Annotated in this window: 46 protein-coding genes and 4 pseudogenes (1 of these 50 running past the window's edge); 15 read left to right on the forward strand and 35 right to left on the reverse strand. The window is 58.9% G+C overall.

The window, feature by feature from the left end:
* Window positions 1–662, reverse strand: a 662-nt coding sequence (gene fdhD / locus UP10_RS33175) for a formate dehydrogenase accessory sulfurtransferase FdhD (RefSeq protein ID WP_044591414.1), incomplete at its 3' end; no start/stop codon positions are given.
* 2 nt (window positions 663–664) lie between these two features.
* Window positions 665–1,405: pseudogene (locus tag UP10_RS33180) on the reverse strand (molybdopterin oxidoreductase family protein); the annotation flags it as partial.
* 827 nt (window positions 1,406–2,232) lie between these two features.
* Between UP10_RS33180 and UP10_RS33185 the strand changes: the two are divergent.
* A complete protein-coding gene (locus UP10_RS33185; RefSeq protein ID WP_044591416.1) occupies window positions 2,233–2,466 on the forward strand; it encodes a hypothetical protein in 234 nt (77 codons plus the stop codon).
* Between the two features lie 786 nt (window positions 2,467–3,252).
* Here the strand turns inward: UP10_RS33185 and UP10_RS46050 are convergent.
* The 3 genes and pseudogenes from UP10_RS46050 to UP10_RS33195 all read right to left on the reverse strand — a co-directional run.
* Window positions 3,253–3,548, reverse strand: a pseudogene (locus tag UP10_RS46050) (TRCF domain-containing protein); the annotation flags it as partial.
* A 15-nt stretch (window positions 3,549–3,563) separates the two neighbouring features.
* Window positions 3,564–5,336, reverse strand: coding sequence for an adenylate/guanylate cyclase domain-containing protein (locus UP10_RS33190; protein WP_245322049.1), 1,773 nt, complete (start codon window positions 5,334–5,336; stop codon window positions 3,564–3,566).
* A gap of 265 nt (window positions 5,337–5,601) precedes the next feature.
* Window positions 5,602–6,663, reverse strand: coding sequence for a class I SAM-dependent methyltransferase (locus UP10_RS33195; protein WP_044591417.1), 1,062 nt, complete (start codon window positions 6,661–6,663; stop codon window positions 5,602–5,604).
* 735 nt (window positions 6,664–7,398) lie between these two features.
* Here UP10_RS33195 and UP10_RS44765 point away from each other — a divergent pair.
* Together UP10_RS44765 and UP10_RS33200 are read left to right on the forward strand one after the other, a co-directional pair.
* Window positions 7,399–7,614 (forward strand): hypothetical protein, encoded by a 216-nt coding sequence (locus tag UP10_RS44765; protein WP_156180472.1) that lies wholly within the window; start codon window positions 7,399–7,401, stop codon window positions 7,612–7,614.
* Window positions 7,615–7,702: 88 nt separating this feature from the next.
* Entirely contained in the window at window positions 7,703–8,953 is a 1,251-nt protein-coding gene (locus UP10_RS33200; protein ID WP_044591486.1) for a vanadium-dependent haloperoxidase, read from the forward strand.
* 190 nt (window positions 8,954–9,143) lie between these two features.
* On the opposite strand, the gene UP10_RS33205 is transcribed toward UP10_RS33200, so the two are convergent.
* Both UP10_RS33205 and UP10_RS46775 read right to left on the reverse strand, forming a co-directional pair.
* Window positions 9,144–9,329 (reverse strand): hypothetical protein, encoded by a 186-nt coding sequence (locus UP10_RS33205; protein WP_044591418.1) that lies wholly within the window; start codon window positions 9,327–9,329, stop codon window positions 9,144–9,146.
* A complete protein-coding gene (locus UP10_RS46775; RefSeq protein ID WP_156180474.1) occupies window positions 9,295–9,537 on the reverse strand; it encodes a prolyl oligopeptidase family serine peptidase in 243 nt (80 codons plus the stop codon). The genes UP10_RS33205 and UP10_RS46775 overlap by 35 nt, the downstream gene beginning before the upstream one ends.
* Before the next feature lie 523 nt (window positions 9,538–10,060).
* Between UP10_RS46775 and UP10_RS33215 the strand changes: the two genes are divergently transcribed.
* Window positions 10,061–10,666, forward strand: coding sequence for a hypothetical protein (locus UP10_RS33215; RefSeq protein ID WP_044591420.1), 606 nt, complete (start codon window positions 10,061–10,063; stop codon window positions 10,664–10,666).
* Window positions 10,667–10,913: 247 nt separating this feature from the next.
* Here UP10_RS33215 and UP10_RS33220 read toward each other — a convergent pair whose 3' ends face one another.
* Window positions 10,914–12,467, reverse strand: a complete 1,554-nt coding sequence (locus tag UP10_RS33220; protein WP_044591421.1) for a winged helix-turn-helix domain-containing tetratricopeptide repeat protein — start codon at window positions 12,465–12,467, stop codon at window positions 10,914–10,916.
* Between the two features lie 129 nt (window positions 12,468–12,596).
* Between UP10_RS33220 and UP10_RS33225 the strand changes: the two genes are divergently transcribed.
* Complete coding sequence (locus tag UP10_RS33225) at window positions 12,597–13,058, forward strand: cupin domain-containing protein (RefSeq protein WP_044591422.1); 462 nt, start codon at window positions 12,597–12,599, stop codon at window positions 13,056–13,058.
* A gap of 209 nt (window positions 13,059–13,267) precedes the next feature.
* Here the strand turns inward: UP10_RS33225 and UP10_RS33230 are convergent, their stop codons facing one another.
* On the reverse strand, window positions 13,268–14,437 hold the full coding sequence (locus UP10_RS33230) for an FAD-dependent oxidoreductase (protein WP_050043907.1): 1,170 nt from the start codon (window positions 14,435–14,437) through the stop codon (window positions 13,268–13,270).
* A 42-nt stretch (window positions 14,438–14,479) separates the two neighbouring features.
* A complete protein-coding gene (locus tag UP10_RS33235) occupies window positions 14,480–15,676 on the reverse strand; it encodes an ABC transporter substrate-binding protein (protein WP_044591423.1) in 1,197 nt (398 codons plus the stop codon).
* Between the two features lie 141 nt (window positions 15,677–15,817).
* On the opposite strand from UP10_RS33235, the gene UP10_RS33240 reads away from it, so the two are divergent.
* Window positions 15,818–17,410 (forward strand): winged helix-turn-helix domain-containing protein, encoded by a 1,593-nt coding sequence (locus UP10_RS33240; RefSeq protein WP_156180476.1) that lies wholly within the window; start codon window positions 15,818–15,820, stop codon window positions 17,408–17,410.
* Between the two features lie 136 nt (window positions 17,411–17,546).
* Here the strand turns inward: UP10_RS33240 and UP10_RS33245 are convergent, their stop codons facing one another.
* The 6 genes from UP10_RS33245 to UP10_RS33275 form a co-directional block, all read right to left on the reverse strand.
* Window positions 17,547–19,178 (reverse strand): MmgE/PrpD family protein, encoded by a 1,632-nt coding sequence (locus UP10_RS33245; RefSeq protein WP_044591424.1) that lies wholly within the window; start codon window positions 19,176–19,178, stop codon window positions 17,547–17,549.
* 189 nt (window positions 19,179–19,367) lie between these two features.
* The gene (locus UP10_RS33250) at window positions 19,368–21,926 is read right to left on the reverse strand and encodes an adenylate/guanylate cyclase domain-containing protein (protein WP_245322064.1); all 2,559 of its coding nucleotides are present in this window, start codon (window positions 21,924–21,926) and stop codon (window positions 19,368–19,370) included.
* Window positions 21,868–22,506: an alpha/beta fold hydrolase gene (locus UP10_RS46055; protein ID WP_063775415.1), complete on the reverse strand. Its 639-nt coding sequence runs from the start codon at window positions 22,504–22,506 to the stop codon at window positions 21,868–21,870. The genes UP10_RS33250 and UP10_RS46055 overlap by 59 nt, the downstream gene beginning before the upstream one ends.
* Before the next feature lie 1,975 nt (window positions 22,507–24,481).
* Window positions 24,482–24,820 (reverse strand): DUF4238 domain-containing protein, encoded by a 339-nt coding sequence (locus UP10_RS46780; protein ID WP_502692318.1) that lies wholly within the window; start codon window positions 24,818–24,820, stop codon window positions 24,482–24,484.
* Window positions 24,793–26,070, reverse strand: a complete 1,278-nt coding sequence (locus UP10_RS33270) for a type II toxin-antitoxin system HipA family toxin (RefSeq protein WP_044591426.1) — start codon at window positions 26,068–26,070, stop codon at window positions 24,793–24,795. The genes UP10_RS46780 and UP10_RS33270 overlap by 28 nt, the downstream gene beginning before the upstream one ends.
* Window positions 26,067–26,345 (reverse strand): helix-turn-helix domain-containing protein, encoded by a 279-nt coding sequence (locus UP10_RS33275; protein WP_044591427.1) that lies wholly within the window; start codon window positions 26,343–26,345, stop codon window positions 26,067–26,069. Before UP10_RS33275 ends, UP10_RS33270 begins: the two co-directional genes overlap by 4 nt.
* A gap of 159 nt (window positions 26,346–26,504) precedes the next feature.
* On the opposite strand from UP10_RS33275, the gene UP10_RS33280 reads away from it, so the two are divergent.
* The gene (locus tag UP10_RS33280; RefSeq protein ID WP_044591428.1) at window positions 26,505–26,966 is read left to right on the forward strand and encodes a cupin domain-containing protein; all 462 of its coding nucleotides are present in this window, start codon (window positions 26,505–26,507) and stop codon (window positions 26,964–26,966) included.
* Window positions 26,967–27,346: 380 nt separating this feature from the next.
* On the opposite strand, the gene UP10_RS33285 is transcribed toward UP10_RS33280, so the two are convergent.
* From UP10_RS33285 to UP10_RS33310, 6 genes are all read right to left on the reverse strand, one after another.
* On the reverse strand, window positions 27,347–28,348 hold the full coding sequence (locus tag UP10_RS33285; protein WP_044591429.1) for an NADP-dependent oxidoreductase: 1,002 nt from the start codon (window positions 28,346–28,348) through the stop codon (window positions 27,347–27,349).
* 62 nt (window positions 28,349–28,410) lie between these two features.
* Window positions 28,411–30,636 (reverse strand): xanthine dehydrogenase family protein molybdopterin-binding subunit, encoded by a 2,226-nt coding sequence (locus UP10_RS33290; protein WP_044591430.1) that lies wholly within the window; start codon window positions 30,634–30,636, stop codon window positions 28,411–28,413.
* Window positions 30,633–31,097, reverse strand: a complete 465-nt coding sequence (locus UP10_RS33295; protein WP_044591431.1) for a (2Fe-2S)-binding protein — start codon at window positions 31,095–31,097, stop codon at window positions 30,633–30,635. Before UP10_RS33295 ends, UP10_RS33290 begins: the two co-directional genes overlap by 4 nt.
* Before the next feature lie 52 nt (window positions 31,098–31,149).
* A complete protein-coding gene (locus UP10_RS33300) occupies window positions 31,150–32,064 on the reverse strand; it encodes a VOC family protein (protein ID WP_044591491.1) in 915 nt (304 codons plus the stop codon).
* Between the two features lie 142 nt (window positions 32,065–32,206).
* Window positions 32,207–33,070, reverse strand: a complete 864-nt coding sequence (locus UP10_RS33305) for a fumarylacetoacetate hydrolase family protein (RefSeq protein ID WP_044591432.1) — start codon at window positions 33,068–33,070, stop codon at window positions 32,207–32,209.
* A gap of 109 nt (window positions 33,071–33,179) precedes the next feature.
* Window positions 33,180–33,917, reverse strand: coding sequence for a GntR family transcriptional regulator (locus tag UP10_RS33310; RefSeq protein WP_082077378.1), 738 nt, complete (start codon window positions 33,915–33,917; stop codon window positions 33,180–33,182).
* A gap of 77 nt (window positions 33,918–33,994) precedes the next feature.
* Between UP10_RS33310 and UP10_RS33315 the strand changes: the two genes are divergently transcribed.
* The 3 genes from UP10_RS33315 to UP10_RS33325 all read left to right on the forward strand — a co-directional run bounded on the left by UP10_RS33315 (window position 33,995) and on the right by UP10_RS33325 (window position 38,046).
* The gene (locus UP10_RS33315; RefSeq protein WP_044591433.1) at window positions 33,995–34,975 is read left to right on the forward strand and encodes an amidohydrolase family protein; all 981 of its coding nucleotides are present in this window, start codon (window positions 33,995–33,997) and stop codon (window positions 34,973–34,975) included.
* A gap of 14 nt (window positions 34,976–34,989) precedes the next feature.
* Complete coding sequence (locus UP10_RS33320; RefSeq protein WP_245322054.1) at window positions 34,990–36,618, forward strand: FAD-dependent monooxygenase; 1,629 nt, start codon at window positions 34,990–34,992, stop codon at window positions 36,616–36,618.
* A gap of 249 nt (window positions 36,619–36,867) precedes the next feature.
* The gene (locus UP10_RS33325; RefSeq protein ID WP_044591494.1) at window positions 36,868–38,046 is read left to right on the forward strand and encodes an MFS transporter; all 1,179 of its coding nucleotides are present in this window, start codon (window positions 36,868–36,870) and stop codon (window positions 38,044–38,046) included.
* Between the two features lie 145 nt (window positions 38,047–38,191).
* Here the strand turns inward: UP10_RS33325 and UP10_RS33330 are convergent.
* From UP10_RS33330 to aspT, 5 genes and pseudogenes are all read right to left on the reverse strand, one after another.
* A pseudogene (locus tag UP10_RS33330) lies at window positions 38,192–38,374 on the reverse strand (hypothetical protein); the annotation flags it as partial.
* A 489-nt stretch (window positions 38,375–38,863) separates the two neighbouring features.
* The gene (locus UP10_RS33335; protein WP_349643999.1) at window positions 38,864–40,093 is read right to left on the reverse strand and encodes a SulP family inorganic anion transporter; all 1,230 of its coding nucleotides are present in this window, start codon (window positions 40,091–40,093) and stop codon (window positions 38,864–38,866) included.
* A gap of 222 nt (window positions 40,094–40,315) precedes the next feature.
* Window positions 40,316–41,932 carry a tannase/feruloyl esterase family alpha/beta hydrolase gene (locus UP10_RS33340; protein WP_197086959.1) on the reverse strand — a complete coding sequence of 539 codons (1,617 nt, stop codon included), beginning with the start codon at window positions 41,930–41,932 and terminating at the stop codon, window positions 40,316–40,318.
* A gap of 98 nt (window positions 41,933–42,030) precedes the next feature.
* Window positions 42,031–43,629, reverse strand: a complete 1,599-nt coding sequence (locus UP10_RS33345) for a bifunctional aspartate transaminase/aspartate 4-decarboxylase (RefSeq protein WP_044591436.1) — start codon at window positions 43,627–43,629, stop codon at window positions 42,031–42,033.
* A gap of 23 nt (window positions 43,630–43,652) precedes the next feature.
* Entirely contained in the window at window positions 43,653–45,359 is a 1,707-nt protein-coding gene (aspT, locus tag UP10_RS33350; protein ID WP_044591437.1) for an aspartate-alanine antiporter, read from the reverse strand.
* 1,065 nt (window positions 45,360–46,424) lie between these two features.
* Here aspT and UP10_RS33355 point away from each other — a divergent pair.
* Window positions 46,425–46,976 (forward strand): general stress protein, encoded by a 552-nt coding sequence (locus UP10_RS33355; protein ID WP_044591438.1) that lies wholly within the window; start codon window positions 46,425–46,427, stop codon window positions 46,974–46,976.
* A 55-nt stretch (window positions 46,977–47,031) separates the two neighbouring features.
* Window positions 47,032–47,433 carry a hypothetical protein gene (locus tag UP10_RS33360; RefSeq protein WP_044591439.1) on the forward strand — a complete coding sequence of 134 codons (402 nt, stop codon included), beginning with the start codon at window positions 47,032–47,034 and terminating at the stop codon, window positions 47,431–47,433.
* A gap of 8 nt (window positions 47,434–47,441) precedes the next feature.
* Here UP10_RS33360 and UP10_RS33365 read toward each other — a convergent pair whose 3' ends face one another.
* The 6 genes from UP10_RS33365 to UP10_RS33390 form a co-directional block, all read right to left on the reverse strand.
* Window positions 47,442–48,425 carry a zinc-dependent alcohol dehydrogenase family protein gene (locus UP10_RS33365; protein ID WP_044591440.1) on the reverse strand — a complete coding sequence of 328 codons (984 nt, stop codon included), beginning with the start codon at window positions 48,423–48,425 and terminating at the stop codon, window positions 47,442–47,444.
* Window positions 48,426–48,481: 56 nt separating this feature from the next.
* Window positions 48,482–49,579: an alcohol dehydrogenase AdhP gene (gene adhP / locus UP10_RS33370; RefSeq protein ID WP_044591441.1), complete on the reverse strand. Its 1,098-nt coding sequence runs from the start codon at window positions 49,577–49,579 to the stop codon at window positions 48,482–48,484.
* On the reverse strand, window positions 49,477–51,213 hold the full coding sequence (locus UP10_RS33375) for an oleate hydratase (protein ID WP_502692329.1): 1,737 nt from the start codon (window positions 51,211–51,213) through the stop codon (window positions 49,477–49,479). The genes adhP and UP10_RS33375 overlap by 103 nt, the downstream gene beginning before the upstream one ends.
* Window positions 51,214–51,318: 105 nt before the next feature.
* Window positions 51,319–52,701, reverse strand: coding sequence for an NAD-dependent succinate-semialdehyde dehydrogenase (locus UP10_RS33380; RefSeq protein ID WP_044591442.1), 1,383 nt, complete (start codon window positions 52,699–52,701; stop codon window positions 51,319–51,321).
* Between the two features lie 53 nt (window positions 52,702–52,754).
* Window positions 52,755–53,792, reverse strand: coding sequence for a zinc-dependent alcohol dehydrogenase family protein (locus UP10_RS33385; RefSeq protein WP_044591496.1), 1,038 nt, complete (start codon window positions 53,790–53,792; stop codon window positions 52,755–52,757).
* Between the two features lie 196 nt (window positions 53,793–53,988).
* Window positions 53,989–54,480, reverse strand: a complete 492-nt coding sequence (locus UP10_RS33390) for a hypothetical protein (protein WP_044591443.1) — start codon at window positions 54,478–54,480, stop codon at window positions 53,989–53,991.
* 266 nt (window positions 54,481–54,746) lie between these two features.
* On the opposite strand from UP10_RS33390, the gene UP10_RS42285 reads away from it, so the two are divergent.
* From UP10_RS42285 to UP10_RS33410, 3 genes and pseudogenes are all read left to right on the forward strand, one after another.
* Complete coding sequence (locus UP10_RS42285) at window positions 54,747–55,190, forward strand: BA14K family protein (RefSeq protein WP_082077395.1); 444 nt, start codon at window positions 54,747–54,749, stop codon at window positions 55,188–55,190.
* 119 nt (window positions 55,191–55,309) lie between these two features.
* The gene (locus UP10_RS43470; RefSeq protein WP_082077380.1) at window positions 55,310–55,510 is read left to right on the forward strand and encodes a hypothetical protein; all 201 of its coding nucleotides are present in this window, start codon (window positions 55,310–55,312) and stop codon (window positions 55,508–55,510) included.
* A 114-nt stretch (window positions 55,511–55,624) separates the two neighbouring features.
* Window positions 55,625–56,527 (forward strand): annotated as a pseudogene (locus UP10_RS33410) (cation diffusion facilitator family transporter); the annotation flags it as partial.
* A gap of 105 nt (window positions 56,528–56,632) precedes the next feature.
* Here the strand turns inward: UP10_RS33410 and UP10_RS43475 are convergent.
* Complete coding sequence (locus UP10_RS43475) at window positions 56,633–57,334, reverse strand: VIT1/CCC1 transporter family protein (RefSeq protein ID WP_082077381.1); 702 nt, start codon at window positions 57,332–57,334, stop codon at window positions 56,633–56,635.
* A gap of 91 nt (window positions 57,335–57,425) precedes the next feature.
* A protein-coding gene (locus tag UP10_RS33420) for an HAD-IC family P-type ATPase (RefSeq protein ID WP_245322058.1) crosses the window boundary here: on the reverse strand, window positions 57,426–57,671 show its 3' end. The gene runs 2,076 nt beyond the window's last position; 246 of the gene's 2,322 nt are visible here — the last part of the coding sequence; the start codon falls outside the window, past its right edge; it ends in the stop codon at window positions 57,426–57,428.

Here is a 57,671-nt window from a genome sequence, read left to right on the forward strand (position 1 = left end):
GCGCCGATCGCCGCGGTCTTCTGCACCATTTCGACCGACACGCGGCTGGTCAGCACCACCATGCCCTCGTTGGTCACGACCTTGTCGCGCGCCAGCGCGCCGGCGAGCTTGTCGAGCGCATTGTGACGTCCGACATCCTCGCGCAGCGCCACGATGCCGCGCCCAGGCGTCCAGAATGCCGCGGCATGCACCGCGCGGGTCTGGTGATTGATTTCCTGCAGCGGGGCGACGGCCGCCACCGCGGTCATGATCTCGCGCGGCGAGAACGACCGGCCCGCGGGCACGATCGCGGCCGGCCGGATAGCTTCGGTGATGGAGTCGATGCCGCAGAGACCGCAGCCGGTCGGGCCGGCGATATTGCGCCGGCGCTGGGCGATCAGCGTGGCCTTCTCCGGTGTGAGCCACATCCTGAGCTCGATGCCGTCATCGAGCTCAACGATGTCGAGCGTCTCGATCTCGTCGGCCGATTGCACGATGCCCTCACTCAGGCTGAAGCCTGTGGCAAAATCGGCGAGGTCCTCGGGCGTACCCATCATGACGGCATAGGTGCCGCCATTGTAGGTCAGCGCCAGCGCGGTCTCCTCCGGGATCAGGCGCGCACCCTCGCTGAACGCGCCGTTGCGCCAGACCTTCCGGTTTGCCTTGTGGACGGGATCGCGCATCGCTACTCCGCGGCCTCCACCACCGGCGCGATGCGCCGGGAGTGGCGGGCCTGCTCGTCATAGGCCTTCTGCCAGTCGGATGGACCGTTCGACGGTGAGATCTGCACCGCGGTGACCTTGTACTCCGGACAATTGGTTGCCCAGTCGGAGAACTCGGTCGTGATGACGTTGGCCTGCGTGTCCGGGTGGTGGAAGGTGGTGTAGACCACACCCGGTGCAACGCGGTCGGTGAGCAGGGCGCGCAGCGTGGTTTCGCCGGCGCGGCTCTTCAGCCGCACCCAGTCGCCATCGCGCACGCCGCGCTGCTCGGCATCGTGCGGATGGATCTCCAGCCGGTCCTCGGCGTGCCAGACCACGTTCTCGGTGCGGCGGGTCTGCGCGCCGACATTGTACTGGCTGAGGATCCGGCCGGTGGTGAGCAGCAACGGGAAGCGCGGACCGGTGCGCTCGTCGGTCGCGATATATTCGGTGATGATGAACTTACCCTTGCCGCGGACGAAGCCGCCGATATGCATGATCGGCGTGCCTTCCGGCGCCTTCTCGTTGCAGGGCCACTGCACTGAACCGAGTTCGTCGAGCTTGGCGTAGGAAACGCCGGTAAACGTCGGCGTCAGCGCCGCGATCTCGTCCATGATCTCGGACGGATGGTTGTAGTGCATCTCAAAACTCATCGCCTTGGCGAGGCCGATCGTGACTTCCCAGTCGGCAAGGCCGTTCTTCGGCGTCATCACCTTGCGCACACGCTGCTCGGATTGACAGAGGCTACCATCACTCGCGCCAGCGCCATTGTCTCGGCGATGGCTGGGACCACGACCTCTACCAACTCAAGAACGGATGGATCGCCGAAGGTCTGAACCGTATTGCCCGCATGACGGTTTTCCTGCGCAGGATGTCTCCGACTTGCATCATAACATCCCACAGATGAGCCGCTCACAATTCCCCGTCCATGTCAGAACGCATTCTTGAACTGCGCGACATAGTCGGGGCTCCCGTAGACCCACATAGGCTCGTCGCATTAGCTTGGGCCGTGGTCGGTCATACATGCAGCGCTCCAAGGCGGAGCCGCGACCTCGCGCCCCACGGTTGCGAATGCCTGAAGCGAGATTCTGCTCTCGCGCGCTCGCGCCTGGCCTTCGTGCGTTCGCGCTTGGACCTTGGCCGGCCTAGCTAGTGAGGGTACGAGTAGCAGTGCTGCCAGAAAGCAGTTCATCTTCATCGTTCGGTTCCTCGTTTGCGAGAGGCTCGTCTCTCTTCGTCGTCAAAACTGAATGTTCGCAGCACTCGAAATCGGATCATCGAGTTACTCTCCTGCCGTAATCAGAGAATAACGACGATCCACGGGCCGGCCACTAAATTAGCTTTTAAGCCCACCTGGCGAACAGCCATGACGAAAGCCCCGGCCCTGCCATATCGGGCGCCTATCGCGAGGCCGCGCACTGGAGGCGCGGCGCCAACTCGTAGCAGCCTTCACGATCAGTCAATTTCGCTTGAAGCCAATGAGCACCGCAGAACACGCAGACTAAACCTCAATTTAGTTGGTTCCAGCGGATTGCGAATCTACGTTACGTTCATGCACTTCGAGAAACGAGTTTGGCGCAACATGAAAATCCACGTTCGCAGGGACTTGATGCCCGTGATCGTAACCGCGATCGTCGCCGTCGTCGGTGTGGCTGGCATCCTCAACAACCTGCGCCCGGCTAACGGTTCGCAGGGCAGCACCAACCACGGGATGATCACGGCCGCGGCAGTGTCGAGGGCTGGCGCAATCGAATTTCCTTCAGAGCCGCGCGCCAGATGGCGCTAACGACGGAGTCTCGGCATGAAAATAGTCTCTGTTCTTTGCATCGCCCTTGGTGTTGGCGTATCCCCCACCGCGGCATTTGCTCGCGGCGGCATGGGAGGGCACGGCGTGGGATCGTCACATATGTCGATGATGGGCATGTCCACGACAGGCATGTCGATGACGGGCGGCGCCTTCGGCACTAGCCCCGCCACGCCCGGCACCAACTCATCGGGCACAGCGCTTTCATCGGGGCAGAGGCCGTCCTATGAAAGGACCACTACTTGGCACCAATCCCGCCATCGACCGTGAAGATGCGCAGGTCGACAAAATGATAAACTCGATCTGCCGGGGCTGCTGATCCCTGCGGAAATGTCGGCACTGACCATTGACGCCGTCGATTCACGCATTTGGGCAAGGCGGCGAGGCCGCATTCGGTTCTCGTCAAAATCCTCCAGCGCTGAAGTTAGAGGGCTGGACTACGTCATAAGCCGTCTGCGAAGTCTCTGGTGGAGAAAGATAGACGCTAACGACGGGCCATCACAGCAATTTTCGCTGTAGCGGCCTTCCACCAAGCCGTCCTCGCGCTATCAACGAGTTGATCGGCCTCACACTCAATTCTGCTAATTCGCACCTAGGCAGGCAGCGGGTGCGGCCTGACTGATAAAGCTTTTTCTCATTTCCTTATCAGTTTGCAACTTTCCCCGATTGCGAACGATTGGATCGTTACCCGCCGTCTGCCTGATTGAATTCTGTAGCTGGTTCTGATCGGAAAGCACCCGCCGCCACTTGCAGTGTCCTTACTCGTCCAATCGCTAGGAACTCCTGGACCCGCTCGAACGGCTTCTCATTCCCCTTGTCCGCGTAGACCACTAGATCGCCGTCGCGTTCCACCATTTCCGATTTAGATTTGCGCAGCCGGCCCGGCAAAAATGTTGCCGCAACGGCCTCCGGTCTAACGTCAAGTCGGACAATGCCGCGTCTCTTACAATCGAGTCTGAGCCGCGCCGCGGCAAAGAAATCGCGCGCCGGCGGCGGCAGTCTGCCAAAACGCCGCGCGGTTCGTCCTCTAAATCCTCCAGGTCATCCTCGCTGCGGCACCTCGCGCGGACGGTGTGTTTTCACTCTGGAAGCCCCGCCAAGCGTAGCGGGTTGATCAATGCGTCTAGGTCGCTTTGTCGGCGATACGGAAGCAGCCTGGCCCAGCGGGCCAAGGTAAAACTAGGATGGCCCGCCAGCAATTCCCTTGAAATAATGTGTGCTTCATCTTTCTGGCCGAGATTCCAGAGCGCCGCTATGAGTGTTGATTGCGCGGTCAACCAGAGTGGCCGCTCCTTCAGGACGCGGGAGGCAATGTCGCGTGCCGTCGCGAAATCTCCGAGATGAAATCTCGCGCGCGCTTCGTCCACCATGGATTCATTGCGCTCAATGGGACTCAGACGCTGCGCGTGTTCCTCATAGATGACCGCTTTCCGAAAATTGCCGGCATAGCCGTGGTACATGCCTGCCATGTGATGGGCGTCAGAGCTGCTTGGAGTGAGGTTGATCGACATTTCTCCCGCTGTCACGGCCTCATCATGGCGACGTTGAAAAGTGCGAACATAGCCGATGACCAGGTATGCTTCGCCGAAACTAGGGTCGGCAGCGAGGGCTCGGTCCGCGCAGTCTAGTGCGGCTTGATACGCTTCAGTTTCGTCTTTCTTCCAACCGAATCGCGCCTGGTCGGTCAGAGTAAGACCCAACAAGTAGAGCGCCGGCATAAAGGCGGGATTGATCTCCAGCGCCCGTTCAAAAAGATTCTGGGCTTGTGAATGGGTGTGCCTTGCGAAATTAACGTATAGGGCGCGCCCTTTCAGAACATGCTCATAAGCCAGTGGACTGCCTGAGCGTTTTCGCCATATCCTTGCGCGTTCGCCGACTGTCAACTGAACTTCAAGCGCTTCAACAATCTCTTGCGTAATTCGGTCTTGGAGATCGAACACGTCGTCCAGATTCCCGTCGAAGCGATCCGCCCACAGATGACCGCCGTCTCGACTATCAATCAACTGCGCCGTCAACCTTATGCGATTGCCTACTTTTCGGACGCTTCCTTCCAGCAGATAACGAGCACCCAAAATCTGGCCGATTTCGCGAATGTCCCTGTTCTGCCCTTTGAACGCGAAGCTCGAATTGCGAGCTATCACCATCAACTCTTGAATCTTTGATAGGGTCGTGAGGACGTCTTCCGCGATCCCATCTACGAAATACTCCTGCTCGCGGTCGCCGCTCATATTCTGAAATGGCAGCACCGCGATAGAGGGCTTTCCCGATAACGGGCGGACATGATGCGGTTCGGTAGAGGTTGAATGCGCAACCGAAACTTCGGTGCCGATTTTCATCCGCCAAGCGCGTATCGGTTCAATTATATTTTTGAGGGTCTGCCGGCCCATATCTTCGAAGGCCGTGTCGACCTTTCCCCGGATTTGCCGGTAGGCGTCGTCAGACAGGCATATGCCGCCCGGATCAGCAATATTCTCCAGTCGGGCAGCGATGTTGACGCCGTCGCCGAATATGTCGTTGTCGTCGATGATGATGTCGCCAACGTGAATGCCGATGCGAAATTCGATCCGCTGCTCTTGCGATGAGGAGGCATTCTGCTCCGCCATCCTGCTCTGAACCTCCACAGAGCTGCGCACCGCATCAACGGCGCTGGCGAATTCGACCAACATGCCGTCGCCTGTAGTCTTGACGATGCGGCCTCGATGGGAAGCTATCGCGGGGTCAACTACGGTGCTTCTGGCCGCCTTAAGCCTTGCCAGCGTGCCTTCCTCGTCGATTCCCATTAACCGGCTGTAGCCGGCGACATCCGCCGCCAGCACCGCTGCCAGTCGCCTTTCCACTCGCTCGGGCGCCAAGGAACTGTCCTAACCTCGGAAGTTCAACCCGACCCATCAAAGCACGCCGGGCTGCCTTCGGGCTAGAGGCGACTTCCCGTTTGGGTCCGTGGCGCCGTTTGAGAGTCGGCCGATCGTTTCCAGTCGACCCCACAGAACGGACATTCCCTGAGCCTGTCGGCATGTCTCAAACGTGATGGGACCACATCATCCGATGTGAATGCAGGGCTCTGGGAGCCGCATTTCCTGCAGTATCCGCGCTGATGTGGTCCGTTGATCTGATCGGTCAAGAACGCACTTCAAAGATCATGTTGAACGGAGTCTCGGTCGCGCGGCGGAAGCGCCTGAAGCCAGCTTCAGTCGCGACCTGACGTAGTCTGCTTTCACCCGCCTGGGCACCGAGCCCCAAGCCCACTTCCTGAGAGAGTGATGCCGGCGTACAAATGAATGTCGAGGCGTGATAGAAGATGCATCCGACCGGGTTCAGATTGTCCTTCAGATTGTCATGAGCAAACGGCTCAACGATCATCCACGACCCGTCCTTGGCCAGCGTTTCCTTGACATGCTTGCCTGCACCCACGGGGTCGCCCATGTCATGCAGACAATCGAAGAACGCCACCAGATCATAGTCTTTCGCCGGAAAATCCTTGGCGCTGCCCTGCGCGAAGGTGATGCGGTCTCCAACCCCCGCTTCCTGCGCCAGGACCTTCGCACGTTCAATCGACGGTTTGTGGTAATCGAACCCGAAGAACTCTGAATTGGGGTAGGCCTGCGCCATCACAATCGTAGAGGCGCCGTGGCCGCATCCGACATCGGCCACCCTGGCGCCAGCTTTCAGTTTCGCTTCGACGCCTTCGAGCGTCGGAATCCAGTTCGAAACTAGATTGGCGTTATAACCCGGCCTGAAGAAGCGTTCGGTGCCCGAGAAAAGACACTTCGAATGCTCGTGCCAACCGACGCCTTTTCCAGTTCGAAACGCTTCCGCGACTTTGGGTTCGTCGAGATAGGTGGACTGCACGACATCGAATGCACCGGCAAAGAAAGCTGGCGACCCCTCTTCGGCGAACGCCATGGCTTGCTCGGCCGAGAGCGAGAACGCATTTTTTTCGGGGTGGTAGTCGATATATCCAGAGGCGGCCTGCCCGGACAGCCATTCGCGCACATAACGCTCGTGCAGATCGGTCTTCTTGGCAAGCTCGGAGGGAGTGACCACTACACCATCCGCCATCGCCTTGTAGAGCCCGAGGCGATCACCGAGCAGTATGCTTGCGCCGCCAAGCGAGATGCCGAGGTCGCCGACCAGCTTTCCGACAAGCGCGTTCAATTTTTCAGGATTTGGTTCACGCATTGCAGCCTCCTTTTGAGTGCGTTTCGTTGTTGTTGCACGCAAATCAGACCCGCTAGCATCCGTGCGGCGCCCACTAGGCTTTCGAGTTCGGGGCGTTATCCTGGATTACCCCGCCGAAATTGCGGATCGCGCGGCGGACCTTGGTTGCCGGTGTTGGTGGCTTCGGGCGGACTTGGGACACCGGTGCTCTGCTGGGCCATTGCCGAGGTTCAACCAAGGGCGATGGGAGACGCGCCCGCAAGCATGCTGCAACTAATTCCATCGCGGAACACTCCCGTTCGAAGCTGTGCTTTGCGGAAGGGGTCGTGCGCGCTCAGACGCAGAATACTCATTGAGTCGCTCAACTTTGATTTAGGTTCAAATGCGCGGTTGGGAAAAGAGCCGTGTTAGGTCCGGATCAATTGCGTCGGTCGGCCCCTAAGCTGCGATAGTCCGATCTACCCCAGAGAACGGACCATCAAACCATCGCGTTGATTGATGCAATGATAGATAAAGCGGGCAAATCGGACACCCGGCCCATATTTCCGGATGATTTTACCCCTGTTCGGTTGCTAACGTCTTAGCTTCCACAACCGCGACTGCCCAAGCTCCCTATGGCGACCAAACTGGGCGACTTCCGCTCTACCCCAACAAGCTGAAGTCACGACGGTCCGGTGGACCTTCAGCTACGAGCCCAAAAGCAGACCATGCAGAGCTTGTCTGAAGACCATTCGGTGGCATTACAAGGATCAGATTTTGCCCTTCTGGTGGATGGCGCGAGATATGATCTTTTTGTCTTTCGACGAGGACGGTGTTCCCTGCTGCAAGGCGCTTATTTCGCCGCCACTCGCATCAAACTCTGAGGCAGGTATGGCAGTCAGCCTTACTCATCTGCTGGATCAAGCTCCGCACTTTGTTGCAATCGAAGCGGCGCACATTGTAAAATGGTTCACAGCAGCCCATGCGCTGTAATCCTAGAATTGTCTGGCACTTCTTCGTTTCTGCACGGTCCTTGCACAGGCAAGGTCTCACTCTCTGTTGACAAGCGAGGAGCATGAAAATGAAGACGCTTTCGAAAATCAAATCTCCACTATTGGTCATTGTTGCTCTTGTAGCTTGCGTCGGCGCGGCGCGCGCTGATGTGATTATGGACTGGAACGCGAAAGCTGATGCGATTGCCGCCGACAAGAAGCTTCTACCTGCGCCGCAGGCTCGCACGATGTCGATGCTGCATGTTGCCATGTTCGAGGCAGTCAACGCGATTGAAAGACGATACGCTCCATACAAGCTGGATCTCGTTGCGGACCGTTCCACCTCCAGGGAAGCCGCGGCGGCGGCGGCGGCTTACAACATTCTTCTCATAATCTATCCCGACCAAAAAGATACCCTAGATACAGCACTGATGGCTTCGCTTTCCGGTATCCCGGATACGGAAGGAAGGGCGAACGGAATTGAACTTGGCAAGACGGCCGCTGCCGGGGTGATCGCCTTGCGGGCGGGCGACGGCAGTGACGCTCAAGAAACGTATCGGCCCTATACGACAGCGGGCGTCTACGTGCCAACCGTGGTGCCGATCGCCACGACGGCTGGAGCGACGACCCCCTGGGTCATGACGTCGGGCTCGCAATTCCGTCCAGCGCCGCCACCCGCGCTCGATTCAGAGACCTGGAGCAGAGACGTCAACGAAATTCGCGCGATCGGCGCTCGCAGCAGCACCATCCGAACGCCAGAGCAGACGGTGATAGGGCGGTTCTGGTTCGTGGTAGGACCCCCCAGCTTCAATGCAATCGTAAGGCAAGCGGCATTGGCAAAAACAATGGACGTGGTTGACTGCGCTCGTCTCTTCGCCCTTGCCGAGATCGCTGCGAACGATGCAATCGTTGCGGTCTTCGATGCGAAGTACCAATACAACTTCTGGCGACCAATGACGGCCATACGTAATGCGGACATTACGCAGAACCCAGCGACGCCACGCGAACCGTCTTGGTTGCCACTCGGTGAGACGCCCCTGCATCCCGAATATCCGTGCGCCCACTGCATCGTGTCCGCTTCGGTTTCTACGGTTCTCCGGCACATCGTCGGTGAAGAGTTCGGGGAGTTCTCGATGACCAGCCCTTCTGCGCCAGGCGTGACCCGCAAATGGACGCGGCTCCAGGACTATAGCGACGAGGTCGCAAATTCACGAATCTATGCCGGCTTCCACTACCGCTTCTCGACAGAAGTCGGAAAGGAAATGGGCAGGAAGATCGGCGATTTGACTGTCGCGACACAGCTCCGTGGCCTGGAAGCGCGGGCCGATCCGAAACAGTGAGCGTACCTCGTGCATTACGTCGGCTATGAGTCACACACGGAAGTCGGCGGGCCTTGACTACCAGCGTGCGATTGACTTCGGAGGTCACCCTAACCCTCACGCGACCATGAGCACGATCACCATGGACGAACGGCCCAGAGCTTTTTGATCAGCGCTACGTCTTTCGCATCCCAAATCATGGCAGGCTAGTCTAGTCTTCGTCCGGCTCGCGCACGACCGGGGGTTCATCGGCGTGGTCTTCATCCTCTTCATCCTCTTCATCCTCCTCGTCCTCTTCGTCTTCATCAGGATCTCGGGGCAGCATCGCGTTGCCCATGATCACAAAGGGACTCCGCTCGTACCTAGTGGAAAATTCCGCGGGAATGTGTTGCTTCATGTTGTTGCTCCTTATGTATTTCCACGGCTGCCTTGAAGTTCACTTCATCCGAAACCGCGAAAACATTGACGTCGTGGGTCGAAGCTAACTCCAGAGCGACGATGCCGCCGGCCGACGCCCCCACAACCGCAATTCGCTTCGGATCAACGAAGGGGAGTTTCGAAAGATAACTCAGTGCGTCTAGTGCATCCCCCTGCCGGGCAGGCATCTAGTTGATCACAGGTTTGCTTGATGCCACGGCTAGCAAAGCTATCGACCACCAGCGAGACATACCCCCAGCCGGTCAAGGGCTCGGACATCCGAGTGCGGTATTTTTCGCGTGGAGATACACAACGGCAGGAAAAGGCCCGCATCCCTCAGGTTTCGAAGGTAACCATCAATAGACGCGTCTGGCCCGTTCGCCGGCGCTCCGCGGCGCTCGCGCACTTTGGCGCTGCTGGATTTGTCCCATGATGAAAGGCACACTATTGAACTTAGCCAATTCGTCCGCTGAAGCGGTGGTCTGAACGTCAGAGGTTGCGAGAATAGCCAAAATGAGACATGCGGTAATTTGGTGGCCCACTTTTCGCTCTCCCGGGGCCAATTTCACCTGGAGATAATACGCCATTCGCAGTGGCGGGTCACTGCTCCAATCTCTCAGAGCGTTGACGCCGGGCTTTTTACCTTGATTGAGTGTTGCAGCCTGAAGTGCAACAAAGTTGCCGGGCAGATCTGCCAGGAGCACCCACGCGATGATTAAACTGATTTTGGCTCCAATACGAAGTGTGGTCAGATTTCCCCTATTGCAGTTCGCGATTGTCGTTGGCGTAATTCTGTGGCTGCAAGCTGCCGATGATAGATCGATCTTCGGCCAAATCTTTAACGGCCTCGACAAACTGGTCGATGCTACGGTGCAATTGTGCTCAGCAGTTTTTACCGTAAAATCCTTCACCAAGTCATGGCTGATATCGGGCTTCATGATCGCTTATGTCTACCTCACCGGTTCCTTTATTCTGTTCCTTGCACGCCTCCTGATCATCGCTGTGGTTGATTTTGTCGGCCGGCATAATTTGCTGTATCTGAGAAGTGCTATTGCGCGGGAGCGTGGCATCGGCGCGTATCGCGCCTGGATTCCACTTGAGAGAATTAGGCCGGCCGACATTTCTCAGCGAGAATGGGAAGAGGCATACGCGTGGCCCGCCGATGATAAGCCACCGTACCCTCCCCTTGGGCATCGGGTGGTGCGCGGGGTATTGTTTTACGGGGCTATGATTCTGGTTGTCGCTTTTCTCTTACAGTTCTTGACCCCTTTTCCAATTCTGACTTGGATTTTCGGATGGCCATCCGCAAAGCCCTAGTAACTTTCGCAGTCAGCAGAACTATCTTGTGCAACGGATTTATATGCCTCTGTTGAGCTACTATCCTGCCCTGTTTCGTTAGAAGCATTGCTTGGCCGACGTCCGCTTTGGTGCGCATTACGACTAAACCGGACATCGCGCTATTTCCGAAAAGTGCCACTTCCGGACTTACGCACCGCAGCAAACAGCATCGTTATTCATTAGACATCCGTCTAGTCTGGGCGGGCAGACAAAACAAATTGCAACGTTATTCCGGCAGCCCGGTGGCGCGGAGCGCCTCGCTCAGAGAGGCGGCAAGCGCCGGCGCGCAATCCACGCCTGAAAATTGCCGGCTGTATCGGAATGAGGGTTGCAATTCCAAAACCCGCGCCGCAGCGGCCTTGGCTTCTTCGCGCCGCCCGAGCTTCGCGAGCGGCGCAGCAAGCAGCATGTAGGAAATGCTGTGGCCCGGATTGAATTGGATGGCCTTGCGGGCGGCGTTGGCCGCCTCCTCGTAGCGGCCACAATGGAAATGCCCCAGGGTCAACGAGTGGAAAGCGGCAAAGGCCCAGGGATCGAACGGGCTTAGGCGCATCCCCCGCTCGCCCCATTCGATCGCGCGCTCGGCGTGTCCGGTCCACGCGAGAATGACGCTGCCAAGGATATAGGTAAGGGCCGATGAGGGACTGACGGCGAGCGCCGCCTCGAATGCGACGAATGCGGCGGCTTGATCGTGCCCGTCCATTCCGATGGAAAATCCCGCGAAAGTCAAGGCGAGCGCATCGTCCTGGCCATGCGCGATGGCAGCCTGAGCATGGCGCATCGAGGCTGCCTTGCTTTCTTCATGCAGTCCGGCGCGCAGAAACAGATTATGATGGCACATCGCTGCAAACGCGTGCGCCAGCGCATAGGTGGGGTCGAACGCGAGTGCGCGTTCCAAAAGCACCAGCGCCTTTGTCGCACGCTCCGGCATCCCGGAATAGACGTCGGGCTGCGCCCGCAAGACAAGATCATAGGCATCGAGGCTTTCCGGCCGCTTGCGCGTGACGCGATCGACTTCGGCCCGACGCAGGCTCGGTTCGATCGCGCCGACGACCGATAGCGCGATCTCGTCCTGAAGCGTGAAAATGTCACCGAGCGGACGGTCATATCGCTCGGCCCACAAATGGCCTCCGGTCTCGGCTTCTATCATCTGTGCGGAGACGCGAAGACGATTGCCGTCCTTACGCAGGCTTCCTTCGAGCAGGTAGCGTACCCCGAGCTCGCGACCCACGCGTTTCACGTCTACAGTCTTTTCTTTGTAGGTAAAGCTCGAATTGCGCGCGACCACGAACAGCCATTTGATGCGTGACAATCCAGCGATGATGTCTTCGACCATGCCGTCGGCGAAATACTCTTGCTCGGGGTCGCCGCTCAAATTTGAAAACGGAAGCACCGCGACGGATGGCTTGTCGGGCAACGCAAGCGCCGGTGACGTCTGCGGGTTTGCCTCGGCAGATGGATTGCCCGTCGCGACCAACGGCCCGACATAACGGTAGCCACGGCGCGGCAACGTTTCTATCCAGCTCGCACCTCCGGCCACTCCCTCAAAGACCCGGCGCAAGGCTGCGACCTGAACCGTCAGATTGCTGTCCTCGATCGCAAGTCCCGGCCACGCCGCCTCGATCAGTGCGTCCTTGGAAACAGGTTGTCCAGCCCGCTCCAGAAGCAGCCGAAGCAGCGCAACCGCGCGTTGGCTGAGCACGATCGGTTCGTCACCGCGAAAGAGTATTTCGGCCCCCGCGTCGAGGCGGAACGGGCCGAATCTGTGGATCGTCGCCATTGGCTGAATGGGTACCATTCGGAACATTTTGCAACATTTTCGGAAGGGATTCACGACCTTTCGGGGAGCGGCAGATCATGTTGCAGCGGTTGCTTCGCACGACGAATCGACAAACCCCGGAGGAGCATAATGAGCGCAAAAGCAGTTATTCGAATGCCGGGTGAAGGCAAGGAAGTCACCTTGGCCGGCCAGCCGATGGCGTTCCTCGTGACCGGAGAGGACACGAAGCACACGTCTATGTTCGATTGGACGCTGCCACCCGGCTTTTTCACCGGCCTCCACGTTCATCGGGTCCAGGAAGAAACCTTCTACGTGCTGGAGGGCGAGTGCGAGTGGCATGTCGGCGGCCAACTGGTCCGCGCCGGACCCGGAACGTACCTGTTCATTCCGCCGGGCGTGCCTCACAACATCGGCAACGCCAGCGACAAGCCGGCACGGATGCTCATGACCGTATCGCCGCCCGGTCACGAACATTATTTCGAAGAGCTTGCGAAAGTGGCCGCACGCGGTGGCCCTCCGGACGCCAAGGTCATCTCGGAATTGAGAAGCCGCTACGACACCGACCAGCTATCGGCGCTAACAATCAGCTAACGATTATCGATCGCTTGGCCTTAATGGAACTTCGATCGCCTCAAGGAAATATCGCCGCCACGGTTCAATCGTGGCGGCTTTTTCGAATGTCGCCTTCGGGTCAAACTGAGACCTCGCATCGGCGGGTTGGCACTTCCGGTCTTCATTCGGAAGCGGACATCGTCACGGCCGTTCGGCATGTCTCAGAAGGGCCAAAAGCGGACTTATGATCAGGACGCGCTGTTCAGCAATGCCGCCGCAGCTTTCTCGGCATCGTATGGAAATATCCATGCCGCCGCCGACATCCATTCTCCCAATTTCTCAGCGCGTTCAGAAGCACTTTCGCTGGCGGATCGATAGAACCTACCGGCCAACCGAGAGGCGACTTGAACGCGGCTGGTACGCTCCAATCTCAGATTCTGGTAGGTCTCCAGTCTGGACGGAATCTCGTCACGCCTCGCCCGCTCAAGTAAAACGGCAAGCGCAAAGCCGTCCTCAATGGCTTGCCCGGCACCTTGGCCAAAATGCGGGACCATCGGATGAGCGGCGTCACCAAGAAGGGTTACGCACCCTTTGGACCAATATGGTAACGGGGGCCGATCATAGATGCCCCAACGAAAGGTTTGATCCAGCGCTGCGATGATGTCTGGGACGGGAGCATCCCAGCCCTTGTACTCGCCTGCGAGCGCCTCGACGTCGCCCGGTCCGAACCAAGTCTCCTCCATGTCACGGGAGCTTGGTACAAACGCGACAACGTTGATCAAGCGCCCTTGGGAAACCGGGAAACAAATAAAGCTACGTCCATCTCCCATCCACATGTTCAAGCCGCGCAGTTCTGTGGCCCTACTGAGACGCGACGAGTGCACGAGGCCTCTATAGGCCACGATGCCTTCGCTGGTCGGGCTCGAGGTCAGGCCTATCTCGCGCTGTACAATGGAATGGATGCCATCTGCGCCTATGACGACATCCGCATTGCAAATAGCGCCATTGGCAAAAGTCAGTCGCGCTCCAATATTCTTTTCATTGACGGAAATACATCGGTGCCCAAACCTGACCGCCTCCCTCATCACATCGAGAAGCATATTGAGGAGGTCGAGGCGGTGAATTTGATAGCTCTGCATCGTGGAAGAGGCTGGTGGTCCCGAAACGAGCTCCCCGCGTGATGTCCGTAGCGTCAGTCCCTGGCTTGTTGTGGTGATCTTCTCGATCGTGCCGCGAAGTCCGGTGCGTTTTAGCAGGGTCGCTGCGTTTGGAGGAATGGATATTCCAGCGCCGGCTTCGCGCGGAGACTCCGCATCCTCGAAGACCGTCACCTGCATGCCCCGCGCGCGCAATGCGAGCGCCGCGGCAAGGCCACCAATTCCCGCACCAATGATCGCAACGTTCAAGCCGTCATTCATGGCAATTGTCCGACCGTCGACCCGAGTTGAGTAAGGCTGTTGTCAGTCGCCGATGACATCATCGAGCAGTACCCATCTGGTGCCGTCAAAGCGCGCCATCCGGGCTTTTCGCCATCCAATCCGTTGGTGGGGAGTGATGTTGATCGTCACGCCAGGCAGGAACATCGACAACTGAAATTCGCTTACGTTCGTCGCCTGCTTGATCAGATTTTCGCGAGAGAGATCGTCGCCGCACTTCCTCAAAACCTCAACGATGATCTGAGCGGTCGCGTACGGGAAGACGGCGTCATCGAGGGACTCGTTTGGCGCCCACTCCTTCATGAAGGCGCTATACGCCTTCATGCCCTCATCGGCATCCCACACCGGATCCTCCGGCGACTTCAGCCAGAACGACGTGACCGCCCCGGTCGATGCAGAAAGCCCCGCCGGAGTCAGCACAGCCGAAATGCCGCTCACACCGGACAGCAGGACATGCTGAACTTTCCACCCAAGCTCGTGCGCCTTGCGGATGGCCTGTGCTGCAAATCGCGCATTGGACGCGTGAAACAGCGTATCGGCGCCAGAGGCCTTGAGCGCCAGAATTTGTGAATCGATCGTTGGATCCGTGATGTCATAAGCAGCCTCGCTCACGATCATCGAAGCGCTTGATCCCAGTGCTGCCTTGAAGCCCTCCAGATTGCCCTTTCCGAGATCGTCATTTTGATAAATGACGGCGATTTTCGCATCAGGCTTGGTCCGCAGCAGATATTCAGCGTAGATCCGGGTCTCGACGGGCTGCGGCATCATGAACGTGGTCGTCCATGGAAGATTGTCCGGGTCGTTGAGTTTCGGGGTGCTGGCCAGAATGAGAATCTGCGGAACCTGCTTGCTGTTGAGATATTTCGCCACGGCAAGGTTGGTCGGCGTCCCAATCGAGCCGACGATTGCGAGCACACCTTCGCCTTCAACAAGCCTCCGCGTCTGCTCCACCGCCTTCGGCGGCGCAAACGCGTCGTCGAGCGATACGAGCGTCACCCGGCGACCGTTGATACCGCCGGCCGCGTTGATCATCCTGAAATAGGCCGTCTCAATTCGCCCGAAACGGCTCAGCGAAGAGATCGGCCCGCTATACGGGACCGTCTGTCCAATCTTGATCTCCGTGTCAGTGGCGCCGGGGCCATATCTCTTGTCCGCCCCTGCAACCGGCGCAAGACCGACGACCGAGAGACTTAGCGCAGCAAGGATCACGGTACGGATCATGGAAGCAGCCTCCTGTGTCTCGCTTGACGTATCACCTCACGGGACTATTTTGCTATCCCGGCCACAGGATGATGCTGTACAATCCGCGCTGCGTCCCGAAACCTTCCCGAAATTTTCCGAAAGCGTCGCTACGAGGCGTCATTGGTCAAGCAGCATTCGATCATTGTCGGCAACCGGACGGTGGATCTAACCCGCGAATTGTTGCTCGACGAAGGCGGCAACGTCGTCCCGTTGCGCCCACGCGCCTGGCTGGTGCTTCAACTGCTTGCGACACGGGCCGGACGGCTGGTTGGCAAGGACGAGATCCTGGACCATGTCTGGTCGGACTGTGAGGTCACAGAAGACTCTCTCGTCCAGGCTATTGGCGACATCAGGCGGGCCTTGGGAACGGTCTGCCGGACGGCTCTGAGAACCTTGCCGCGCCGCGGCTACATGCTGGCCGTGAATGGAGAGCCGACCGATGCTACGTTGCGGTCCGACATTGCTCCCTCGACACCCCCGCACATCGGCGCGTTGTCGGGTTCATCCGCGATGCCGCATTTGTCGATCGTCGTTCTACCGTTCGCAAATCTGAGCGGCGATCCCGAACAGGACTATTTCGTCGATGGTGTGACCGAAAGCCTCACCACGGACCTGTCGCGCATTGCCGGCTCGTTCGTCATTGCGCGCAACACCGCGTTCACCTTCAAGGGCAAAGCCGCGGACGTCAGGCAGATCGGCCGCGAGCTGAACGTACGGTACGTGCTGGAAGGATCGATACAGCGCGGCGGCGACCGGTTTCGCTTGAACGTTCAGCTGATCGACACCGAGACCGCGACCCATGTCTGGGCGGAGCGCTTCGACAAGCCGGCAGCGGACTTGTTCGACTTGCAGGATGAGATCGTGTCTCGGCTTGCCAACACCTTGAATGCCGAACTGGTGAAAGCCGAAGCACGACGCGCCGAACGGTCATTGCGTCCCGGCTTCATGGATTTGTACTTTCAGGGTAGAGCCTTCTTGAACAAAGGAGTGACACCGACATTCATGGCACAAGCGAGAGATTTCTTCGCGCGTGCGATTGCTCTTGACCCCGATAATGTCGAAGCAGCCGTCGCCGCAGCCCAGATCGATGTGTCGGTGGGCTCAGCTTTCCTGACGGACAATTCCTCGGCTCACTTTGAAATCGCGGAGACCGCCTTGAACAAGGTATTGTTTCAGGCGCCCAACCATCCGAGAGCCCACATGCTGCTAGGTGCAATTCAACTTCAGACCGACCGCGCTTCCATAGGTATCGCTGAATGCCGGCGGGCGTTGCTGCTGGATTGGAATTTGGCCGATGCACATGGGTTCATCGGACTCGGGAAATATCAGATCGGGCGTGGCGAGGAAGTCGAGGGACATGTTCATGAGGCTCTGCGGCTATCCCCACGGGATACGCGCGCCTTCCTTTGGTACATGTTTGTCGGGATGGGCAAGTTGACAACCAATGCAGAGCGCGAGGCAATCGATTGGTTTCGCCGCAGCCTCGAGGCCAATCGAAATCACGCTCTTTCTCATTTTCAGTTCGCGGCCGCGCTTGCGCTGGTGGGGGACCTGCAAGAGGCGCGCTCCATTGCCGAGGCCGGATTGGCTCTTGACCATGGCTTCACTATTCGTCGCTATCGCATCAACGCCAAAGGCAACAATCCGACCTACCTCGCCAAACGCGAGCTGTTCTACGAGGGGATGCGCTTAGCCGGAGTGCCCGAGTTATAGTTCGGGTCAAAAAGCGCCTTTTTTGGCCGGCGGCCTAGGACTTCCGGTATATCCCTATAAACAGACATTCTCCGGGTTCGTCGGCATTGTCTCAAACGGGCCAACACCGACATCGGCATCGCCGCTATCCAAAGGTTCACACCGGATTTTGCTTTCCACTTCCACGGAGGGCCTGGGTCAATTCCCGGACATCCTTTAACTCTTCGAGACGGTCGACGAGCGACATGACGCGCTCCGCGCCGGCCTTGCCAACCACGGGGACCGCGAGGCTTATGAACTTGCGTTCGAGTGACGACCGCGAAAGCGGACGCTCCGCGCCTCCTTCGGGAACTTCCACGGTCTCGCGCAAGGTCTGACCATCTGCGAATACTATCTCGACGCTTGCGCCACGCCCCTTGGGAAGTTTGGCAATAAGTGCCTCCCCGGGCTTCACCGACGTCTTTTCTACCAGGGCCATTACGTCCTGAGCCCGCCAGCGGTCTTTCTCGAATTGGGCCACCGTCACATCGCCGTCGAGAAGCGCCATGGTAAGGCAGACCGGAAGACTGTGATCGGCGGTACCTTTTGTCTGCGGCTTGAATTTCGCGGGGTCCGCGACGCGCTCGATTATGCTGGGATAAGTCTCCACCGTGATCGCCTGGACGATCTGTGCACGATCCCTGACCTTCCCAGAAAGCGATGTGCCTGCCTCTGCCACGGCCTGCAACTCGATCTGAATGGGAAAACGTTTGAAGGCCACCCGGGGCAGCCGGTACGGCGCAAGCTCGAGGTCAACGGCAAACCCTTCCTTGACGGGTTTCATTTTCGAAGCCAGCCATTCCAGCGTCCCAGACGGGCCGGTAAAACCCTGCGCGGCGAGTCGTGTTGCGAAAACGCCGTCAGCGGCAGTGGCGGCAAGTCCCATGGCTTTCATCATGCTGATCGCGCCACTATTGACGACAAAGCTTGTGAAGCCACGGGCGCCCGAAATTCCGACCGCGTTGGCGATGGCTTCCTTCGGAAGTCCCCAGACCTTGCCCGCAATCAGAGGGATACCGTAAGCGGCCGCACACAAGGGATGGAAACCACGCTCGATGAAGGAGATCGCATCATTGACGCGCATGCTGGCCTCATAGCCGGCGACCATCGCCTCAATGAGATCACGGCCGCTTCGTCCATTCTCCTCGCAAAGCGCAATGGCCGTCGGAAGCACCTCGCTCGGGTGAAGTGGCTCGGTGCCGATATAGGTATCGTTCAGGTCGAGGGAGCGGACGAGGACGCCGTTGACGAACAGTGCGCCTTCTGCGGTAGCGGGTCGTGGATAGCCGATCACGGTGGCTGTATTGCCATTTCCAAAGGTCTTGCGAGTTGTCGTCTCTGCTATATCTGCGGGCTCGCTTCCTACCGAGCCGAATGCGCATCCGAGCGTGTCAAGAAGTACCCGCTTGGCCGCTGTGATAACTTCCGCAGGCAAGTCTTCATACTTGATAGAAAGTGCAAATTCGGCGAACTTCTGCTCAAGGGTAACTTTCTGCCGATCTCCCTCGCCAGCGGCAAGGGCTGAACCGATGAAACGATAACCGTCGGACCGAACGTTTCCCAGAAGGAGACTCGCGGAAGCGCCAACTGCAGTTCGCGCCAGAAAGTCGCGACGTTTCATCAATGCCTCCATTATGAACTTTGCTGTAACGATAGCGATCAGGATGCACGCGTAAGAACCAAGAATCGATACGGAAGCAGCGCCGTCAGTGAATAGGAGCGGCGGAAACGCAAAACCAAAAGCGTTCATCCATGCCCTTGGCAACCTCCAGTATGAGCAATAGCTATGGCTTTAGGAAGCTCACCATGTCCGGTAAGGGTCAATCGCGTCGGTTTGCGCCTCAGCCGGTGACTTCCGGTCTATCCCCGACTCAGGACATGTCGTTGCAACGCACTAACTGACGTGATGGGCCTACAGCGGACTGTCATAGGCCATCAATTAGTCGGGGATGCCGGCGTCCCGAAGCGCGCTCTGGATGCCTTCCCGGACAAGGAGTGATCTAATCGGAAACAGATAGTGTGCGTGGGATGCTCGGAAGTCCGGTTGAAATTCGAGTAGACGCTGAGCTGCCTGCCTCGCTTCAAGCGGCTTCTCATCTCGAATTGCGTTGGCGGTGAAAGCTGCCAGCGAATGAACATCAGGTGCCCTCTGCAGCGCCTGATCGGCGACACGAAGTCCATTCGCATAGTCATTCTGCGAAAAATATGCCCAACTTGTCATGTACCAGACTCGAACCAACAAGGGATCGCGAGGGCTCAGTCGCATCACATGATTGAAGCTCCTGATTGCCTCCTCCGGCTGATCGCACATCAGCGTCACTGCCCCCCGACTGTACCATGCCGGGGCGAGGTTCGGGTTAAGCTTTACCGCGCGGTCGACCAGTGAAAGACCGAGATCGTATTTATGCCCAAGATAGACGAGAACATGCCCTGCGGCGGCTTGAACGAATGCATCAGCTTCGTCCAGCTTTCTTGCCGCCTCCGCACTTTCGAGGGCTTCCTGTAATCGATCCACGGACAGTTTTACCCCGGTGAACGCCTGAAAGGCTAAGCCACTGAAGGCCAACATCGCATGCGCGGCGGCATAGCTCGGATCAATCTCCAACGCTTGTTTAAAGATGGCGTAGGCCTGCATAAAATCCGGACCCGTCCTTCGATAGTAGAAAGCCATACCTTTCAAAAATAGGTCATAGCTATGAAGTGCCGCTGGCTGGTGGCCGGCCCGCTCGATTTCGGCGACTTCAAGTGCGGGAGCAATCGACGAAACGACCTTCTCGGTGATTTCATCCTGCAACTCGAAAACATCTGCCACTGCACCATCAAACTTGTCAGCCCAAAGGTGAGCGCCGTTGGTGGCGTCGATCAACTGCCCCGTGATGCGCACTCTTCCGCTTCCCTTTCTGACGCTGCCCTCGAGAACGTATCGAACACCGAGTTCGCGACCTACTTGCTTTATGTCGACTGCCTTTCCCTTATAGGTGAACGAAGAATTTCGGGCGATGACGAACAGCGATTTGAAGTGAGAAAGACCCGTAATGATATCTTCAACTATCCCATCCGCGAAATACTCCTGGTCGGGATCGCCAGACATGTTCTGAAATGGCAAGACGGCGATCGAAGGCCTCTCGAGAATGGGAGGAGCCGCCTTAGGTTGGGCAATCTGACTTGCAGCAACTGCGCTCGCTGGCGCTTTGAGCGAATGCGTAGCGTAGATGCGAACCGGTCGGTCGATGTTCTTAAGTGATTTCTCTCCGAGGTCTTCAAAAGAAAACTCTGTCTTGCCTCTTACCTGCTCGAAGGCACTTGCCGAAAGGCTGACGCCGCCAGGTTTGCATTCGCCTTCGATGCGCGCAGCGATGTTGACGCCATCGCCAAATATGTCGTCACCCTCGATGATGATGTCACCAATATTGATGCCGATACGGAAAGCAATATGAGGACCGGAACTGGCGGCGTTTCGCTCTGCCATCCTTTCCTGGACCGAAACCGCACATGTGACAGCGTCAACGGCGCTGGCGAACTCAACCAGCATTCCGTCGCCCGTGGTTTTGACGATGCGCCCATAGTGCGCTTTGATCGCCGGATCAACGATATCGCGCCGGTGGGACTTCAGGGCTTCAAGGGTGCCGACCTCGTCCAACCCCATAAGTCGGCTGTAGCCGGCCACGTCCGCCGCCAGCACAGCTACCAGTCGTCGCTCGACCCGACTGCCGCTCACCTGCTTTCCCAACCCGAGAGCCCTTTGACGATATGCGATCATAGTAGGTCTGGCGACCTCGGTCGATGCCTCTGTTCGGTCAATCGCGTCGTTTTTGCAGTCGGCCAGATACTTCTGGTCTACCCTCAACTTCGGACATGTCGCTGCACTGCGCCAACTGACGCGATTGGGCCAGAAGCAAACATACGAGGTATTTGAGCTATTGGCCGAGAACAAATCCCACGATCCTGGCAATCCCTTCAGGTCGAACGAACCGCGGTCCGTAAACCTTAGTCCGGCACCTGCAACCAAGTCGGTAACAACGCGCGACACAAATACCTCGTTTGCACCCGACCGCCCCATAATCCGGGCGGCGACGTGAACCGCTATTCCACCTATGTCAGTGCCACGCATCTCGACCTCGCCCGTGTGCAGCCCTGCACGCAAGGTCAGGCCGATCTGCCGCGCGACTTCACCGAGCGCCAAAGCACAACGAACCCCGCGTCCGGGGCCATCGAACACTGCCAAAATTCCGTCGCCGGTGCTTTTCACCAACTTTCCTCGATGCTTCTCGACGACTTGAGCTGCCAAGCGATCATGAGCGTCAAGAAGGTCGCGCCAACGGCGATCTCCAAGCTCGATCGCGGTTGTCGTTGAGTTGACTATGTCGGTAAACAGCACGGTCGCCAGTACACGATCAACGTCAATCGAAGCGTCAGGGCGGTGCCCCGTGACAAACTCTTCAATGTCGCTGATCACCTCTTCGCGGCGTAAGGAGGAGACCGTGCGGAAGATCCTCATACTCAATGTACTTTGCTCCGACAATCGCATCCGCCAGCTTCCGTCCCTCGGATACGGGAACGACAGCGTCGATCTTGCTGTGCAGTAGAAGAGTTGGCACCCGCACACTTTGCACAATCGGTTCGACGTTTATGCGTCGATTCATCACCATGACCGCTTTGAACGCGCCGGGGCTGCAACTCATCCGCTCGAACTTGCTGAGCGCTGCGAGCTGCTCCTTTGAACCCTCCGTTATCCCGACGACGCGCTTCATCATCTGCCCGGAACCCCACCCGGCGACTATCTTGTCAGCAATCGCCACAAACTGAGCTTCGGGGACAGAGTAATCGGCTCGAATGAACCCGCCCACTAGAACCAGGTGAGAAACACGATCCGGATAAGTCGCGGAAAACAGAAGGCTCATGGGACAGCCTTCTGAGAAACCCAGCAACACCGTCTTGCGGCACCCCACCGCATCCAGCACCGCACGAACGTCGTCTACGCGCTCTTCTAACGATGGCTCCCCCAGTACGCGGTCGGACAGGCCTACGCCACGCTTGTCAAAACTTATGATCCGAGCGAAGCGAGCTAGCCGCTGCACATGCTGCTTACGCCCGGCAGCTCGTGAATAACCTCCAGATGAGAGATGGCGCCAGGCACGATCATAAGATCGATTGGTCCGTCGCCAATGACGTGGTACGCAATGCTTATAGCGCCGCTGCGCGCGTATTGAGTTTGCGCATAACAAAGTCGGCCATATCAGGCTCCAATGCCCCTGGGCGCTCTACGCATGCAATGACGTTTCTAGGTCTAATTCTAAGGCTTCCCCCACCTAAAAATACCATACCAGCCGAGCTTCGTCTTCGTGGTCGGCGGATATTTTGGCTAGCGTGAGACGCGAGCGGTTACGCTTGGCAATGTCTGGGCGTCTCGCTATGGCGCCGCTTCGCGCTTCCACGCCGTTTGCCGAATGATAAGACCGCTTTGCCGTCAACCGGAACGACCGCTTAGGACCGGATTAGGTCAATCGTTTGTGATGTCCGCCGATAACTTCTGATCTACCCCAGACAACGGACATTCTGAGGCCTCGACCCCATGTCTGAAACGGGGCCAGAAGTGGAAATCGCGACCGGCGTAAGGAAAGCGCCCGCGCATGTCTGGTTATCTCAGAAGTCGACGTCGGAAGGGCTGGAGCGCTGCCGTGCGCGCAGGCGTCCCGCCTCGCATTAGTTTACGCTGCCCAATCTATGACTGCGTCGATAAAGGTTTGAGCCTGACGGATCGCATCTAGTCTCGTGGCGCAAACGCCCACCGAAACCGTTTTGTCCTTTCGTACGGTCCATTTCCAACTGTGCGGAAAGCTCATTTCGGCGACCGAGAAACTGATGCCGCGATGTTCCACGGAGGGCCTCCGTTGACATTTAATTACGCGCTGATCAAAGTTGGCGCTATCGCGAGAAGCAGACGATCCATGCCGCTGGTTCGAAGGGCGCTCCCATTCGTACGGGACGCCGACCGTTACGACACATCGCTCGATTTATCTTGATCGGTCTCTACACCGGGACGAGGGCGGGCGCGATCGCTGCGGCATCGCCCTACGCCGAGCCCGGTCGGTCTTACGTCGACCTTGAGCGCGGGATATTCTACCGCAAGCCGATCGGGAAGCGTGCCTCCAAAAAGCGTCAGACGCCGGCTCCAGTTCCTCCTCGGCTGGCCGCCTGCTTCTTCGAATTCAATGGCAAACCAGTTGCCTCCGTGAAGAAGGGCTTCAAATCGGCGGTGGGCCTGGCGAAGCTTCCGGGGAGGGTCACCCCGCACACCTTACGCCACACCGCAGCGACCTGGCTGATGCAGCGTGGCCTATGGGAAGCGGCTGGGTTCCTTGGTATGTCCCCAGAGGTCCTTGAGGACTCATACGGGCACCACCATCCCGACTTTTTGAACGGGGCAGCAACCGCAATCGGCCGAACCTGCGACCCCTGCGTCCCGAACGGATCGTTCTACACGTAAGTAATTGATTTTACTTCGATTTCATCTTCACATTTTGCACAAAGTTCGAGTTTTGTTCGCGTTCATTCTTGGGCTTTCCCTGGGCTGTAGCCGCTCGGACCGCGTATGTTCGCCAGCCCCCAAGACCACGCACGTGAATCAAGCTGAGCGTCAGTTTGCGGCTGCAGATAATCCTAAATCCAGGTCCCACTTCGGACCCGAGCCGAATTATTTCCCCTCCTTCGTCTGCTTGGGTGATCGCCGCTTCGGTGCGGACTTATATTTAGACCGCTCTAAATCTCTTTGAAGTCGTGCAAGCAACCGCTCCTGGCCCGCCGAGGCTTCTGCCGCTCGTGCGGGCTCGCGGGGTAATGGCTGCAAGTGCAGGCACTCCTCCTCTTCGTTCCGGTCGCAAGCGATGCATCCGCCTCCTCCTACGCAAAGGCCTCCGTCAGAAGGTCGCGATTCGCGCGGTCATAGCGATGGAGGAAACAATGCTGGACTGGATGCTAAGATCATCAAAAACTTCGGTACCGTGCTTCTCAAAGGCCCGGCATGCAGCCGCATCGCCGCCGGCGAGCAGCTCGTTACATAGGCGCGAAACCAGCGATCACATGGACGGTGTCCCGGCTCGGTCTACCGGTTCGCAATTTGGCGATTGCGGTATTGTAGTTGGGTTCGACCGGTTTCAGGAATTCCTCAATCGCTCGATCGTTCAGCAAATATTCGTTCGTGCTGCCGTCCTGCACGCGGCAAACATCCTTCGAGCTGCACGGGAAAACGTGACCGTCGCGCTTGCGAAAGCCGTGCATCTGCTTTCCGTCAAGAGCTGGGGAATAGAACTGCCGCAGATGAACCTGTGAAACGTAATGATCGAGAGGCATGTTCCTATCGGAGGCTAGGTACCACCAAGCGCGCGTTGGCATTCGTGGGCTCGATCAATCAGTTGCTTAGCCAAACGATCGATCAGGGTGTTATTTAACCCTTCTTCGCGAGCCAGCGCACGCGCGGCGGCCACCTCATCGGGGAGATGCCTGGCCATAGAGATGAGGACTTCGATGAGCTGATCGGCATTTGTTCGCACGTCACGCGCAAATTTCTGCCATTGGCGCAGTCCGATCAGCTCGACCTTGTACTCGCCCCCGATCTTCATCGCGAGTTTAGCCTTGCGCAGATCGACTTCTTCGTAAGGAAGAATGCTCGCAACATCATAGAGCGGTGCAAGCCGGACGTCTGGGCCGCTCAGGAGCAAAGAGTAATTTTTGGCATGCGCATCCGTGCCCGCGATCAGCCAGTTGAAGCCAAGAGCGGTGACGAATGTATCGAGATCGGTGTCGCGATCCGTCGAATAGGTGCGCAAGAGGTCGATGATATCGGCGGCACTTGGCCCGCCTTCGTTCTGATATTTCTTGGTCGGCATGATCCCAAGCGCCTGACAGGTATCCTCCTGATGCACGCGAATGATGTCGTTGCCTTTCTGCTGCCTGTCATAGCGTTCGACGACGATGGCCACTTCGTCTTTAAATCGCCTGACCTTTGATTGGGCGGCCGGCAGGCCAAGATTACGTGCGAGCATGAGGCAGATGTGCTCATTCTCCGCATGGCCGTCAAAATGTCCTGTCGGCGGCTTCAGAATGTGCGTCGTCGGTATGCGTCCGGATGGAATGCCCCAACGATCATTTTGCAGAAGTAGTGCCGTCTTGGGCTGGGCGCCGGCAAGGCTGAACTGACCAGTGTCGCGCGGCAATCGCCAGGCGGCGTGATCTTCACGTAATAGTTGAAGGCGCTTGGCGAGTTCGGATTCGTCGAGCCATTCGACTTTATCCTCCTTGCCATTGCGTATGGCCTCGAGGCGTTCCGGGGTCACAAATTGGACAGCGCCCGCGCAATCTTCGCCGACATGCGAGATGAGCGCAAAAACGTTGCGGGCCGAGACCTGGAATTTCGCGGCCCAGCGGGCCAGCACCTGTTCATTGTCCGGCAATAGGCCCCAGAGGAAGGCTTCGACCGCGGCACGACCGTGCTCTTTGGCCGCGATCGGCATGGAGAGCGATAGGGGATATGCCTCGCTGGCGTTGCGCCACTGATCGTCATAGATAAACGTCAGGCGACTGCGGGTATCGTTATGTACCCGGCCGATTTCCTTCCCGTCGAGAAGAGTAACAAGTTCGGTCATGGCTTCTTCTTCGCCTTCGCCACGATCGCGTTAATGTCGACAGTGCCTGAACGCGGGGCTTTGGCTTGGGCTATTTCCGCATCGAGATTGATACCCAAGGCATCTAGGACGCGAAGCACGAGGCCCAACTCCGCGCGCGGATGGCCGTGTTCAAGCTCGATGAGCCATTGGCGGCTGACGCCGATCTCGTTAGCTAAGCTCGCCTGATTGCGCTTGAGGTGCTTGCGCCGGTCTCGAATGACGGCGCCCAGGTCAGCAGGGGTACGCGTAAGCATGAGATTCCCATATGTAATCGTTCGACGACATTACCATATGTCGCCGTTCGATGACAATAGGAAAAGTAATCGATCGGCTACATAAGTAGTATGTTATTGATTTTACTATAAAAGATGTATTATATGTCATTGGCACGGAGAAGCGGCAGGCTAGATACTATGTCAAACTGGCCAATCGCCCTCTATGAAAACATCCTGCGGCTGGCGGACGGGTTGAACGTTGATGTCGCCACGTTCTTCAGTGAAAAGTCGACTTCCATGACCACTGGTCGTCGAACGGTCACCCGTGCCGGCGAAGGGGTTCAGCATGCGTCACCGCAATATGACTACGAGGTGCTATGTGCTGACATCGCGCAAAAGCAGTTTATTCCGCTGCTGACCCGTCTACGTGCGCACGATGTCACGGAATTCCCTGCATTGCAGTCGCATCAGGGTGAAGAGTTTCTCTATGTGCTGACGGGAACCGTCGAGATTCATACTGATCAGTATTTGCCGCTAAAGCTCGAAAAGGGCGATAGTTGCTATTTCGACAGCACGATGGGACACGCATGCATATCGGTCGGGCTCGAGGATGCAACGATTTTGTGGGTTTGCTCCCGGGTCGGGGCACCGCTGGCATAGTGGCATCTTCACGGTGAACATGACACGGAATCTTTCCGGCAGCGCTTGGAGCTTCAGCGTCTTGCTCTAAGATCGAACGTTGGATCGCCCGCAGATAGAACTCAAAGGCTGTCTCGTTGGCGGGCAGGCTCACCAGACTTCGCAATCATGGACTGCGAACAGACCGACCGCGCGAGTAGACCAATTCCCCTGTTCCGTGATTCGAATAATTGACATCGAGGGCGGCCTAGCGCCCGATCGCACTGAAGTTCGAAGCCGTCGAACAGGATAACGAGGTACGTCGTTACGCGTCGTATCCGTCAAGCAAACGATGAAGCCCACCATTCGTCAGCTATCTCGCCGCCGGACAACTTGCCATGGTCGGCCCATGCTTTCCTCGCCTACAGCCTGATGATGAGCTTTCCTCGATTCTCGCCGGCATAAAGCATAGCGATTGATGCCGGTGCTGCCTCAATGCCCTCCAGCACGTCCTCCCGATATTTGAGACGTCCTTCTCGAATCCAGCCGGCGAGCGCAGCGACTGCCTCCTCATACCTTGCCGCGAAGTCAGTCGTCAGAAACCCCTGCATGATCGCGCGCTTGACAAGCAGATGTCGCTCCGGACGCGGCCCTTCATTCCAAGGATCCCAGCTTGCGTAGGAAGCCGTACCGCAGATTGCTATGCGCGCGCCCAGATTGATGCGGCGAAGAACGGCGTCGTGGATCGTGCCCGACGTGTTGTCGAAGAATGCATCGATCCCGTCTGGACAGCGCTCTGCCAGCGCCGCGTCAAGGTCCTTCGTTGCTTTGTAATCAATTGCATGATCGTAGCCGAACTCCTCCACGCAATGTCGAACCTTCTCGGATCCGCCAGCGAATCCGATCGTGCGACATCCCTTGATCTTCGCGATCTGCCCAACAGCGGAGCCGACACCGCCAGCCGCCGTCGAAACCGCAACGGTTTCTCCCGCCTTCGGCCGGCAAACGTCCAACAAGCCAAAATAAGCGGTGAGCCCGTTGAGCCCTAGTATCCCCAGAGACAGCGACAGCGGCAAATCCGGTTCCTGAACCTTGCGCATCACTTGGGGCTGCTTGACCGCGGAGTAATCCTGCCAACCGAATATGCCCATGACCCTGTCGCCGACAACATAGGCAGGATTGCGCGATTCAATGACGTCGCCGGCGGCAAATGCCCGCATGGTGTCACCCACCTCTATTCTCGGCCAATAGGTGCTCTTGTCCGCGATCCATCCGCGCATCGCCGGGTCTGCCGAAAGATAAGCGTTGTGAACGAGGAATTCGCCAGCCGACAAAGTCGGCAATTCGACTTCGCGGAGATCAAAATCTGCCGCTTGCGGGATGCCGTTCGGGCGTGAGCGCAGCCATATCTGGCGGTTCTTCATTGCTGTCTTCCTTTCCCTACTCGCTAAAAGCCAAAAACCCGTCCGCTTCGAACCCAGATCGGTCAGGCAAGAGACGCCTTCACGCGTTCAGGTGTCATCGGGAGTTCGCGGAGTCGGCGTCCGGTCGCATGGGCGAAAGCGTTGGCGAGCGCCGCCGACGTCGGCGGCAGCGAACCTTCGCCGGCCCCGAGCGACGGATCGCTCCGCTCCATCAGCGCAATTTCGATGTGTGGAACTTCGGGAAACGTGATGACCGGATAGCCTGACCAGTCCCGACTGGTGATCTGACGCCTGTCGAAGGCGACCTGCTCCTTCAGCGTGAGACTAACCGCCTGCACGATGCCGCCTTCGAGCTGGTTCTTGGCACCGTCCGGATTGACGACGAGTCCGATATCGGCAGCCAACACCACGCGGGGGACCCTGATGACACCGCTGTTGCGGTCGACCTCGACGTCGACCACAACGGCTGCATACATCCCGATGCTCTTGTACCGGCAGAACGCCAGGCCGCGGCCGCGCTGGCCATCGCCCTTTTTGCCCGGCGCCCACCCCGCCTTGTCGGTGGCAGCCTGCAGCACCGCCTGCGCCCGGGGATCTCTGAGATGGGCAAGGCGGAACGCCAGCGGATCGCTGCCGGCGGCTTGCGCGAGTTCGTCCATGAAGGACTCGATGGCGAAGATGTTGCCGTGCGATCCCAGCGTCCGGAACGAGCCGTTGCGCACTGGCGCATCGAGCAGCAGATGGTTGCGGATCTGCTTCCGCGGCAGCTCGTAGAAGGGCACCGCATTGCGGTCGCCGTCGCCGAACGGCTGGGGGATGTGCGGCGCGGGAGATTTGACGAAGGGCGTTTTCAGGTCCCAGGCCGCGAGAAGATTGACCCCGCCGGCCTGCCCCGGCCGCATCGCATGGCTGTTGCTCCAGACGTCGTAGGACCAGTCGACGATCTTGCCGTCGGATCCGAGCGCCGCCTCGACCTTCATCGCCATTGCCGGACCGAACGGCGCCCAGGCGAACTCGTCGTCCCGCATCCATTGCAGCTTGACCGGCGCGCCCGGAACGGCGCGCGCGACAAGCGCTGCGTCCAGCGCGACGTCGTCAGCGCCATTGTGCCCATAGCATCCGGCGCTAGGCATATGGACGACGTCGACGTCGAGGGTCTGCATGCCCAGCACTTTGGCCAGGTCACCTCTCAGCGGAAACGCTCCCTGGGTGTGCGACCACACCGTCATGCGCCCGTCCTTCAGCCACGCGACCGCACAGGATGGGCCGATCGTTGCGTGGGACAGGTACGCACGGGAATACTCGGCGCTAACTCGTCTCGCCTGGCCCGACACAGGCTCCGACTGACCGGCCGTGCCCACGACGATGGTTTCCGCGCGCAGCTTCTGGAGCTCGATGTGCAAGCGGGCCATGTCGGGAAGCTCGACCGCGTCATCGCTCCAGTGCACGCTCGCGGCGAGCACATCGCAAGCGCCAATAGCCTGCTCCTCTCGCCTAGCAGCAACGGCAAGGAAATTGCCGTCGCAGATGACCGCGACCACCCCCGGAAGCGCGCGCGCGGCCGCTTCGTCGAATTCGAGAAGTCTGGCGCCGTAACGCGGCGGACGAACCACCCGCGCGAAGACCATTCCGGGCAGCCGCATGTCCTGGACATAGGACGGCGCTCCCGTCAGCTTGCCGGGCAGATCAATCCGGTTGACCGACTTGCCGACGATCGCGTAGTCGCCCGGCTTCTTCGGCGCCGAGGCGAGTGCGATATCTCCTTTCAATAGGCCGGCACTCTCGTTCGCGAGCTCCCAAAAGGTCGCGCGTCGGCCATCGTCCGCAACGATCGTGCCATTCTTGACTTGCAGCTCTTGGGTGTGAACGCCAAACCGACGCGCCGCCGCGGCAAGCAGCAGGCCGCGCGCCTCGGCACCTGCCGCACGAATGGCGCCACCACTCTGCTCGACCGATTGGCTGCCGAACGTATACTGCTCATCAGGCCCCCGCGACGTGTCGGCGGAGATCATGCGGATCTTGTCGAAGCCGACGTCGAGCTCCTCCGCCGCGATCTGCGCCAGCGCCGTCAGGATCCCCTGCCCGAGTTCGGCCTTGCCCGTGAAGACCGTCACCGTCTCATCCGCCTCCAGGCGGATCCAACCTTCCAGCTTGCGATTATTGCGCAGGCTGAACGGCACATTTGCCGGCGCCTGGCCAAACACGTGCGGGGATGGCAGCGCAAAGGTCGCGAGCACCACGCCAAGTGACTGCGTGACATGCCTGCGGGAAACCCTCATGACGCTCATCGCACCGGCTCCATGGCAGCCTTGCGAACGGCGCTGACGATCCGGTTGTGGGTGCCGCAGCGGCAAAGCTGGTCGGCGAGCGCGTCCTTGATCTCGTCATCGCTGGGATTTGGATTGCGGTCGAGCAGGGCTTTCGCCGCCATGATCATGCCGTTCGAACAATAACCGCACTGCGCGGCCTGCGTCTCGATGAACGCCTTTTGCAGCGGATGCGGCTTCTGCATCGTGCCCAGTCCCTCGAGCGTGACGATCGGGTCGCCTCCGACATGCCGCAAGGCAATCGAGCAGGTTCTCGCGAGCTTGCCGCCGATCAGTGCGGCGCAGGCACCGCACTGCCCGAGACCACAGCCGAACTTCGGACCGTTCAATCCGAGATCGTTCCGCAGCACGTACAGCAGCGGTGTCTCCGGCGCCGCCGCGACCTCGTGGGACAAGCCGTTCACGGTAACTCGGTATATCATCCTTCACTCGCGAGGCTGGAAGCAGTCCGGAGGTCAGGCGACCTCCTCGGCGCTACGCAGGCGTTCCGATCTTTGTCTCTTCGATGTCACCAAGTTGTCCCATGCGTGGATCCCGGACCGAGCCCCAGGTGTCGATCGATTCCGCGGCCATTGGGAGCGTGCGCGGCTTGCGCGGATCCACTTCGGTGAACTCCTCCATGCCGAAGCTGTATTCGAGCGTCATGCCGTCGGGCTCCAGGAAGTAGAAGAACACGCTGGTGGAGGCTGGATGCCGGCCCGGCCCGAACACGATCGGCACATCGTGCTTCTTCATGCGGTTCTGCGCCTTTCCGATATCGTCGATCTCGGAAACCATGAAGTTCAGGTGATGAATGACCCCCCTCGGACCCTTGCCGACTCCGATGCCGTGATGAAACGGACTTGGGAACGGCCGCATGAAGGTCATTATTTCTCCAATGCTGTCGGATTCCCGGAAGTTCAGCACGTCACGGAAGAAGGCGATCGATTCGTCCTCATGCGGCACGGACCACACGACATGGCCAAGACGCTGGATCTTGGTGTGGGTGGTCGCGAACAGCTTGCTGGGACGCGGACGGTCGGAGGTGAAGAATTCCAGAGCGGCGCGGGAATGCGGTTCCATTGTGCGAGTCACCCGCGTGGCCTGGCGGAGATCGCACTGCGAGGAGCCAAGCTCTTCATATGGCACATTGGCCTCGCGAAGCCGGCGATGAAGCAACTCGAACTGCGAGCCGTCCTCCAGCTGCCAGCCGACGCTCTTGAACCCCGCCGGTTGCTTCTGGTGCAGGATGACGGAGCGTGAATCCTCGTCGTCGCACCGAAACATCACTGCTCCGTCGGATCGCTCACCCACGAACTCGAGACCAACGACGTCCTCGTAGAACTTGCGAGATTTCTCCAGGTTACTGACGTTCAGCTCAACGTATCCGAGTTTCCTGTAGCGGATCATTTTCATTTCCTCCCGTATCGGCACGCGTGATTGGGACTGCTTCGTCGAGTTGCGTGGAGCAAACCCGTTATGAGGCACCTGCTTCGCAAATTCCGCTCACGGCCATCGCCCCGGGAATGCCAAGGAAGAAGTTGTCGAGCGGCTAGCGGCTTTCCTGCTCGATCGGATTCCGAAGCACGCCGATCGATTCGATATCGACTTCGCAGACGTCGCCGGGCTTCATGAACACGGGCGGCTTGCGCGCAGCACCGACTCCGCCCGGCGTTCCCATCACCAGAATGTCACCGGGATCGAGCGTCATGCATTCGGAGATCAGGCTGATCGTCTCCGCAACGCCAAAGACCATGTCCTTGGTGTTCGCATCCTGCATGACTTGTCCGTTCAGGCGCGACTGGATCTTCAATCCGCTCGCGCCGGGAGGCACCTCTTCGGCCGATACGAATTCCGGACCAAAGCCGCCCGTGCCGTCGAAATTCTTGCCGACCGTCCACTGGGACGTCTTCCACTGATAATCCCGGATCGAGCCGTCATTGAAGATTGAGTATCCCGCGACATGCGACAGCGCGTCTGCGCGCGAGATGTGCCGACCCTTTTTTCCAATGAAGGCGACGAGCTCCGCCTCATAGTCAAACTGATCCGAGCAATTCGGTCGGATCATTGGCGCGTTGTGACCGACAAGCGAGGTGGCCGCGCGGAGAAAGATCATCGGATAGTCCGGCGGCTTGGCGCCGCCCTCGGCCGCATGATCGATATAGTTCAAGCCCAGACAGATGATCTTGCCGCAGCTCGAGGCGGGCGGCAGCATCTTCAGATCGGCGACAGGCAAGCGGATCCTGCTGGATCGGGCTGCGGAGATCAACGCGTCCTGAGCATCGGGACCAGCTCGCAACAGATCGGCAACATCGCCCGGCAGCCCGCGATCGGCGTGCGACAGGTCGACAACCTCGCTGCCTTCGCGGATACCCAGCCGGACCGTTCCCTGGCGGTAGTACCTCACAATTCGCATCGGCTCATTCCATCCCTGGAGGCGTCGACCAAAATATCGATATTTCCATCGTAATTATCATTTTATCGAAAGTCTAGCCCCGATCGGGATGGTCCACCGCTGGCGCCGATCAACGCCCCGTGAGCCCGCCGGCCTCGATCGCCCGGAGCAGCGTCCCGCTCGTCTTCTCGTAATGATCGTTGAGCAGCCCGACGGCCAATGCGGTCTTGCGCTCAATCGCAGCCTCGGCGATTGCGCGATGCTCTCCGTGCACATCCCGGACCGCGCCTATGACTGCCAGCAAATTCCGATAGCGCTCGGCGCAATCGAACAGGAGGTCATTGAAATCCATCAGCCAGCGCGAGCCGCAGCCGGCCAGCAAGGCGCCATGAAACACCCGGTGCAATTCGCTGAATTCGGGATTCATGCGGTTGTCGACCACGACCGGAACGCGCGACAACCGATGAAGCGCCAGCAAAACCTGCTCTTCCCAGTCTTGACCGCCGCGCGCGATGGATTCCCTCAGAGCAACTTCGTTGATCCAGCACCGGGTTCGCGTGAGCTCAAGCAGATCGTCGGCACTGACCGGCGTGACCCGAAATCCCCTTTGGTCGGACTGGGCGACAAGCCCTTCGGTGGACAAGCGATTCAGCGCCTCGCGCAGCGGGGTACCGCCGACATTGTATCTGGTCCGCAGGACTTCGATCCGCAGCTTTTCCCCCGGCGGCAACGCCCCCTGGATGATCTCCCGGCGAATCCGCTCGTAGATCGCCCTTGTTCTAGTGACGGCGACCGAGGCGCCCTCCTCAACGTCTGCCATATATCTGCCCTCCGAATCTGCGGCCATCATAGCAGTATCATAAAACATCGACAAAGATGATATTTTCTATTTTATATCGATATTGTGCGTAGTAAGATGTGGCCAATCTTGGGGAGGATTCCACTTTGGCGGTCGTCGATATCCATACGCACGTCGTGCCGATTTCCTTGGCCGACCTGCCCGCACGTCATCGTCTCTGGCCGACACTGGAGATGCGCGAAGCCGGCCGAGCGGCCCTGATGATCGACGGCAAGCCATTTCGCGAAATCGATGCACGCTCCTGGGACGCCGAGCGGCGATTGCACGACATGGCCGCGGACGGGACCGACGTTCAGGTCCTCTCGCCCATGCCTGAACTGCTGTCCCATTGGCTGCCCGCGGAGCTCGCCGATCATCTTGCCAGGATCATGAACGACCACATCGGTAAGATGATCGCTCGCGCCCCGGACAAGTTTCAAGGCATCGGGATGGTGCCGATGCAGAACGTCGAGCTTGCAACCAAACGGCTCGATGACATCCAGAAGCAAGGACTTCGCGGGGTGGAAATTGGGACGCATATCGACGGCGTTCCGCTTGGCGACCCGAAGCTGCTGCCGTTTTACGCGCGCGCCGAGGAGCTTGGTCTTCTTGTCTTTGTCCATCCGCTGCATCCTGCGGGCCTCGAGCGCATCGGTGGGCCCAGGGAGCTCGCGGCGGCAGCCGTGTTTCCGCTCGAGACCGCGCTGTCGGCGACCTCGTTGTTGGCGGGCGGCGTGCTCGAGAGGTTTCCGCGGCTCAACATCCTGTTGAGCCATGGGGGAGGCGCATTCCCGTGGATCGCACCCCGCATCGAGTTTGCCTGGAAGATGGCGGCGCCCTGGAGCAAAGCGATTACGCAGGCGCCGTCGGAAACGCTGAAGAGATTCTGGTACGACACCATCGTCTACGCCCCCGCCTCGCTCCGCTTCCTGGCCGATCAGGTGGGATCAGATCGCCTCGTCGTCGGCTCGGACTATCCCTTCGCTATACGCCAGCCTGCACCGGGAGCATTTGCAGCTTCCGCCCTCACGGACGTTTCGTTCGAGGCGAATGCCGCGGCCTTGTTGGGATCGGTTCGAGCTCGGTAGAAGGATGTGAGCTGATGAGTGCTGCCATGCGAGACGACGCGAGCACCTTCGATGCCGACGTTCTTGTCGTGGGTGCCGGCCCGGTCGGGCAGACCCTTGCCATCGATCTCGCCAAGCGCGGCGTATCGGTCCTACTGATCGAACGGAACCAGACGTGCCTGCAACATCCGAAGATGGAACGCTGCAACGCGCGAACCATGGAGTTTTATCGTCGTCTTGGATTGGCCGATCGAATCCGCGCCGCGAGCCGGTTCCGGGACATTCCGATGGACGTCTTCATCGCAACGCATTTGTGCGGCAAGAAGATTTTTCAGCTTCCCTATCCATCGGTCGCTGCCATGCAGGAAGCCGGCCGTCGCTGCAATGACGGCACGTTGCCGCTCGAGCCCTACCAGCTCATCTCGCAATACACACTCGAGCCGCTGCTGAAATCGGTCGTCGAAAGCCTGCCGAAGGCGGATGTCCGCTTTGGATGCCAATTGATCAGCTTTTCGCAGGACCCCGCCGGTGTCGACGCCGACGTCAAGTCTACGGATGGAACGTCGAGCAGGATCAGAACGCGATACATGGTCGGCTGCGATGGCGGCAGCAGTACCGTCCGCAAGCAATTGGGCGTCAAGCTAGAAGGGCGGGGGCGCATCGCGCAACAACGCCAGATATTCTTCCGCAGCGAGGCTCTCTTCTCGCGCCTGCCCTTCGGACCGGGCCGCCACTATCATTTCCCGTTCGGCATGCTCGTTGTCCAGGATGATCTGAGACTCTTCATGGCGAATACGGGTTCGATCGAAGGTCCCACCCCGGCAGTCCTGCTACAGGAAATGTTTCGTATCGATGTTCCTTTCGAAGTCCTGAACGTCACCCTGTGGCATCAAAACCTGCTGGTCGCCGAGCGCTATTTGGATCGACGAGTGTTTCTTGCTGGAGATGCCGTTCACCTCGTCATCCCGACCGGCGGACTCGGGACGAACACAGGTGTCGGCGATGCGATCGACCTGTCATGGAAACTTGCGGGAACGCTCGCCGGCTGGGGCGGACCGAACCTGCTCTCGTCCTATGAGTCGGAGCGTCGCCCGGTCGGACTTCACAATCGTGACGTTTCCGGTCGCGCTGCGGCCGGCGTCAACTCGTGGCGCGCGGCATGCCGTCCCGAGATCGACAGCGACACGCCCGAAGGCGAGGCAAACCGCAACGAGGTCGCAAGGCTGGCGGCCTTTGGCCAGCGCCTCAGCCACGAGATGATCGGGACCGAGCTCGGCTACAGCTACGCCGGCTCACCCTTGATCTGCGCGGACGATGAGCCCCCGCCTCCGCTGGTCGACGATCGCTACCAACCGACGACACGGCCCGGCTCGAGATTGCCTCACGTCTGGCTCGACGACGGCCAGGCACTACACGATCGCATCGGCAATGAATTCACACTCGTCAGTATTGGCCGGGACCACGAAGCGCTGCCTGAGCTCCGCCAGTCATTTGCAGAGTTCGGCGCAAAGCTCGACATCGTTCAGGTCGAAAGCAAGCCCGCTCGCGAGGTCTACGGTTACGACCTGGTCCTGGTTCGACCCGATCTGCACGTCGTCTGGCGCGGCAACTCGGTTCCTGCCGACCATCGCGCCATAGCCGTCGTCGCAACGGGACACGCATGAAGCCGCCGACGTTCTTGCCCGGGTGGGCTCGTTCCAGTTTCGGTCGCCGTCAATCTGTTCTCCTCGCGCTCACTGAGATCCAGGCGAGCAGCGTCAGAACGCACCAACAACAGACCCGAACGGGGCATGCAAGGGAGGAGGAGGACAATGACGGACCTGGCCGAAAAGCTGCCATCCAACCGTATGGTTCCCGCATCAGCCTCGCGCTTCGACCGCGCCTGGAGTGTCGTTTTCGGCGCCGGCCTCCTGATGTTCATCAACCTCGGACCGGTTCTCTATTACACAGCCGGCATCTTCACCAAGGCGATCACCGACGACACAGGCTGGACCAGGGGCACGATTGCAGCCGCCAGCCTGCCGGCAAACCTCCTGATTACCCTTACCCTGCCTCTGGTCGGTTGGGCCGTCGATTCTTATGGCACCCGGCGCATCGCGCTGCTGTCTTCGATGCTGTTCGCGATCGGCATGTTCCTGCTCGGTCAGTTCTCGCAGACGCCGGGGCTGTTCGCGCTTCTGCTGGTGGTCGCATACGCTTGCGGCTTCGCATTAACGCCGCTGCCATATGCCCAAGTCGTATCCGGCTGGTTCGACAGGCGGCGAGGCCTGGCATTGGGACTCATGTTGACCATGAGCGGTCTTGGCACAGCGCTGCTTCCGCCGCTGAGTTCTGCGCTCATCACGCAATTCGGCTGGCGTCACGCATATACGTTCTTGGGGCTCATCGTATTTGCAACAGGCGCATTCGCTGCCCTCGCTCTCCTGCGTGATCCACCGCAACTCACCGACAAGACTCTCGGTCACGAAGACACTACGCCGGGATTGTCCGTAAGATCGGCGCTGGCAGGACGCGCGTTCTGGACGCTGTTCGCCGCATTTTTCTTGATCTCAATAGCGATCGGAGGCGGCAGCACCAGTCTGCCGCTCATCCTGACGGACAGAGGAGTGTCCCCACAGCAGGCCTCCTTCGTCATGACGATCGTAGGTCTGGCCATGATGATCGGCCGCCTCTCGCTCGGGCTGCTGCTCGACAGGGTATTTGCGCCGAATCTGACCGCGCTCGTGTTCCTAGCGCCGGCAATCGCATTCAGCGTGCTCCTGCTGACCAATGCCACCGGTGCAAACGCGATGATTGCGGCCACATTCCTCGGCTTCGGTCTCGGCGCGGAAGTCGACGCACTCGCCTATATCGCCTCACGCGCATTCGGACTCCGATATTTCGGGCGGATACTCGGCTTTCTCATGGTCGCGTTCACACTCGGCCTGGCGTTCGGACCGACACTCTTCGGGAGGATCTACGATCAATTCCAGACCTATCAGTTCGCGCTGTGGATCGCTGTCGGAATTTCTGCGCTGGCCAGCGGACTCATCGTGACCCTGCGGCGAGCTGACCTGCCGTTCACGTCGGAAAGACCGGGCACCCACATATAGGACCTGAACGCGGCTCGGAGCTCTTTTTGATCGAGGCGGACTATCCCTCGGAGAACGCGTTGAAATCGGGCGAGGAGCTTCGAAGCCGATGAGAAGCAAGTTCTCTCGTCGTCAGCCGAGCAAGGCCGACGCGAATGCCCGCCGTCTATCGACCAGCGATCAAGCCTAACCTCCAACGAGAATCGTCCACTACGCGCTCCAGTTTCTGTAAGCAACGCGTTGCGCAGACCACGGCCGGCATTTCCTCGTCCGGAACATTCGTCTTCCAGTCGGTCACGCCGACCTCGCCGACATACATGTCGCCCCTGGAATCCAGCGCGATGCCCCAGGATGCAACGGACGAGGCGGCTGCCTCGATCACCTTCACCACGGCTCAGGCCGCGAGATGTAAACCGAAGGGCTGGCGCCCTTGGCCTCGATGACCGTCGCGCCCGCTCCGCTCGCCGCCGAGATCGACCAGAATCTTCGCGATCTACTCAATGTGTCTCGATTTTTGTATTGCGCAGAAACACGTCTTTCGACGTTGACGCCAGCACTAGGTTGCCGTCGGGCTCGCCTGTCTTGTCAGCACCTATGGCTCGCGAATACATCGCTTTGCTACAAAGACAACGAACAACCGCAGCCAATCGACTTGGCGGGCCCTTTTACGTTCTCAACGAGGGCGCGTGGAGCCCAGCCAAGATCAACGGTGACCTTGCAGCTCTTGGATCGCATTCTCTTACCAACTACTTCGCCGCGTCGTGCTTAGTCCGGCAACCACGAGGCACGGTGTCCGCGCGCTATATGTGGCTCAGCGCAAACCAAGTTGCTTCATCGGTCAGTCACCCTCCTTTGGGATCGCACGGTGAAAGATTGCGAACACGGCTGCCAAAGCACATCCTGCTATGATGCCTGCAGTCAGGTTCACCGCAAGCGTGAGTCCGAAGGTAGCAATCAGCACCAGAGCTGTGCGCCAGTCGCGAAGCAGGTCCAGAAACTCCCGCTTTTCCGCCATGTTCCAGCACACGACAACGAGGACGCCGGCGAGGGCTGCAAGCGGGATGAAGCGCGCCAAGGGTGCCGCGACCAACATGAAAATCAGCAGGAAAACCGAATGCAGCATTCCGGCGACCGGGCTGCTGGCCCCGGCGCGGACATTGGTTGCCGTACGCGCAATCGTTCCCGTCACGCTGATCCCGCCGAACAGGGCAGATGCCATGTTGGCGATACCTTGCGCCACCAACTCCATATTGTAGCGGTGCTTGCGCCCGGTCATGCCGTCGGCAACCTTGGCCGAGATCAGGCTCTCAACGCCACCCAGCAGCGTGAAGGAAAAGGCCGCCGGGAGGATCTCCAGCAGCCGTGACAACGTGACCAGCGGCAATTTCGGCGCCGGCAGACCATGTGGGACGTCTCCGAAATTGCTGCCAATGGTTTCGATCGGCAAATGCAGCAGCACTGCGGCGACCGACGCTAATATCACCGCGATCAGCATTCCGGGCAAGCCGGGCCACCAGCGCCGCAGCGCAAAGATCAGGGCCGAAGAACCCGCACCGACAGCGAACGCGGCTGGGTTGATGGTCGGCAATGCCTGGCTGAGCACCGCAAGCTTTGGAAACAAGGGACCCGGCTCGGCGCCAGCCAGCGTCAAACCGCCAAGATCCTTCAATTGGCTTGCGACGATAATGACCGCGATACCGCAGGTGAAGCCCACCGTCACCGCGTGCGGAATGTAGCGAACGAGCGCGCCCAATCGCGACAGGCCGATCAGCGTCAGAAACAGTCCCGAGAGCAAAACCGTGAGCAACAGGCCGTCAACGCCGAATTTTGTTACGGTCGCTGCGACCAGAACGATAAAAGCGCCTGCGGGTCCCCCGACCTGAAACCGGCTGCCTCCCAACGCGGACACCAGAAATCCGCCGATGATGGCGGTATACAGCCCCCGTTCCGGCGAAACACCGGAAGCCACCGCGATAGCCATCGAAAGCGGGAGCGCAACAACGGCAACTGTGAGCGCCGCCATCACATCCTTGCGGAAGGAAGCAAAGCTGTAGCCCTCGATCAACACCGTTGCGAGCTTCGGGCGGTACCAGTGGGATGTAGCAGAGCCGTCAGGCATCGAGGATAGCCGATCTAGGTCATGGTTGCGTCAGTTAGCCAACGTAATCTAGCCGAGGCTGATGTTCGCTTTGAGGTCGGGAGAAAAACATGCAATTTGGAACATGTTGGCGCGCCCCAAATCCTCGTCCCAACTGATGCTAGGGAGACTCGTCCTGAGACGTGCGGTGCGTTACCGATACGCGTTTTGAACACCGCGGTTCCTAGGATCATCATCGCCTTTGGCCGCTACGCATTCGAAACTGGACTGGTCCGATGTTGGCCCGTGTTCGTTGTATCCGGATATTTGTGGGTAGGGACAGAGCGGTCGTTGTAATGCGATGCCCTTCGCGGGATCATCACTGACATACTTTGTTGCGATGATCTTATTCGGAGCAACTCCGCGCTCGACCCACATCTCCAATGCTTTTAGCAGATCATGTTTCGCGTCGATGACAGGCCCATCGCTCCTTCCGTTTCCAAACGAGTTGGGACCCGGCCCCCCGTAACAATGTGCCATACCCGGAGCCATGAAGACGCGATAGAAATCGTGCACATCTCCCATCACGCTTTCAACCTTCCGATAGTAGTTAAGGCCGTTCTCTGGTGCGATGGCCGCATCGGCCCAACCAGCGTACTGAATCAATTTCCCGCCACGGCGCCTGAATTGAGTGAGGTCGGGATTGGTCGAGTTCGCCATCTGGGCAATGGTTTGAGTGGCAGCCTCGAATTCATTGTTGAAGTCAAGGAACGGACAAGTAGCTTTACCAAGCACCGCGTTGCACCAGAATGCCGTCGTCATCGCGTACTGGCTCCCCGGGGAAGTCGACGAAGTACCGACCAGCCATTCAGGCCAGTCTGTCGCGTTCGATCCCGTGCCGGGTTCGTAACCTGGGAAAAGGAGCAATCCCTCAGAATTATGGGGGCCCCGATAGAGTTTCTCGACGGCTTCGACCTGTGCCGGTGTCACGCACGTATCAGGATTCTGGCCAGCCGCGCACTGCGCGATCGCTGGGTCGAAACGGCAGATGGTAGGGTCATTGAGGAATGCATCGGTTGAAACGCCGCCGTCTTTTCCAACACATTTGGAAATCACCAGTTTGCTAAGCAATGTGATCTTGTCTGTCGGAACGTAAGCGTCTGGCACTCCATGCGTCTGCGGCCCAGCTAATAACGCCTGCATGTTCCACAAAAATGAGGCGCCGAGTCCAACCAAATCGTTGGCGGGCGATCCCGCGATAATGCCATCGAAATCGTTCGGATATCGCTGTGCTTCCATCAGCGCCTCTCGGCCTCCATCGGAGCAACCGCTGAAATACGAATGGTTGGGCGTTTTGCCGGTAAAGCGCTTGATGATCGCTTTGGAGTTATCTGTTGTGAACTTGATAGCCCTGTACCCGAAATCCTTCAAAACGCCTGGATGTCCGATGAAGGTTGCGGCGCCCAACGGTGGGCCAGACGTGCCGTCGTCGGTCGCGGCAGCCGCGTATCCCCGCGAGACGGCGGCTGCGATGTAAGATACCCAGATCGTGCCGGCAAAGCCGCCATTACCAATCTGTTCGTATTTTCCGTTCCAGCGTCCGTTCGTTGGTATCCAGACCTCAAAATTGATATTTGAATCGTTGCTTGGCTTCGAAGTGCCTGCAATGCGGCAAAGGCCCACTGGAGCCTTGGTTATGCCGGATACCATCTCCCCGGCGCGATAGGATCGAGCGAGCGTGACCTTTGTATGCGGTAGCGAGAGCCCGGTAAGGTTAGCGCACTTCGAGGTAGCGGCCGAAGGCTCGATCTGCAGGAGGATCGAAGCCATGCCAGCGACGGTGACGACCTTGAATACAAGTTCGCCCCCGCTTCGCCTTCGCTTGATCCGATCTACTGCCTCACGCTTTGCATGCCGCCATCGCCGCATCATTGCAACACGATGGCTTTCTTGAAGTCTTGGTGGCACTCGTCGAGGACCTGCCGAGTGAACTTTCCGATCGCGGCATATTCGATCTCGGTGAGGTTGGCGAGGGAAACACGGGCTGACGTATCGACGACCTCAAATCCATTGCCGGGCAGCAACACGACCCCGGTTTCATCCGCCAGTCGAAACAGGAAACTAATGCCAAGGTCGCTTTTGATGAACCATGTCTTGAATTCCGGTCCATACAGCGTTCCGCCGATCTCCTGCAGGTCGATCAGCGAATAGTAATTAACGTCCTTGGAATCGCGCAGTGCCGCTACGCCCATGTGACGGTAGAGCGTCTGGTAGCGCTTGCGTATCAACTGCTTGGCGGCATCCTTGTAGCGGTGCTCGCGATCCATCAAGCCGTTTAGCGCGAACAACGCCATTTGCAGTTGTTGCGGCACGGACAATCCGGCGGTGTGGTTAAGCGCGACCGCACGGCTGTCGGCGACCAATCGGTCAATGAATTGCATTTTTCGCGGCGCCGTGGTCAACGAAGCATAGCGCTTGTCGAGCAGCAGCTTCTGGATTTCCGGAAGGGCCTCCAACGCAGCATCAAACACGTTGTCCTGATGCAGGGCAATCGCGCCTAGACGCCAGCCGGTGGCGCCAAAGAATTTCGAGAAAGAATAGACACACAGCGTATTGTACGGGCACTTGGCAAATACCGAGACGAAATCATCCGCAAACGTCCCGTACACATCGTCGGTGACGATGAACAGATCACGGCGCTTGGCGACTAGCGAAGCCAATTGGTCCAGCGTGCCGTCCGACAGTTTCGACGACGGCGGATTACTCGGGTTGACAAGGCAGAATATCTTGATCGCAGGGTCGAGGAGCTTGTCGATCTCGGACTGCGGCAGCTGCCAGTCATCAAGCCGGTCCATCCTGATATCCACGACCTCCAGCTGGTAATCGTCGAGAACCGGAATTTCCAGATAGGGTGAGAAGATAGGCGTTGCTATTGCTATCTTGTCGCCCGGCTTGATCAAGCCATTCGCGCGCAGGCTCTGAAAAATATAGGTCATCGCGGCGGTTCCACCCTCGGTCGCAAACACCGAGAACTCTCCATTTGGAGGCAGCGAGCCGAACATTTCCTGCGTAAGATACGCCTTTACGATCTGCTCGGTATGGCAGAGCATCCTTGGCGGCGTCGGGTAAGTGCTCCCAAGAAACGCGCTGACCATTTCGAAAAGAAACGCGTCCTGGTCCAGGCCAAGCTGGTCTTTGACGTAGGAGATCGCCAGGCGCAAGAAGCGCACGCCATCGGCTTGCCGATGATGTGTCGCGTAGGCATCGAACCGCTGCACGATGCCATCGTGCTCCGGCAAGCCACCGAAGCCGCTGTCGAGATATGAGTAGGAGCGTTCCGCTTCGCGCATTGCGAAATCACCCAGGCTCAGGAACGCCCAGCGCGGCAAGGTCGCCAGAAAGTTTGGATTACCTCGTCCGGCATTCAGCATCAACCGCTGCGCGTCCGATGACGCCCTTTCGATCAATTGATCTTTGAGCTCGAACGGGCTCAGCTTGGCATATTGCTTGAAATTGCGATCTAGCATCGGGATACCCTCGATATCGGTTTCTAAGAAGCGTTTTTTGTAATGATGCCGATGATCAATGGGCCCCACAGCGTGAGGAACACATTGGCGACGGCGTAGGTGACGGTGAATGAGACAACCGGCGTGGCGTTACCGGCCTTGGCGAGCAGTGCCGCAAAAGCGGGATTCGCGCTTCGACCGCCGGCGACGCAGGCCAATGCTTCGATTGGATTTTGGATACGCAGCACGTAATAGGAGAAAAAGAACGTGACGATCTGCGGGATCAGCGTCACGGCGACGCCAAGGAAAAATAGCGTCAGGCCGTATTGTTCGATGGCGACTAGCGCTTGCGGGCCCGCGGAGATACCGACGATGCCGACAAACACCGCGAGGCCAAAGTCGCGCAAAAAGTTCGAGGCACCAATTGGCAACGCCGCAAAGCTCGGATGGACACTCCGCAGCCAGCCGAAAAACAGGCCCGACAATAAGCAACCGCCGCCACTCCCGATCGAGATCGGTATTCCCCAGATCTTGAACTGGATCAAACCCAGAAGCAGGCCAATGAGCATTCCGATACCAAAGAAGATAAAATCGGTGACTGCCGCAGCGGTGATCTGATAGCCGATCTTGGACTGTACCCGGTTGAGGTCGGCCGGGCTGCCCGTGAAATGCAGCTCGTCGCCTCGCTTCAGCGTAAGCTTGTCGAGCACAGGCAGCTCGAGCCCCATGCGCTTGACTGCTGTCAGGAATACGCCGTGACGGGTCTCAACCTTCGCATGCTCGCGGATTTCACCGACTTCACGATTATTCAGGGCACGGTTGGTAAGGATGATTTCGCGATTTTCCTGCACGAGCAGAGTGCCGTTCGCCGCGGTTATCTCTCGGCCGAACAGATTGCAAGCTGTCTCCATCACACATATAGCGCCCGTGATCGCGACGCGATCTCCGACCTCAATGACCGTTTTATCTGTCAATTCGAGGGTTTTGCCTTCGCGATAGATGGCTTCAACCGACGCGTTGGAGAGCTCCTGGTCGACCGACAGTGCGGTTCTGCCGGATGCTTTGCTTCCATTTGCAATTTCATAAATCCGGGTGGCGATCTGCTGGGCCGCATTGAATTGACCCGGATCGAGTTCGCCGTGTCCGCCGGATAACAGGTTCGCGAGCTTTACCGCTTCCTGGCGGATGTTCCACTTCATGATCAACGGCAGGAACCAGCTGATCATAATGATCGGACCAAGCGAGCCGAAGATGTAACAAACTGCATAGCCCACGGCGACGTTGGTCTGCATAGTCTTTGTCAGTTCAGGGGACAGCCCGAGTTTGCCGATCGCATCGCCGGCGGTGCCGATGATCGCGGATTGCGTGAGTCCTCCTGCGGCGAGCCCGGCCGCCATACCCCGGTCGAGACCAAACATCCAGGCAGCGGCCAGAACGCAAAGCAACCCGACGAAACACATCACAAATGCCGACGCCAACTGATTCAGCGATCGTCGGTTCAATGCGTGAAAGAATTGCGGACCGCCCTGATATCCGACGGCGTATATGAACAAAGCAAAGAATATGCCCTTGATGCCGCCGTCGATATTGACGCCCAACTGTCCGACGACGACGCCGACCAGAAGTGTTCCAGCAATGCCGCCCAGAACAAAGCTGCTTATCTTGATTTTACCAACGAGGTAACCGAGCGCGATGGTAGCGAAAAGGGCAAGCAGCGGCTCTGCCGTAACCAGTCGGTGCAACAGGTTCATGTGCTTCTTTCAATACGCATTTGGGGATTTCTCTTTTGAGCCGGGCGGACGTTGAATCGTTTCGCTCGCGCTGCTGGCTTTAGGTAGATCACCCCACTGCGAAGCTATCTTGCGCTGACGCGGGAGCGTGCCGGTTGGATCACCTCCGCCAAGGCTTCCGCTCCTCACCTGCCACTTCCATTCGGCACTCCACTAACTGGATGTTACGTCGTGTGCACGGACTTCCCTTAGCTCTGGGGGCAGTTCAGCTTCAAGTTCGGTGACGCGTGCCCGGGCCTCGCCTAGCTCCGCTTCGATTGCAGTCACGTCGCGCGCTCGGATAGCGACTGTGCCGTTGCAGATGGAACACTCGAATGTACGGGTGTACCGGTCCATCGGCCCCAATGTCACATCGGTCAGGGTCATGGGGACGTGGCATTTTGGACAGCTTGGAGAGGCCTCGGAAGGCGTGCTGGGATCAATCTCGTTGACGCTGGACATGCTTCCTCTCCGATCGCGGCCCATAACTTCGGCTCCTTGCTTTATTGAGAAGCCTATTTTCATAGCCGCATGGATGTTCTCGACCTAAGCCTCAGAATGCTGTTTCCAGCGTGAGAATGGGAGGGCCGGAATCTACTCAGAGATCGGGAATAATTCGGAACATCACTCCATTTCCGCTGCACAACATCACTCGAGCATGGTTCTAAAGGGAGTCTGCTTTTTTTGACCGTTAGATTTTCGCCTCCGCGTCCTGGAGGCCATCAACCTGCATGGTTCGATGGATGGCTTAAGGCTGGCAGCCTTTCGTCAGCAACCGACCAGCATATCATCTTCATCACCGGTTGAGCCAAGCTTGGTTTTTCAACGCTACATGTTATGGCAGCCCAGGATAATAACCGGGACTAAGATCCAAATTGGCGCCATGCGCGGGGCGATATCAGCGGCATCATGGATGGATCAATCGCTTGAAGCAGGTTGATTGAGTAGTTTCCGAAGCTATCCGCGCCCGACGATGTCGAATTGATAGTGGTTTCCTTAACGACTTGCGTTCCCGCAAATATACCGGCTCATTTCAAGGAAGCTGCCATGAAAGATATCGATACAATCGTTGCGAGTTTCGCCGATCATCCGGCCGCTGAGACTGCCATCAAGAAACTAGCCGCCACCGGCTTCGACATGAAGAATCTCAGTGTTGTCGGCAAGGGCTATCATGCCGATGAGAAAGTCATGGGCTTCTATAATGCCGGCGATCGCATCAAGGTCTGGGGAGCTCGTGGAGCCTTCTGGGGCGGCTTTTGGGGACTATTTTTCGGCGGCCTCTTTCTCACCGTGCCTGTGGTTGGACAGGTCTTCGTGCTCGGCTATCTGGCCACGGTCGCCATCACGGCCATCGAGGGAGCTCTTGTGGTTGGCGGCGTCAATGCGCTCGGCGCGGCGCTGTACAGCATCGGCATCCCCAAGGACAGCGTGCTGCAATACGAGACCACGGTGAAGGCGGACGGCTTTCTGGTCATGGCTCACGGCACCGCCGCGGAAATCGCGCGCGCCAAAACGATCCTGGGCACCGTCAATCCCTCGCAGATCGACGTGCATCCCGGCGCGGAAACTGCGCCGCCTGCCATCGCCGCGGTTGGCTGAATAGTTCGGTTATCCAAGTCTGAAATGAATCAATGAGACCAAGGAGGAACTTGCCGTGAAATTTTTAATCACCGCCATTGTCATTGCTCCGCTTGCGCTCGCAGCCGCCCTGCCCGCTGCAAGCCAGACGCTCCGCACGCCCCAGCAAAGCACCCCAATTCGCTTAGCTGCGATCTCCGACACCGAGAGGACAACATATACTGAAAAGGCGCGGGCCGAGATGCTGGTTTGGCAACAAAAGCTGCACGATTTTGGCGAGCGGTCCAAAGTAAAGGTCACGGACGCCGAGACCAAGGCGACCAACGATCTCAACCAGGCCTGGGCCAACACCAAGGCTGCCTCGGCGCGGCTGGAGACCGCGGCCGCGGAAGATTGGGAGAGCGCAAAGGCGTCGTTTCGAAACGCCTCGGATCAGCTCGCGGTGGCCTGGCGAAATATCGGCTCCGAAGCAAAATAGAACACCGGTTACGGCACGAGAACCGCGGCGCCCTCGAAGCGGCCAGCGCGCAGATCGGCAAGCGCCTGGTTGGCTTCGCGGAGCGGATAGCTGGTTGTCCTGGTGACGATGCCGATCTCGGGCGCGAGCCGCAGGAAATCCATCCCGTCCTGCCGCGTGAGGTTGGCGACCGAAACCAGCTGTCGCTCTTCCCAGAGCAACCCATAGGGGAAGCTTGGGATGTCGCTCATATGGATGCCCGCACAAACGACCCGGCCGCCTTTGCGGACGGCCTTAAGCGCCATCGGCACGAGTTCACCGACGGCCGCAAAGATAATGGCGGCGTCGAGGGGTTCTGGTGGCATCTCATCGGACGCCCCGGCCCAGGTGGCGCCGAGGCTTCGCGCGAAATTTTGGGCGGAGACGTCTCCTGGCCGCGTAAAGGCGAACACCGACCGTCCCTGCCACCTCGCCACCTGCGCCAGGATATGGGCCGCGGCGCCGAAGCCGTACAATCCAAGCTTTCTGCCGTCTCCCGCAATCACGAGCGAACGCCAGCCGATCAGGCCGGCGCAGAGCAACGGCGCGAGAGACGTATCGTCGCCGGTTTCGCTGAGCGGGAACGCAAAGCGCGCGTCGGCGATCGTCGCGGTCGCAAAGCCGCCATCACGGGTAAAGCCGGTGAAAAGCGGGTCGTCGCAAAGGTTTTCGCGGTTGCCCAGGCAATAGCGACAGATTCCACAGGTATGGCCGAGCCAGGGAATGCCGACGCGCTCGCCGATCCGAAGGCTTTCCACGTCGGCGCCGATCGCATCGATACGTCCGACAATCTCGTGGCCGGGGATGATCGGCAGCTTCGGATCGGGTAATTCGCCATCGACGACATGCAGATCCGTTCGGCAGACCCCGCAGGCCGTTACTTTGACACGAATTTGACCCTGCGCGGGCTGCCGATCGGCGATCTCCGTCCATTCAAGTGCGGAACCAAGTTTCTTGAGCACCATGGCGTGCATCGCGTTCTCCGCCTGCCTGGAACATCCATTGTCAATTCAACATGAGCGATGGTGGCTCATCCAACGGCTGCCGTTTCCGTCTTGTTGGCTACCGGAGTCTTCGATTGGCGGAGGTCGGCCTTGGTTCCCGCGAAATCCAGCACCACACGACCGGCCACCTTGCCGTGCTTGAGGCGATCAAAAACGTCGTTGATGTCGGAGAGCGGCTGAAGTTCGATATCCGCCTTGACCTTGCCGTCAGCGGCGAATGCCAGCGCTTCGGCCATGTCCTCCCGGGTACCGACAAAGGAACCGCGGATGGTAATGCAGTTCGCCACCACATCGAACAGCGGCACCGGGAAATCGCCGGGCGGCAGACCGACCAGGACGCAGGTGCCACGCTTGCGTGTCATGCCGACGCCCTGCTTGAACGCACTGAGGGACGGCGCGGTGATCAGCACGCCATGCGCGCCGCCGTTGGTGCCTTTCTTCACGGCCTCTGCCGGGTCACCATGCAGGGCATTGACGACAAGATCGGCCCCCATCGTTTTCGCCAGCGCGAGTTTTGCGTCATCGATATCGACGGCGCAGACCTGCAGGCCCATCACCTTGGCATATTGAATGGCGAGATGCCCGAGGCCGCCGGCACCCGATATGACGATCCAGTCGCCGGGTTTCGTCTTGGTTTCCTTGATGCCCTTGTAACTTGTGATGCCGGCGCAGATCAGGGGTGCGGCCTGCTTCGGGTCAAGGCCGGCCGGTATGTGAGCGACGTAGCTGGGATCAGCAATGACGTATTCGGCGAAGCCGCCGTTCCTCGTGTAGCCGCCGAATTGCGCGTCACCGCACACCGTCTCCCAGGCACTGAGGCAATGCTCGCAATGACCACATGCCGAATAGAGCCAGGGCACGCCGACCCGGTCGCCCTCCTTGACGATCGTGACGCCCGCACCGACTGCAGCGACCCGACCGATGGCTTCGTGACCCGGAATGAACGGCAACTTAGGCTTCAGCGGCCAATCCCCTGTCGCGGCGTGCAAATCAGTGTGGCAAACACCGCAGGCCTCGGTCTTCACCAGGATCTGACCGGGACTCGGCGAGGGAATGTCCCATTCCTGCTGCACCAACGGCTTTCCGAACTGCTCGACGACGGCAGCGTGCATTTTACCGGCCATAGGTTGCTCCTGTTGGTGGGGTTGAAGGGGAACGAAATCCGTTGGCCCGATCCGAGGGAATCATTTTCGACTCCGTCACGCGAACGCCTTGATGACCGAGTCGACCTGACCTTGATCGATTTGTCATTGGCCGTGATCGGCGTGACCTCGCGATCGACGCCGAGCAACTGATAGACGACCGTTTGTGCAGCCCTGACCGAGTATTCGACGGTGAAGACGACATCGACCGGGATTTCCACGAACTGACTGATCATCGCGAAGTTCCTGGTATTTGCCGGGATCGGCTGGGGGCGATCCCCTGCCGCCCGCGGCATGAACATGCTGGTGATGTAAGGCATCCGACAGGGGATGCAGATCGCGGTTTCAAAGACCGACGCGTCGAGATTGAGATGTCCGCACAACTCGGCCAGGATCTCCTTGCCCGAGCACTGGGCCAGAGGCTTGGCGACGAAATTGCCGATGCGATCGGGATGTAGCACGTAGCCCCAAAACACCTGGACGTCGGCGGGTTGATCGGGAAAGTGAGGCTGATGGTACAGAACGACCGACATCAGCCAGTTCGATTCGAAGAAGGTCACCAATCCGCCGGTTCCCGCCTCGTTGCCGCTGAATTTTTTCATGTGATCAAAAAACGCGGTGTCCTTCAGGGTCACCGTGAACGAATGCCAGCAGGATTCCAGTATATGTGAATTGAATACGGCAGGCTTGCCGAATTCTGGGCGCCCCTCGGCCAGTCTCTCCCACAACCGCCAGCCGCCACTCTCGGCTTTGGTCAGCGCCTTGGGCGGGCTTGACATCGTGCCGAAACTCGAGGCGTCGACCATCGAACCGTTCTGGAAAACTACAAGATCGTCCTTGGCGACGAGTACATTCTCGGCTTTCCCGGCGCGATTGCAGTCGAAACCTGTAACCACGAATGCATCGCTCTCCGTGTCGAGCACGAAATCCATCACGGAGCAGTCTTTGATGAAGTTGACGCCCTTGGTCTCCAGCCATGCCACCAATGGACGAACCAGAGAATCGTACTGGTTGTACTTCGTGCGCTTGACGCCGGCGAGGGTTTCGATCCGCGTAAACTCGAGCATGAAGCGGTGCAGATAGCGCTTGAATTCCACGGCACTGTGCCAAGGTTGAAAAGCGAACGTCGTCTGCCACATGAACCAGAAATTGGTGTCGAAGAACGGCGGCGACAGCCAGTCGGTGATGCGATCGGAAGCCAGCGTCTCCTCGCTGGCTTCGGTAATCTTTAGCAGCTCCAGCCGATCCGCCATCGTAAAGCCCATCGTTGTCACGTCGGTGATGTGGCAATTCCGGTCGACCAGCCGCGCCAGCGAGTGCGGAACATTTTGCTTGTTAAAGGCCATCGTCTCATCGAAAACCGATACGCTTGGGTTTTCCAGCGACGGAATGGTTTTGAACAGATCCCAGACGCATTCATAATTGTCGGACGTCAGCATGCGTCCACCGCGGAGACGGTAGCCCTCGGTTGCGTTGCCAGCGCCGTCCAGGGCTCCGCCCAGCACACCCATGGCCTCGTAGATCGTGATGTTCGCGCCCGGGACCTTTGCGTCCCGGATCATAAACGCAGCCGCCGCGAGCGACCCTATGCCACTACCGACAAAATGAGCCTTCACGGTTGCTGCGTTCGCTGTCGTTCTCGCCATATCAATGGTCCCACAGGTTTGTTTTGGAGCAAGCCGCCAATGTCTGAATGCCGGCGTCAGGGAGATCTTTGAAGCCTAGACCGGCGCCTCGGCCGCGACATAGCGAACCAGTTTCTTGTTCACGAATTCCTGGATACCCATGTCGCCAAGTTCGCGTCCGTAACCGGAATTCTTGATGCCGCCAAACGGCAGTTCGGCATCCGACCAGCTGATGCTGTTGATGAACATCATGCCCGTATCGACCCGGCTGGCCACCCGCTTGCCGCGTGCGAGATCCCTGGTGAACACCGAGCCACCCAGACCGAAGTCGGAATCGTTGGCGAGCGCTATCGCCGCTTCCTCATCCTTGACACGGAAGAACATTGCGACTGGGCCAAAGAATTCGTCGCGGAACGCCGGGTTGTCGGGCTTGACGTCCGTCAAGATCGTCGGCTGCATGAAGGCACCCGGACGATCGACCCGTTTGCCGCCCATCAGCACTTTCGCGCCGTGAGCAACGGCCACATCAACCTGTTTGAGAAGATCGACCAGCGCCGATTCCGTGGACAACGGACCCATGGTCGTCTTCTCATCCAGGGGGTCACCCGGCTTGAGCGCCTCGAGCGCGGTCCTGAACTTCTCAAGAAATTTGTCGGCGAGCTTTTCGACCACGATGAATCGCTTGGCGGCGCAGCAGGTCTGCCCGGTATTGTACATCCGGCCCCAGACCGCCCACTTCACGGTATGTTCGAGATCGGCGTCGTCGAGCACGATGAACGCGTCGCTGCCGCCAAGTTCCATCGAGGACGGCTTGAGATTCTGTCCGGCGCGCGCAGCGATGCTCTTGCCCGCTGCAACGCTGCCGGTAAGCGCAACACCCTTGATCCTGGGATCATCGACCACGCGGTCGGACTGCTCATGCGAGATCAGGAGATTGGTGTATAGGCCGGCGGGCGCGCCTGCGTCGATCCAGAGCTTTTCGAACGCAATCGCGCATTGCGGAACGCAGCCCGCATGCTTCACCACCAGCACATTGCCAGCCATCAGATGCGGGCCCGCGACTCTTGCGAGCTGATAATAGGGAAAATTCCACGGCTCGACGCCGAAGATCACGCCGATCGGGCTGCTTTCCATGTGACCATCACCAAGCGTCGGGTGCAGTTCGACGTTGGCGAGGAAGCGTTCGGCGTTCTTGGCGTAATAGGCGAGGATATTCGATGAGAACTCCACCTCGCCTCGCGCCTCGCCGATCCGCTTGCCCATTTCCAGCGTCATGGTATGCGCGAATGATTCGGCTTGTTCGTGCAGGAGCTTCGCTGCCCTGGTCACAATCACCGCACGCTCGGCATAGGATTTTCGCTTCCAGGTCTCGAAGCACGTCGCGGCGGTGGCCAGCTTCTCTTCGAGCTGCTTGTCGGTAAGTTCGTCGAACTTCTTGAGAAGTTTTCCGGTGGCGGGGTTGAGGCTTTGATAGGCCATGATGGCTCCCTTTAGATGTGGTCGCGTGGTTACTCAGCTTTCGACAGCGTTCGTCAGGCTTCGATGATAACCTTGAGCGCCTTGGTCCTGGCGGCATTCCCGAAGGTTTCATAAGCATCGAGGATGTTTTCGAGCTTGAAACGATGCGTGATCAGACGGATCGGATCGATCTTTTTCGACTGCACCGTCTTCAGCAGCATGGGGGTCGTCACTGCGTCCACTAAGCGGGTCGTAATCGCGATATTCTGCGACCATAGTCGCTCAAGATGGAGATCGACCTTGACGCCATGCACTCCGATGTTGGCGATGACGCCCCCAGGAGCGATAATTTTCCCACACAACTCAAAGGTTGCGGGAATTCCGACAGCCTCGATTGCCGTATCGACGCCGTGCTTGCCGGTCATCGCCATCACCGTGTCGGCAGCCATGCCGTCGGCGCTATTGATGGTCTGCGTCGCGCCGAACTTGCGCGCGATCTCAAGACGGTTATCATCGAGGTCGATCATGATGATTTCCGACGGCGAGTAGAGCTGCGCCGTCAGCAACGCCGCGAGCCCGATCGGACCCGAGCCGACGATGGCAACCGAGGCTCCCGGCGCGACCTTGCCGTTCAGCACGCCGCATTCAAAGCCGGTCGGCAGGATATCGCTCAGCATCACCAGCGCCTCTTCATCCGCACCTTTCGCAATTGGATAGAGGCTGGTGTCGGCGTGAGGGATACGGACATATTCCGCCTGGGTGCCGTCAATCTCGTTGCCGAGAATCCAGCCGCCAGTCGTACAATGCGAGTACATGCCCCGACGGCAATATTCGCATTTGCCGCACGAGGTTATGCAGGAAATCAGTACCCGATCTCCCGGCTTGAATGCCGTAACAGCCGATCCGACCTGATCGATGACGCCCACGCCTTCATGGCCGAGGATGCGGCCGGGCTTGCAGGTGGGAACGTCCCCCTTGAGGATGTGCAGATCGGTGCCGCAGATGGTTGTCTTTGTAATCCTGACAATTGCGTCCGTCGACGCGCTCAGATCCGGCCTGGCATGATCTTCCAGCGCCTTTTTGTCAGGCCCCCGATAAACGAGAGCCTTCATCATTCCTGCCTTGGCGATGGGAACGTGAGTCGTTTCTTTCAGAATCGTCGCTGCGGTCATGTCTGCTACCTGTCGGAGAAACGGCTTTATTCATGAGCCGGAAACTAGGTAGCGTCGGATGTGTTGGGCAGACTCGGAAACTACTCAGGCCTCGTATGCTGAACTTTCGGAGAATGATGCGATACCAAAATGTCTTCTATTGAGAGGAGTTAGAAGGAGAGACCTGCGGAGCAACGCCGCTGGAATCCTTCGTCTCGGTGTTACTGGTCTTCTGTGGAACTTGATGGCTGGCTATCAGAAATTGAGAACCCAGAACGAAGGACATGATTGCGACATAAACCCACCAGGGCTTTGAATTCATCAAACCACGGATGGTTGGCACCGCCGTCGCGCCCGACTCCAAAAATTGTTTGGGCAACAGCGCTATCAAGCGCGTCGCAACCGCAACGGCGTCCGGATACGCCCATCCCCTGTCGGGCATTTTCCCGATCAGCAACGCCAACCTCTCGATGGCGACTTTCCCCGGCAAGAGAGCGAGCTCGGCGGCCTCTGCCCAGGGATCCAGCTCCGACTGCGCCAGCCCGGAAAGCACGCTGACCTGCATGCCATCGCAGTTCTTGCCAATGGACGCGAACAGAAAGGCATTAAATTCGGGCCTGAGCGACGACTCTGCGACGGGGCGTGCCATTTATAGTTCTTTCCTGGCTGCTTCCTCGCAGTCCCATGTGATCCGGCAATTTTACAGATACGCGCCGCGCACAAACTTGTCAGGGATCGGAAACTACCCACCGACGCGCACTAACTTCTGACCGAGCTTCGAGGTTCCGCAGGTGAAGCAGAGGACGTTTAGGTAGTTTCCGAATCTGCCCAAATGGGTTGCTCGTGCATTAACGTGCACCCTGGATCGGCTGCAGCAGCGGCCTGTTTCCCTCTTTGGTCAGTGGAGCAACGATGATGAGAAGATTCACAGCTATTGGCGCTGCCTGTTTGGCAATTGCGCTAGCGGCAACATCCCCCGTTCTCGCCCGAGGCGGACATGGTGGAGGCGGTGGCGGGCACGGTGGCGGCGGAGGTTTCCACGGCGGCGGTGGCGGTGCCCACTTCGCAGGCGGCGGATTTCGCGGCGGTGGCGGACGCGGCTTTGGTGGTGGCGGCGGCGGCTTCCGCCGCGGCGGCTACGGACCCGGTATTGCAGCCGGCATCATTGCCGGTTCAGTGCTCGGCGGTGGTTACGGATATTACGGCGGTGGCTACGGCCCGGGCTATTACGACGATTCCTACGCCTATTCGGATCAGGGTCCCTCCGTGGACGACGGCTCCTGCGCGCAGCGTTACCGGTCTTATGACCCGGCCTCCGGGACCTATCTGGGATATGACGGACGGCGCCATCCCTGCTGACGGGCCGAGCGGCTAGCACTCAACAACAACGAAAACGAGGGCGCTATCCTGCGAAGGACCAGCGCCCTCCGCGCAGAGGCTCACCAGCGGCAGCCGGCGTCGCAACAGGAGAACACGCTATGAGCGAAGACAGTTCACTATCGCTAGCGGAACTAGGCGACCGCATCGCCATCCTTCAAGCCAATCTCAGGCAATTGGTTGAACAGGCCGCGGGGTCTTCTGGCGGCGCAACCGAAGAGCGGACCGCCGATCGTATCTCCCAACAGAGCGAAGAGCTGGAGCGGCTGACGGCGCAGCATGACGCCCTGTCGAAGAAGTAGCGACCGGGTACAGTTGGCCACCGCGCCACACAGATACGGCTCCAAAATCATTCTGTCGCCATCTGCGATAACGCAGCGATTGCATCATTGGAGCCCGATCGCGCGGGATCAAGCATGGCCTCCATCAAGGTAATCTCCCGACTGTCATCCCGGCGGGTCATCTACGCCGCCATTCTGACAGATTTGCTGATCGGAATGATCAAATTTTCCGCTGCAGCGTGGACCGGCAGTTCATCCTTGCTGAGCGAAGGCGTCCATTCGATTGTCGACACCGGAAACGGCTTTCTTCTTCTCTACGGATTGCATCGCGCATCGGCGCGGCCAGATCTCGAGCATCCCCTGGGATATGGTCGGGAAATCTACTTCTGGAGTTTTGTCGTCGCCGTCTTGCTGTTCGCATTCGGGGCTGGCATCTCGCTCTACCAAGGCATCATCCATGTTGTTAGCCCCGAGCCGGTTCAGCATGTCGGCGTCAGCTACGTCGTGCTCGGCCTTTCGGCAGTTTTTGACGGTGCAACGTGGTTGCTGGCATTAAGAAATTTCCGCGGCGAACGGCGCTATTCCGAGATTTTTGCGGCGATACGCAACAGCAAGGATCCGCCGTCGTTCATGGTTCTGTTCGAGGATAGCGCCGCCCTCGCCGGCATTGTCATCGCCTTCGCCGGCATCTATTTGTCGGTACGTTTGAACCTTCCGGTGCTAGACGGGGTCGGCTCCATCCTGATCGGGCTGGTTCTCGGAACAACAGCCTCGTTGCTGGCGCGCGAAACCAAAAGCCTTCTGATCGGAGAGCGCGCCGATCAAGCGATCATCGACTCGATCATGCTCGTGGCCGGACGAATACCCGGAATAGCCCATGCCAACGGCGTTCTAACCGTGCATCTTGCGCCTCAGGAGATACTGGTCGCGCTCAGCCTGGAATTTGCCGACGAACTGAGAACGCCTGAAATCGAGGCGAAGGTGATCGAACTGGAACGATGCGTACGCTTGTCTCATCCGGAAGTGGCAGCGGTCTTCGTCAAGCCGCAAAGTCCCGAAGGCTTCCGGGAATCTACTGCGCGACGCTTCGGCAAATCTGGCAGATCCAACGCCGCTAAACCGCCTCGCCGAGATTGTCTCAGCTCAGACACGGGTGCCAAAAATCGCGCCGATCCCGGCGGTGATCGCCATCGCAAGTGCTCCGCAGAAGACAACCCGGACGGTAGCCTTGATCATGTTTGCGCCTCCGGCCCTCGCCCCGACCGCACCTAGCACCGCCAGAAGCATCAGTGACACAACGGATATGGTCGCGGTCTCCACGCCCGCCGGCGTCACAACTGCGATCAACAGCGGGGGCAATCCGCCGGCCGAAAAGGCGGCTGCGGAAGCCAGAGCCGCCTGAATTGGCCGCGCCGCGGTCATGTCGGAAATACCCAGTTCGTCGCGGGTATGCGCGCCCAGCGCATCGCGGGCCATCAACTGCTCAGCGACCGTCTGTGCCAGAGTACTGTCCAGACCGCGCTTGACGTAAATGTCGGCCAACTCCCTGGTTTCTCCGGCGGCGTCTTCGCGGAGCTCCTTGCCTTCGCGCGCGATATCCGCCGACTCAGAGTCGGCCTGCGAACTCACCGAGACATACTCCCCCGATGCCATGGACATCGCGCCGGCGACAAGCCCCGCGACGCCTGCAATCAGCACGCTTTGATGCGTGCCATGCGCGTTCGCGACGCCGATGATGAGGCTGGAAGTGGAAAGGATTCCGTCATTCGCTCCCAGCACCGCTGCCCTTAGCCAGCCCAGCCGACCCACCGCATGGCGCTCCTGCTTTCGTGTTGGACGGGACATCTGCGCCTCCTTTTTGCTCGGGAATCTGGAGCTCTCGCCGCAATGGCCTGTCGATCACACGCGAGCCCTTCGCAGGCACGGAAGCGCTACGTCATACGATGGCGAGATGGCGGAACAACGCGGCCTTGGCGGCATCCAGCACAAACGCAAAAACGACGGCGGCAAGAAACACGCCAGCGACGATAGCGATCGGAATGGACGCCATCAGAACGCCACTGATGGCCAGGGCGCTGATGATGGTCAAGTCCGTTACCGATGATATTACCAGCCAACGACCTGGAGCCGAACTCCACAGATGCCGCCGCTCGCGCGAGACGTAAAACAACGCCTGTCCGCT

This window comes from Bradyrhizobium sp. LTSPM299 (genome assembly GCF_000938235.1).
Taxonomy (GTDB): domain Bacteria; phylum Pseudomonadota; class Alphaproteobacteria; order Rhizobiales; family Xanthobacteraceae; genus Bradyrhizobium.

Coding starts and splice junctions, on each gene's coding strand:
- UP10_RS33185 (WP_044591416.1), top strand. CDS start 2,233: ATGCACTTCGAGAAACGAGTTTGGCGCAACATGAAAATCCACGTTCGC.
- UP10_RS33195 (WP_044591417.1), bottom strand. CDS start 6,663: ATGCGTGAACCAAATCCTGAAAAATTGAACGCGCTTGTCGGAAAGCTG.
- UP10_RS33200 (WP_044591486.1), top strand. CDS start 7,703: ATGAAGACGCTTTCGAAAATCAAATCTCCACTATTGGTCATTGTTGCT.
- UP10_RS33205 (WP_044591418.1), bottom strand. CDS start 9,329: ATGAAGCAACACATTCCCGCGGAATTTTCCACTAGGTACGAGCGGAGT.
- UP10_RS46775 (WP_156180474.1), bottom strand. CDS start 9,537: ATGCCTGCCCGGCAGGGGGATGCACTAGACGCACTGAGTTATCTTTCG.
- UP10_RS33215 (WP_044591420.1), top strand. CDS start 10,061: ATGATTAAACTGATTTTGGCTCCAATACGAAGTGTGGTCAGATTTCCC.
- UP10_RS33220 (WP_044591421.1), bottom strand. CDS start 12,467: ATGGCGACGATCCACAGATTCGGCCCGTTCCGCCTCGACGCGGGGGCC.
- UP10_RS33225 (WP_044591422.1), top strand. CDS start 12,597: ATGAGCGCAAAAGCAGTTATTCGAATGCCGGGTGAAGGCAAGGAAGTC.
- UP10_RS33230 (WP_050043907.1), bottom strand. CDS start 14,437: ATGAATGACGGCTTGAACGTTGCGATCATTGGTGCGGGAATTGGTGGC.
- UP10_RS33235 (WP_044591423.1), bottom strand. CDS start 15,676: ATGATCCGTACCGTGATCCTTGCTGCGCTAAGTCTCTCGGTCGTCGGT.
- UP10_RS33245 (WP_044591424.1), bottom strand. CDS start 19,178: ATGAACGCTTTTGGTTTTGCGTTTCCGCCGCTCCTATTCACTGACGGC.
- UP10_RS33250 (WP_245322064.1), bottom strand. CDS start 21,926: ATGAGGATCTTCCGCACGGTCTCCTCCTTACGCCGCGAAGAGGTGATC.
- UP10_RS46780 (WP_502692318.1), bottom strand. CDS start 24,820: ATGCCAACGCGCGCTTGGTGGTACCTAGCCTCCGATAGGAACATGCCT.
- UP10_RS33270 (WP_044591426.1), bottom strand. CDS start 26,070: ATGACCGAACTTGTTACTCTTCTCGACGGGAAGGAAATCGGCCGGGTA.
- UP10_RS33275 (WP_044591427.1), bottom strand. CDS start 26,345: ATGCTTACGCGTACCCCTGCTGACCTGGGCGCCGTCATTCGAGACCGG.
- UP10_RS33280 (WP_044591428.1), top strand. CDS start 26,505: ATGTCAAACTGGCCAATCGCCCTCTATGAAAACATCCTGCGGCTGGCG.
- UP10_RS33285 (WP_044591429.1), bottom strand. CDS start 28,348: ATGAAGAACCGCCAGATATGGCTGCGCTCACGCCCGAACGGCATCCCG.
- UP10_RS33290 (WP_044591430.1), bottom strand. CDS start 30,636: ATGAGCGTCATGAGGGTTTCCCGCAGGCATGTCACGCAGTCACTTGGC.
- UP10_RS33295 (WP_044591431.1), bottom strand. CDS start 31,097: ATGATATACCGAGTTACCGTGAACGGCTTGTCCCACGAGGTCGCGGCG.
- UP10_RS33300 (WP_044591491.1), bottom strand. CDS start 32,064: ATGATCCGCTACAGGAAACTCGGATACGTTGAGCTGAACGTCAGTAAC.
- UP10_RS33305 (WP_044591432.1), bottom strand. CDS start 33,070: ATGCGAATTGTGAGGTACTACCGCCAGGGAACGGTCCGGCTGGGTATC.
- UP10_RS33310 (WP_082077378.1), bottom strand. CDS start 33,917: ATGTTTTATGATACTGCTATGATGGCCGCAGATTCGGAGGGCAGATAT.
- UP10_RS33320 (WP_245322054.1), top strand. CDS start 34,990: ATGAGTGCTGCCATGCGAGACGACGCGAGCACCTTCGATGCCGACGTT.
- UP10_RS33325 (WP_044591494.1), top strand. CDS start 36,868: ATGTTCATCAACCTCGGACCGGTTCTCTATTACACAGCCGGCATCTTC.
- UP10_RS33340 (WP_197086959.1), bottom strand. CDS start 41,932: ATGGCTTCGATCCTCCTGCAGATCGAGCCTTCGGCCGCTACCTCGAAG.
- UP10_RS33345 (WP_044591436.1), bottom strand. CDS start 43,629: ATGCTAGATCGCAATTTCAAGCAATATGCCAAGCTGAGCCCGTTCGAG.
- aspT (WP_044591437.1), bottom strand. CDS start 45,359: ATGAACCTGTTGCACCGACTGGTTACGGCAGAGCCGCTGCTTGCCCTT.
- UP10_RS33355 (WP_044591438.1), top strand. CDS start 46,425: ATGAAAGATATCGATACAATCGTTGCGAGTTTCGCCGATCATCCGGCC.
- UP10_RS33365 (WP_044591440.1), bottom strand. CDS start 48,425: ATGCACGCCATGGTGCTCAAGAAACTTGGTTCCGCACTTGAATGGACG.
- adhP (WP_044591441.1), bottom strand. CDS start 49,579: ATGGCCGGTAAAATGCACGCTGCCGTCGTCGAGCAGTTCGGAAAGCCG.
- UP10_RS33380 (WP_044591442.1), bottom strand. CDS start 52,701: ATGGCCTATCAAAGCCTCAACCCCGCCACCGGAAAACTTCTCAAGAAG.
- UP10_RS33385 (WP_044591496.1), bottom strand. CDS start 53,792: ATGAAGGCTCTCGTTTATCGGGGGCCTGACAAAAAGGCGCTGGAAGAT.
- UP10_RS33390 (WP_044591443.1), bottom strand. CDS start 54,480: ATGGCACGCCCCGTCGCAGAGTCGTCGCTCAGGCCCGAATTTAATGCC.
- UP10_RS42285 (WP_082077395.1), top strand. CDS start 54,747: ATGAGAAGATTCACAGCTATTGGCGCTGCCTGTTTGGCAATTGCGCTA.
- UP10_RS43470 (WP_082077380.1), top strand. CDS start 55,310: ATGAGCGAAGACAGTTCACTATCGCTAGCGGAACTAGGCGACCGCATC.
- UP10_RS43475 (WP_082077381.1), bottom strand. CDS start 57,334: ATGTCCCGTCCAACACGAAAGCAGGAGCGCCATGCGGTGGGTCGGCTG.